A 41,361-nucleotide genomic window follows, 5' to 3' on the forward strand; every position below is an offset into this window, starting at 1 on the left:
GTCCGCGTCCGCCCCCGTGCCCCCGGGGCGCGCCGGTCACTCGTAGGACACGGCCTGGAGGACGTTCAGCCGGGCCGCGCGGATCGCGGGCAGGATCGCCGCCACCACGCCGATCACCGCCGCGATCAGCAGGTACCCGCCGAGCGTCGCCCACGGGATGCCGAGGTCCGAGAAGCCCTCGTCCTTCAGCGCCTTCACCGCCACCACGCCCATCGCCGTGCCGACGACCAGGCCCAGCAGCGCGCCGAACACCGAGATCACCACCGACTCGACGGTGATCATCCGCATCACCTGCGCCCGCCGCATGCCGATCGCCCGCAGCAGCCCCAGTTCGCGGGTGCGCTCGATCACCGACAGCGCCAGCGTGTTGATCACGCCGAGCACCGCGATGAGGATCGCCAGCGCCAGCAGGATCTGGATCATCATCAGCACCGTGTCCAGCTGCGCCGCCTGCTGCTTCACGTAGGCGCTGCGGTCCTGCACCGACACCTCGGGGTTGTCCGCGAACAGCGGCTCGACGCGCTTCTGCACGTCCGGCACCGACGCGCCCGCCGCGACGGAGGCGAAGGCGTCGCTGAGCTGCGGCAGCGCGAACTCCGCCGACACCGCGTCCGGCAGCAGGAACTGGCCTGCCATCAGGTCGTTCTTGGCGATCACCAAGCCGATCGTGTAGTTCTTCAGCTCGCCCTTGGTGGTCTGCACGGCGACCGTGCCGCCCTGTTCGAGGTTCAGCTTGGCGGCCAACTCCTCGTCCAGGCCGATCTGCCCGGCCTCCAGCACGAACCCGCCGCTCTTGGCGGTGAGGCCGAACAGCTTCTGCATCGCCCGGCCGTCGGTGACCGCGAGCGCGTACTGCGGCTTGCCGTCGACCAGCACCCGGTCGGCGGCGAACCCGAACGCGGTGTCGACGCCCTGGGTCGCCTTGAGCTTGTCGAGCGCCTCGCGGGAGAACCGCACGCCCCCGCCGTCGCCGCCGATGATCAGGTCCGCCTTGACCTGGGTTTCGGCGACCTTGGTGATGCTGGTGGTGGCCGAGGTCAGGATCACGCTCACGCCGGTGATCAGCGCGATGCCGACCATGAGCGCGGCGGCGGTGATGGCGGTGCGGCGCGGGTTGCGCGCCGAGTTGCGCCGACCGAGCGTGCCCGGCATCGACCACGCGAACAGCTTGCCGATCACCGACACGACCGGCTTGCTCAGCAACGGGGTCAGCAGCGCCACGCCGACGAACGACAGCACCAGGCCGCCCATGATCAGCGCCAGCGTGCCGGAGGAGAACCCGTAGGCCAGGCCCGCGCCGCCGACGACGGTCAGCACCGCGCCGCCGATGGTGGGCCGGGTCAGCGGCCGGTCCGGGGTCGCCGCCTCGCGCATGGCCGCCACCGGCGGGATCCGCGACGCGCGCAGCGCCGGCATCACCGCGGCCAGCACGGTGACGACGAGACCCACGGCGAACGAGGAGATCACCGCGCTGGGCGGCACCGAGATGCCCTCCAGCTTCAGGCTGCTGCCGCCGATCGAGCTGAAGATCTGCGCCAGCAGCGCGCCGACGCCGATGCCCGCGCCGAGTCCGGTGACGGAGGCGATCAGGCCGATGACGACGGCCTCGGTCACCACCGAGCCGATCATCTGCTTCCGGCTCGCGCCCATCGCCCGCAGCAGCGCCAACTCCCGGGTCCGCTGCGCCACGATGATGGAGAAGGTGTTGAGGATGATGAAGATGCCGACGAACAGCGCGATGCCCGCGAAGCCCAGCAGCACGTAGTTGAAGAACTTGAGGTTCTCGCCGATCTGGTCGGAGGCGTCCTTGGACAGCTGCTGCCCGGTCTTGACCTCGAACCCGTCACCCAGCTCGGACTGCACGCGTTGCCGCAGCACGTCCTGCGCGACGCCGTCCTGCGCGTGCACGGTGACGCTGTTGTAGGCGCCCGCCTTGCCCAGCAACAGGGTTTGCGCGGTCGACTCGGTGAACGCGGTGGTCAGCTCACCGCCGAGGGAGTCCCGGTCGCCGGGGTAGCCGAAGACACCGGCGACGGTGAACTCCTTCTTCGGCTCCAGCGTGATCACCTGGATCCGGTCGCCGAGCGCGAAACCGCCGGTTTTGGCCAGGTACGCGCTGATCGCCACCTCGTCGTCGCGCTGCGGCGCGTGCCCCTGGCGGAACTGCTCCTGACCGCCGTCGCGCCACGCCGTGCCCAGCCGGGGCGCACCGGACGTGGTCAGCACCTTGCCGTTCTTGCCGACCACGCGGGCCGAGCCGACGACGTCGCCGGTCGCCCGCGCCACGCCGTCGACCGACTCGACCTTCGCCAGGTCGGCACCGGTCAGCAGGCCGGCGCCGCCCGGGCCGGGCTCCTGGTCGTCCACTTTGGACTTGAGCGCGACCTGCACGTCGATGTCGGAGTAGACGTTGGTGAACAGGCTCTTGAACGAGCGGTCGAGCGTGTCGGTGAGCACGAAGGAGCCGGACACGAACATCACGCCCAGCACCACGGCCAGCGCCGACAGCACGAGTCTGAGCTTGCGCGACAGCAGGCTCTTGAGGGTCGCCTTCAACATCAGACCACGACCAGTTCGTCACCGTCGAGGTTCTTCATGGTCTCGAGCACCGCGGCGGCCGTCGGCCGGTGCAGCTCGCGGACGATCCGGCCGTCGGCCAGGAAGATCACCCGGTCCGCGTGGGCGGCGGCGTTCGGGTCGTGCGTCACCATCACGATCGTCTGGCCGAACTCGCGCGCCGAGCGCTGGAGGAAGCCCAGCACCTCCGCGCCCGAGCGGGAGTCCAGGTTGCCGGTCGGCTCGTCGGCGAACACGACCTCGGGCCGCGACACCAGGGCGCGGGCGCACGCGACGCGCTGCTGCTGGCCGCCGGAGAGCTGGGTCGGCCGGTGCGACAGGCGGTCGCGCAACCCGACCGTCTCCACCACGGTGTCGAACCAGGCCCGGTCGACCTTCCTGCCGCCGATCGACAGCGGCAGCGTGATGTTCTCCTCGGCGGTCAACGTGGGCAGCAGGTTGAACTGCTGGAAGATGAACCCGACCTTGTCCCGGCGCAGGTCGGTGAGCCCCTTGTCCCGCAAGCCGTTCACCTTCGTGCCGCCGACCCACACGTCGCCGGAGTCGATGGTGTCGAGCCCCGCGAGGCAGTGCATCAGCGTCGACTTGCCCGAGCCCGACGGCCCCATGATCGCGGTGAACCGCCCCCGCTCGAAGTCCACGCTCACCCCGGCGAGCGCGGTGACCGCGGCCTCCCCCGTCCCGTAGGACTTCCACACGTCCACCGCGCGTGCCGCGGACTCCGTCTTGCCCGTCACCAGATCCTCCAGTGGGCCCCATTGACGACCCTTGCCGTCTGGCGTAGATCGTGGCGGTCCGGTGGTCCTCGGCGCGTCCGGCATCGTCCCTGATTCACGGGTCAGGGAAAACCCCGGGCACCCCCGGGCGGCGGCGCGACCTTGGGCGCGCCACTGCGCCGAATGCCGCATTCGCCCGCTGTGTCAAGGAATCCGGACAACGCGGGACGCAGTGTTCAACTCGCGGCAAGCCGGGCGTCGAATGCGCGTCGCCGCGCGGCCGCTTCCGACATCAAGCCTTGGTCAACAACTGTTGTGAGAGCGATTCGCGTCTGATCGACTGAAGGTCAGGCCTTCCGCACCGTGCCGAGCGAGGTTGGCATGACCAGAAATCCCTCACCCATCGGGTGATCCCGGAGGGCGCCCGGGACGGACCGCCGTCCCGGGTCGTCCGAAGTGGACATCGGGCTAACCGATCATCCCACGACTTCTCCTCATGTTCCGACACCCTTGGCACGCAAGGGAACACGGACCGTGGTGACCTCTTGATCTTTGTTCCACATCGCGGGAAAGTGGCGACAGCGAGGAAGACCTTTCGTAGGGTCCAGGGTCGTCGGAGCGCCCGGCGCCCGGCAGAAGTTGCCACTTCGACCGCTTGAGGAGCTGGTGGTGTCGACCCTCCGGGTGCGCCCTTACACCAGGACGGGCGGGCGCACGCGCTCCGCCAACGCTTTGGCGATCGAAGCGATCGTCACGACGAACGAGCGGGCCGAGCGCGACGCGCTCACCTCGACAGCCGAGCACCGGATCATCAGCGACCTGTGCCGGTTACCGCACTCGGTCGCCGAGGTCTCGGCCCGCCTGCGGCTGCCCCTGGGCGTCGTGCGGGTGCTCCTGTCCGACATGTCCGACCTCGCGCTGATCCACGTCCAGCGCACCGAGGAGGACGACGACGGCCGCCCTTCGGTGCGCCTGATGGAACGCGTGCTCTCCGGACTGCGCAACATCTGACCGACCCCGCGCCGCACGAGGCGTGGCGACCGCCGACCGGCCGCACCCCGGGCAGCACCGCACCCGGCGCCACCGCAGCGAGCGGAACCCCCGCGCGACACCCGGCGCCGGTCAGGCCACCGGGAGTCGCACCAGCGTCGCGCCCTTCTCGTCGCGCACCGAGAACTCGCCGATCTCGCTCCACTTCAACCCGGTGCTCGCCCGGATCGTCACCGGCGTGCCGGCCGCGCCGGACTGCGTCGCCGTCCAGCCGCCGAGGCCCGTGGTCTCGCCGGAGCGCGACTTCACCACCACCTCGCACCGCACCGGCCCCTTGACGCCCTTCACCTCGAACTCGAGCGAGGTGCCCCACTCCTCCGGCACCGCGCTGACCTTCGCCGCGACGTCGGTGTCCGGGTCGACCCGGCTGATCGACCCGGACACGTCCGGCGAGGCCTTGCCGACCTGCGAGGGCGGCCGGATGGTGGTGGTGCCCGACTGCGCCGTCGTACCCGACCCCGACGGGGACAGCGCGGAGGACACGAACGCGGTGCCGGCCACCAGCAGGACCGCCGCCGCGGCGGCGACCAGCAGGACGAGCCTGCGCTTCTTCGACCTGGCGACCGACACCTCGTCGAGCATCGCGCGCACCGAGCGGCCGTCGGGCCGCTCGCCCGCGTTCGCCCGCAGCATGCCGTTCGCGTCGGCCTCGTCCAGCAGGTCCGGCAGCACGGCGAAATCGCGCAAGTCGAGGGCGCACCGACGACATTGGGCGAGGTGGTTCTCGAAGGCGTCGACCTCGTCCTCGTCAAGGATTCCGAGGACGTACGCCGCCACGTCCACGTGGTTCGTCGGCGATGTCACGCTGTTCAGCCCCGATCCTGCAACGCACGTCGAAGGGCGCGCAGCGCGTAGTACACCCTCGACTTCACCGTGCCGGGCGGCACCCCGAGCACCGCCGCGGCTTCCCCGACCGTTCGATCCCTCAGGTACGTCTCGAGAATAGCCTCCCGGTGCTCCTCCGTCAGTCCGTTCATCGCTTCGGCCACCACGATGGCCGCCAAGGTGCGGTCCGCTTCGTCCCGCACGGGAGCCTCGTCGGACGGGGTCAACTCCGACTCCTGCGGTCGCACGCTCCGCTTGCGACGGTCGTCGATGACCAGCCGCCGGGCGACGGTGAACAGCCACGAGCGCAACAGGACCGGGTCCCGTTCCAGCTTCTCGGCGTTCTTCCACGCCCGCACGAGCGTCTCCTGCACGATGTCCTCTGCCCACTGCCGATCGCTGCCGGTCAGCCGCATGGCGTGACCGAGCAGCGAACTGCCGAACTCCTGGTAAAGCCTGCGGATCAGCTCGTCTTCCAGGCTCACTTCGGGCCAGGGCTGATCTCTCGGGGGTTGAGTGCTGCGTCTGTGCCGCGCCACGCCGTGCATCCAAGCGCGGGAACACGTGTCAAGTCGAGACCTACGACGAAGAAAAAAGTCCCGGATTCGTACGTGAACCGTCACCGCATCGTGTCCGTACTTCTCGGTATCCGCCGCGTAGGACAGGCCTCGAAGACCTCGGTCGCTAGGCCTTTCGGCGGATCCCGCCAGCAGGAGAAAGGACCAACGATGCTGAGTCGACGTACCCGATCGGCGCTGTCGCTCGTTCCGGCCGTCGCGGCGTTCGCACTGGTCGGCGCCTGTGGCGCGGCCGGCGCGGGCACCGCCGGAGGTCAGGGCGGCGCGGGCGGCGCGGACTCCGGCACGACGGCTGCGCAACCACTGCCGGAGTGGGGGAACCAACCCCACCAGATGCTGTCGGCCACCGAGTCCAAGCAGGTGGGCTGGTTCGTCGCGGACGCCGCGGGCTTCGCCCTGTACCGCTACGACAAGGACACCGCGAAACCGCCGAAGTCCACCTGCGACGGTGACTGCGCGAAGTCCTGGCCACCGGTGATCGTCGGCGAGCACACCATGACGTCCGGAGTGGACCCGACCCTCGTCGGCTCGGTGACCAGGGCCGACGGCTCGAAGCAGGTGACCCTCGCCGGGTGGCCGCTGTACCGGTACACCGGCGACAAGAAGGCGGGCGAGATCACCGGCCAGGCCAAGGCCGGCACGTGGTTCGCGATCACCCCGGAGGGCAAGAAGGCGCAGGCCGACCCGTCCGGCGGCAACTGACGCCGGACCCAGCGGAACCGGGAAACCCATGTCAGCCAAGCGATTCGCGGTCACCGGACTGCTCGCCGTCCTCTTCGGACTGTCGGCGCTGACCGCCGCCGCCGGTGTCGCGCGCGCCGACGACCCGCCCGCGGGACCGGTCGAGCAGACCCCGCTCGGCCCGATCACCGCGGCGGACAAGGACCTGCTCGTCAAGGTGCGCCAGGCAGGCCTGTGGGAGATGCCCATGGGCGAGGAGGCGCAAACCCGCGCGGCGAGCCAGCGCGTCAAGGACGTCGGGCGGCAGTTGGCGAGCGACCACATGTTCCTCGACCAGCGCGTCACCCGGCTGGCCGGCCAGATGAACGTGCCGCTGCCCGCCGAGGCCAACCCCGACCAGCAGTCGTGGATGGCGGAGCTGCGCGGCAAGACCGGGCCGGACTTCGACGTCGCGTTCGCCGACCGGCTGCGCGCCGCGCACGGCAAGGTGTTCAAGGCGGTGGCGGCGGTCCGGTCCGGCACCCGCAACGAGGCGATCCGGCAGTTCGCGCAGGTCGGCATCGACATCGTGATGAAGCACATGACCCTGTTGGAGAGCACCGGACTGGTGACCGACGTCGGCCTGTCCGAACCGGTCGCCGCGGGCGCCGCGCCGGTGACCGCGGACCCGGTGAAGACCGCCGCGGTGTCGTCCGCCGGTGGACCGAACCCCCTGGTCGTCCTCCTGGTGTGCCTGGTGGGCGCGGCCGTGACGATCCTGCTCCTGCGCCTGCTGCGGCCGGCGAACCCGGTCAAGTGAAAGGAGGTGGTGGCCATCGCGGACACCCACGACTCCACCCGACTGAAGTAGCAGCCCGCCCCGGCCGGTCGTGACCACTCCTGCACGCCCCGGCCGGGGCGGACCCCACCACCTGCGAGTTCTCTCCCGCCATCTCGGAGGTCGATTCCGTTGCTCACCCAGGTTCCGCTGCTGATCGCCCAAGCGGCGGGCGACCACGACTCAGGTGTGCGCCACGTCGCGCAGATCTCGGCACGCGCCGCCTACGCGTTCATGTGCGCCACGCTCGCGTGGGGCGTGCTGATCGCCACCGGCTGGGCGAACAAGATCACCGGCAGACAAGGCCTGCGCAACAGCCACATGGTCCTCGCGACCCTGGCGCTGGCGTTCGGCTGCCTGCACGCGTTCGCGTTCACCATCCTCAAGCTCACCCCGTTCAGCTTCCTCACCATCACGGTGCCGTTCGTCAACGGCGGCCTGTTCCGGCACGCGCTCGGCATCGTGGGACTGGAACTCATGCTGGTCATCGCGTTCACCGCGGGCCTGCGCAAGAAGGTCTACTACCGCAAGTGGTTGCGGCTGCACCAGCTCGCGTACGTCGCCGTCGCGGTGACCGTCGCGCACTCCTGGTTCGGCGCGATCGCGAACGGCAACCTGGCCACCCTGTGGCTGGCCGGGCTCACCATCCTGATCCCCACCGCCACCGTCGCGGCCGCCCGGTTCCTGCCGCCGCACGTGCTGGTGCGCCTGGGCCTGCTCGAGCCGGAGCCCGGCTTCGAGCCCGAGCCCGACGGCGCCGGCGGCAGCGCGCTGGACATCAGCGTGGACAACGAGCGCTGCCACCGCTACGGCATCTGCCAGGCCGAGGCGCCCGGGTTGTTCCAACTGGTCGACGACGAGCGCCTGCGCTACGAGCGCAGGCCACCACCCGAGCTGTTCGCGAAGGCGCGAGCCGCCGCCCGCGCGTGCCCGATGCGCGCGATCGAACTGCGGGAGCGTGTCCGGTGAACGAGGAGCGAGTGGTCATCGCGGGCGGCGGACTGGCCGGCCTGCGCGCGGGAGAACGCCTGCGGGAACTGGGTTTCCAGGGCGAGATCGTGATCGTCAGCGCCGAGCGGCACCTGCCCTACCACCGGCCGGCGCTGTCGAAGGAGGCCATCAACGGCGAGCTGCACGCGAACGACCTGCGGCTGACCATCAGCCGCGAGCTGAACGCGGTGTGGCGCCTCAACACCGCCGCCACCCACCTGGAGCCCGACCGCCGCGTGGTGGGGTTGCCCGGCGGCGAGGAGCTGACCTACGACGGGTTGATCATCGCGACCGGCGTCGAACCCCGGCACCTGGCGGGCGCGCCGCGCGAGGACCCGCGCGTGCACGTGCTGCGGACGGTGGACGACGCGGTCGCGATCAAGCAGGCCATCAACGCCACCCAGGGTCTCGTGGTGGTGGTCGGCGGCGGTCTCATCGGCTGCGAGATGGCCGCGTCGGTCAAGATGATGGGCCGCGACGTCGCCATCGTGAGCCGCTCGGCCACGCTGCTGGGCAGCGCGGTGGGCAAGAACATCGCCGACACCGTCACCGAGGCGCACCGCGCCCGCGGCGTGCGGATGGCGATGGGCGTGAAAATCCGGCACTGGGTGCGGCAGGCGGGCGGCGTGGCCATCCACCTGTCCGACGGGCAGGTGTTCTTCGCCGCGGTCGTGGTGATCGCGGTCGGCGCCTCGCCCTCCACCGCCTGGTTGCGCGGATCGGGGTTGCAGCTGGAGGACGGCGTCCTGTGCGACACCGGGTGCCACGTGGTCGGCGGCGTCGACATCGTGGCGGCCGGCGACGTGGCGAAGTGGCCCAACCTCCGGTTCGGCGGACGACCGCGGCGGGTCGAGCACTGGCTCAACGCGGTGGAGATGGGGCGGGCGGCCGCGGAGAACCTGTTGGCGGGCAGGCAGAACTCGCGGCCGTTCACCCCTGTCCCCCGGTTCTGGACCGAGCAGTACGGCATGCGGATCCAGGGCTCGGGCGTGCCGGGGCTGGGCAAGGACACCACCACCCTCGCCGGTTCGCAGAAGGACCACCGCACGATCACCGGTTTCGTGGACGACGGCAGGCTCGTCGGCATGGTCGGCCTGGACGCGCCGACCGCCATGATCAAGCTGTCCACCGAGCTGTGGCGGCAGAACCGGGTCTCCCCCGCCGACCGCCGCGTCCCGGACCGCCCGGTGCCACCACCCGTGGCACCGCCGACGACACCGCCGGTGAGCCGGGTCGCGGAGTACGAGGCGGAGGCGAACCGCCAGACCGAGCCGCCACCCCCGCTGTACGACGAACTGGCCCGCGAACGCGAGCGCTACGAACAGGCCTACGAGCCGACCCGACTGGCACCCGACCCCCCGCCGCCCCGGTTCGAGGTCGTCCGCGACACCCCGGAGCCCACCAGGCACACCGACGACCACTACACCCGGTCCGAACCGAGGCAGGGCTCCCGCGGCAGACCGAACCCGCGCGCCCTGGCCCGCAGCGGCCCGCGAGCCCGACCCCGGTGACCCGCGCGAGGATTCCGCTCGCCGCCAAGGCACCCCACGCCCGACCTCGCGCGGGCACACCGGCCCGACCCCGGATGACCCGCGCGAGGGTTCCGCTCGCCGGCAAGCCCCCGGTGACCGGTTGTTACCTGAACGCGGCGTTCCCGTAACCCGGGCGACCAAGCATTCGGGGCATGGCGAACCGCGGTCAGGTCACCGTCGTCGGGATACCCGCCCGGGACGAGGAACGCACGGTCGGCGCGGTGGCGCGAGCCGCCGACGCCGGGCTGCGGCTCGCCTCGCCCCGCGGCGTGAACGTGGTGGTGCTGGCCGAGAACGGCAGCACCGACGGCACCGTCCGGCGGTTCACCGACACCCCGCTGCACGCGCGCCGGGCCGTGGTCAGCACGCCGGGCCCCGGAACGGGCAAGGGCACCAACGTGTTCGCGCTCATGGCCAAGGCGGTCGACCTCGACGCGGACCGGCTGCTGCTGCTCGACGCGGACGTGCGGTCGGCCGAACCGGCGTGGGTCGGGCTGCTCGCGGACGCGGTGGCGGGCGACGAGCCGGCGCTCGCGGTGCCCGCCTACCGGCGCAACCGGTACGAGGCGAACACCACCAACCACCTGGCCGGTCCCCTGCTGGCCGCGGTGTACGGGGTGCACGTGCAGCAGCCCATCGGCGGCGAGTTCGCGGTCAACCGGGCGTTCCTGGACCGCGCCGCGCGCTGGCCGCGACCGGACAGCGCCTCGCTGTACGGGATCGACGTGTGGCTGACCGCGAACGCCCTGCGCGAGCGCTTGCGGGTGGTCGAGGTGCCGCTGGGCCGCAAGCTGCACAACTCGCCGTTCCCCAAGATCCTCCGGCTGCCGCAGCAGGTGCTGGACTCGCTGTTCCACGTCGTGCTGGCCACCGACCGGGTCCGGCCCGCACTCGGCGCTCCCCCGCCGCGCGCGGCCGTGGACAGCGCGTCGACCCCGCAGGACCCGGCCGTGGTGGCGCGGGTGTCCGCGTCCGTCGCCCGGTACCTGGAGGAGTTCGCCGCCGACGTGTGGTCGCTGTTCCCGTCCGCCGCGACGCTGCCCGCCGCGCCGTGGGGCCTGCGGGTGACCACCGACGACTGGCCGCACGTGCTGGCGGACGCGCTGGTCGCGGTGACCCGGGGCCGGTTCACCGCGGCGCGGGACCACCTGGTGGCGCTGTACGTGAACCGGGTGCTGACGTTCTGGGACGAGATCGAGGGGTTGCCCGACGCGGAGATCGACGCGCTGCTGGACCGGCAGGCGGTCGACACGGCGGACGCGGTGCGGGCGAAGCGACCGGCGCCGGGCGGGTGGAGCGCCTCGCCGCGGTTCGACGCGGGTCACTGGACCGCCTTCGCCGACGGTTCACCTTCTGTTAGCCCGGTGTGAAAACTTCGGACTTCGGGCGCGGATTGACGCTTTTCGCCCGGTTCCGCCAGGCTCCGAGGTCCCTGCTCCCCTTGGAGGTCACACCGTGCTCCGTCGAACGCTGTCGTACCTCGCGTCCGCGGCCCTGGTCGCGGGCGCCCTGCTACTCGGCGCGGGACCCGCGCACGCCGACGGCTGCTACACGTGGAGCCGCACGCTGTCACAGGGCAGTTCCGGCGACGACGTCCGCCAACTCCAGGTCCGGTTGTCCGGCTACCCCGGCTACGGCGCGGTGCTCGGCCTGGACGGCTCGTTCGGCCCGGCGACGAAGGCCGCGCTGGTCCGCTTCCAGCAGGCCTACGGACTGGCCGCGGACGGTGTCGCGGGCACCGGCACGTTCGCCAAGCTCTACGCGCTCCAGGACGACGACTGCACCCCGGTGAACTTCGCCTACACCGAGCTCAACAACTGCAACACCACGTGGGCAGGCGGCAAGGTCTCGGCGGCCGCCGCCAAGGCCAACGCCCTGGTGTCGATGTGGAAGCTCCAGGCGCTGCGGCACGCGCTCGGCGACCAGCCGATCCGCGTCACCAGCGGCTTCCGCAGCGTGGCGTGCAACAACGCGGCGGGCGGCGCGTCCGACTCCCGGCACCTCTACGGCGACGCGGTGGACCTCGGCGCGAGCCCGCACTCGCTGTGCACGCTGGCCAAGGAGGCCCGCAACCACGGCTTCAACGGCATCCTCGGCCCGGGCTACCCCGACCACAACGACCACACCCACGTCGACCACCGCCCGAGCCGCTTCTGGTCCGCCCCGACCTGCGGCGTCTGACCCACCTCGCGGGCGGTCCCTCACCCGAGGTGGCCGCCCGCGAGCACCGCGCGGCACGAACGCAGGTGCAGCCTGGTGCGCTCGGTGTCGTCGTGCGCGGTGCCCAGCACCCGTTCGCGCACCGGCAACAACGCCGCCAACACCTCGACCGCCGCAGCCGTCGACCCGGCCGCCTTCAGCCAGGTCGCCCGGTGGTGCAACGCGAACAGGGTGCCCCGGTCCTCCGCGCCGAGCACCCGCACGCAGTCCGGCACGAGTTCGGCGTAGAGCCGGACCGCCTCGCCGACGTCCCCGGCCGCCCCGGTCCAGAACGCGTGACCGTTGCGGACGGCCAACGGTCCGCGCGTCCTCGGCCCCGAAGGCCGCGAGGTGCTCCGGCAGCAACGCCTCGAACAGGTCCCGGGCGAGCACCGCGTCACCACCGAACCCCACCCACATCGCGATCCGCCGCCGGAAACCCAGCGACCCGGGGTCGTTCGCGCAGCCACTCCGGCGGGGCGAGCTCGTGCGGCCGGAGTTCCCGCCACGCCTCCAGGGCGTCCATCGACGGCTCGTCGGACAACGCGAGCCCGACCAGCCGCGCCGCGGTCCTCGAGGTGTCCGCCCGGCCGTCGCCCAGCCGGTCCCGGGTGACCGCCTGGACGTGGCGGGCGGCCGGCGACAACGCCTCGAAGGACACCTCCCACGTCGTCGCCACGGTGTGCGGGTAGTCCACCGGGCTGGCCTCGGCGCGCAGCACGGCGCTGTGCCCGCCGTACAGGTCCAGGTACCCGCGCAGGTCGACCCCGAGCCGACGCACGGCCCCGACGGCCTGGGTCAACGCCAACAGGCCCGCGCGAGGCTCGTCTTCCCGACCCCGCCGAGCCCGTCGACACCTGGACCCGACGGGTGCGGAACCCGGCCGCCAGGTCGCGGAGCAGCGCGTCCCGACCCACGAACGGCGACCACGGCTCGTCCACGCGCCCGAGTCCGCCGGCGCACGAGGTTTGAACCGGCGGTGTATTGCCTACCATCAGTACGTGGTAGTCATCGGCGCCGTGCTCGCCGCCCTCGGGCTCAGCGTCCTGCTCTGGCGGGACGCGGACCTCCTCGGCACGTCCCCCGTGCTCCTCGGCACGGTCCTGCTCGTGGTCGGCCTCGGCGCGATCGCGTTCTCGGTCGTGCGCCGCCGCCGGGTGATCGCGCGCAAGCGGGCCGCCGGCGAACCCGTGCCCGAGGGTTCCGTCCTCGACCGCGCCAAAGCACTGCCCCGACTCCTGCGCGACCACAAGGCGAACGGACTGCCCACCAGCAGGCTGGCGCTGTGGGGTTTCGCGGTGGTCTACCTGATCTCGCCGATCGACATCCTGCCCGAACTGCTGCCCGTCATCGGCGTCACCGACGACGCGGGGGTGGCGGTGTGGCTGCTCACCAGCGTCTCCACCGCCACCGGCCTGCTGATCAGCCGCGAGCGGTCAGAACAGAAGCAGCGCCAGGCCTAGCGCGGCCACCACGTTCACCCCGGTGGACGCGGCGAAGACACCGACCGGCCGCCACCCGGCCTGCTTCAGCGCGCCGGCCCGGAACTCCAGGCCGATCGACACGAACGCCAGGATCAGGAACCACGTGCGCAGGTCGTTCACCACGCCGATGGCCGCCTTGCCGGTCGGCGCGGACACCTGCGCCAACCAGAACGTCGCGATGACCGAGGTCGCGAGGAACCCGAGCACGAACTTCGGGAACCGCTCCCACAGCTGACGCCCGGCGGACACCGTCGGCGACTTCTTCTCGACCTTCAGCGCGAAGTACGCCGTCAACGCCACCGCGACCACACCGAGCAACGCGTTCTGGGTGACCTTCACGATCGTGGCGTACTGCAAGGACTGCTCGCCCGCCAACGTGCCGGCCGCCGTCACCGCCGCCGTCGTGTCGATGTTGCCGCCGATCCACGCGCCCGCGACCTTCGGGTCGAGCCCCCACCACGACGCCAGCAGCGGCAGCACGAAGATCGACGGCAGCGCGAACACGATCACCAGGGAAGCGCTGTAGGCCAACTGCTCCCGCCGCGCCTGCACCGCGCCGGCCGCCGCGATCGCCGCCGACACCCCGCAGATCGCCACCGCCGCCGACAGCAGCGCGCGCAGCTTGTCGTCCAGCCCGAGCTTCCCGCCCAACCACCAGGAGAACCCGAACACCAGGCTGATCAGGATCACCGACTGGATGATCGCAGGCCCCGCCGCGTCCGCGATGACCTTCAGGTTGATCGACGCGCCGAGCAGCACCAGCCCGGTCTTGATGAAGAACTCGGTGCGGAACCCGCCCGCCAACCGGTCACGCCACCCCAGCGCGCCGAGCACCGCGTTGCCCAGCAACCCCAACAGGATCGCGTAGATCGGGAACTCGATCGCGGCGCCGATCCCCTCGAACCCGGTGCCCTTGGACCACTTCGGCACCGACGTCGACAGGTACCGCGCGGCCCACGACAGCAGCACCACCGCCACGACGCCCAGCACCGCGTACCCCAGCGGCCCGCGCACCGCACCGTCCTCTGTGGACTCCCCCGCGTCCGCCGCGGCGTCCACCGGTCCGCGCGCCATCACGGCACCAACCCGGGCTTGATCACACCGAGCAGCGCCAACGCGAACAGCGCCAGACCGACCACCACGGCCAGCCAGTCCTCGTTGAACCAGACCTTGCGTTGCGGTTCGCTCATCGCTCACGCTCCACCCTGCGGGACGCCCAAGGAGTCACGAACGGTAGCGAGCCCAACGAGAACCGTCACCGGCTCCCAGGATGTGGAAGCTCGCGCACCCCCACCAGCAACGTGGTGATCGCGCCCATGATCCGCGCGGTCGCCTCGTCCAGCACCGGCTTCGTGGGCTCCAGGTCGTACAGGTCCGACAGGTCGACCTCGGCGCCCGCCACCACCTGGACCTTCCGCCACGGCCGCGGCACGAACTTCCCGGGCGGCAACAGGTCCCGGGTGCCCCACTGGGCCACCGGCACGACCGGCGCGCGGGTCGCGAGCGCCACCCGGGCCACCCCGTTCTTGCCCTTCATCGGCCACCCGTCGGGGTCCGAGGTGAACGTGCCCTCGGGGTAGACGATCACGCACTGCCCGTCCGCCAACGAGTCCCGCACCCCGTCCAGCGCCAACCCGGCGCGCACCGAGCCCCGGTCGACCGGGATGTGCCTGCCCGACGACATCACCCACCCGAGGACCGGCGTCTTCCACAGGCTCGCCTTGGCCAGGTACCGCGGCACCCGGTCGGACGCGAGCGCGAACGCGGTCAGCGTCACCGGGTCGGAGTTGGACACGTGGTTGGAGGCCAGAAGCACCGGCCCCCGCTTCGGGATGTGGTTGCGCCCGGACATCGTCATCCGCACGAACACCACCACGAACGGCCACAGCAGGTCGATGGCCACCGAGTACCAGAACCCGCGACCGCGCCGGGGCAGCTTCGCGGTCAGGGCCACCATCTGGGTAAACGTCACACCGGAATCTTCGGTCATCGACCCTCCCCGGTTCCCCACCGACCCGCCCGTGGCCCCGCTTCCACACCGAAGAGACCACCACCGACCGGGTCTGATCCAGTTCGACTACTGTTTTCCACCGTGGCAGGGCTCACCGAACCGCGAACCGCGGTGGACCGAATCAGCGTGCTGCTCGTCGAGGACGACGAGGGCGACGCGGTGCTGGTCGAGGCGCTGCTGGACGAAGTCGGCGCCGACGTGGCGCTGCACCGGGCGCGCACGCTGCACGAGGCCACCTCGACGGCGCCGAAGGTCGACTGCGTCCTGCTCGACCTCGGCCTGCCCGACACGACGGGCCTCGACGGCCTCATCCGCCTGCTGTCCGGCCCGCGACCGGCCGCCGTCATCGTGCTGACCGGCATGAGCGACGAGCGCCTCGGCGTCAAGGCGGTCGCCGCGGGCGCGGAGGACTACCTGGTCAAGGGCCAGGTGGGCGGCGAGGCGCTGGCCAGGAGCATCCGGTACGCCGTCGGCCGCAAGCGCGCCGAGGAGACCCAGCGCCAACTCCGCGACGAGCAGCTGCTCGCCTCGGAGAAGACCCGCCTGGAACGCGGCCTGCTCCCCTCCCCCATCCTGCACGGCACCGACCTCGGCCTGGAGGTCCGCTACCAGCCCGGCGGCAGCCGGATGCTGCTGGGCGGCGACTTCTACGACGCCGTGCGCACGTCGGACGGCACGTTGCAGGTGCTGATCGGCGACGTCTGCGGCCACGGCCCGGACGAGGCGGCGCTCGGCGTGTTCCTGCGCATCGCGTGGCGCGCCCTGGTGCTGGCCGACCAGGAGCCGTCCCGGGTGCTGCGCACGCTGCACGAGATCCTGGAGCACGAGCGCCACCAGCCGGGCCTGTTCACCACCGCGTGCATGGTCACCATCTCGCCGGACCGCCGCTGGGCGCGGGTGTACCTGGCGGGCCACCCGGAGCCGATGCTCCTGGTCGGCGGCCGCGTGGTCGAACTGCCGAGGGACCGCGCCGGCCTGCCGCTCGGCGTGCTGCCGGACAGCACGTGGAGCGGCCTCGACGTGCCGCTGCCACCGGGCTGGAGCCTGCTGCTCTACACCGACGGCCTGGTGGAGGGCCGGGTCGTGGGCGACCCGGAGCGACTCGGCTCGGAACGCCTGATCGAACTCATCGGCGAGGTCACCAGCGGCGCGCCGAACTGGAACGAACACCCGGCGGCACTGCTGGACACGCTCATCGACCGGGTGAAGCAGCTCAACGGCGGGGAGTTGGACGACGACATGGCCGTGCTACTGATCTCGGACCAGGGCTGAATGGACCACCGCAACCGCTGGCCCGCCAGCCGCCTGCTCGTGGCCGCCGTGGCGATCCTGATCATCGTCTGCGCGAGCGCCATCACCGCCATCGCCCTCGCGCTGGCGAGCCTGTCCGACGCGCGCACCCTCCTGCTGGACCAGGTCGGCCCGGCCCGCCGCATCACGCTGGAACTCGACACGTCCCTGATCAACCAGGAAACCGGCGTCCGCGGCTTCGCCCTGACGGCCAACCGCGAGTTCCTCGCCCCGTTCACCGACGGCAAGACCGCCGAGGCCAAGGCCGAGGCGGGCATCCGCGCCGGCATCCAGGACGTCCGCCCGGCCCTGCTCGCCAAGCTGGACGACATCGGCCGCAAGGCCACCGCGTGGCGCACCGCGTACGCCGAACCCCTGATCCTCCAGGTCCAGGTCGCCGGCACCCCGCAACTCGTGGAGAACGACGCCGACCGCGGCCGAGCCCTCTTCGAGGAGGTCCGCGCCGCCGTGGCCGACCTCCAGAACGACCTGAACCGGGAGTCCGACACCGCCCGCGACAAGCTCAACAGCGTCGCGAACGACGTCCTCTACCTCTCCATCGGCCTGGGCGTCCTGCTGGTCCTGATCATCACCGGCGTGGCGATCGTCCTCCACCGCATCCTCATCGCCCCGCTGACCGGCCTGGCCGCCCAGGTCCGCCTGGTCTCCGAGGGCGACTTCGAACACGCCGTCGACGCCACGGGCTCCCGCGAAACGGTGATGCTCGGCCAGGACGTCGACACGATGCGCACCCGCATCCTGCGAGACGTGGTCGACCTCCGCCGCTCGAACTCGGAACTGGAGCAGTTCGCCTACGTCGCCTCCCACGACCTCCAGGAACCCCTGCGCAAGGTCGCGAGCTTCTGCCAACTCCTGGAACGCCGCTACTCGGGCCAGTTGGACGAGCGCGGCGAGCAGTACCTGCAATTCGCGGTGGACGGCGCGAAGCGCATGCAGGTCCTGATCAACGACCTCCTCGCCTTCTCCCGGGTCGGCCGCATCACCCGCGAACAAACGGTCGTGGACTGCGACGACCTGGTGAACCAGGTCCGCGACAGCTACTCGGAGGTCATCGAGAGCACCGGCGCCACCATCGAGTCCGACGACCTCCCCCGAGTCCGCGGCGAGGCCTCCCTCCTCGGCGGCGTCTTCGGCAACCTGATCAGCAACGCCCTGAAGTTCCACGGCGAGGACCCCCCGGTCGTCCGCATCGGCGTGGAGCGCACGGGCGACCTGTGGACGTTCACGATCTCGGACAACGGAATCGGCATCGACGCCGAGTACGCCGAACGCGTCTTCGTGATCTTCCAACGCCTGCACCACAAGGACGACTACCCGGGCACCGGCATCGGCCTCGCCATGTGCCGCAAGATCATCGAATACCACGGCGGCACGATCTGGCTGGACACCAGCGTGAAGACCGGAACCACCTTCAAGTTCACCCTGCCAGTTGTAGAGGACACCGATGAGTGACTCGCTGACCGTGATCGACGTCCTCCTGGTGGAAGACGACCCCGGCGACGCCCTGATGACGCAGGAAGCCTTCGAACACCACAAGATCCGCAACCAACTCCACGTCGTCCGCGACGGCGTGGAAGCCCTGGAATTCCTGCGAAGGGAAGGCCAGTACGAGGGCGCCCCCAGGCCAGGCCTGATCCTCCTGGACCTGAACCTGCCAAAAATGGACGGCAGGGAAGTCCTCGCGGAGGTAAAAGCAGACGCCAACCTCCGCTCCATCCCGGTGGTGGTCCTGACGACGTCGGAAGCAGAGGAAGACATCCTCCGCAGCTACAACCTCCACGCCAACGCCTACGTGACCAAGCCGGTGGACTTCGACCGCTTCATCGAGGTGGTCCGCCAAATCGACGACTTCTTCGTCACCGTGGTAAAACTCCCCCGATAATCAGCCGCACCAGCCCCACCCGCCACAACACCGACCCAGCGCGTTCTCCCCGTATGGCCTGGGCGCAGCCCAACCGCATTTGGCACGGGGGCGCCGAAAACTCAGGACCGGCGCCCGAACTCGAAAGCCGGCGCCCCCGTGCCAAATGTGGTTGCCTCCGGCAGGCCATACGGGGAGAACGCGCGCCGCCCTTCCTCCCCGGAGGCCTGCCCGTCCGGCGAGGACGCCTTAAACCTCCACAACACCCAACTCAGGGTGCTTCTCCAGATACGCCTTGACAAACGGACACTGGGCCACCACACCCAACCCACGATCCCGAGCATCAATCAAGGCGAACCGAACCAGTTCACTCCCCAACCCCCGCCCCTCCACCACGACCTCGGTATGCGTGAACACAATCCGAGACCCCTCAACCAGGTAGTCCACGAACCCGCCGACCTCCCCGGCCTCCCCCTCCACGAACACCTCGTACCGCGAAGCCCCGGGGTTGTCCACCACGCTCACAGCATCTCCCCACTCTCACGCCACCCGAGCCCCACACCCACCCGATCAGCCCCCGCGCACACCCGCGAGCAAGCCTCACACCGTCCACCGTAGCCACGCGGGGCAAGATGTCGGAATGGACGTCTACCTGCTGATCCTGGGCGACCACCTGCCGAACCCGTGCTCGGGCGGCGAGGTCTCCGAGTCCGACCGCCTGCGCATGATCGTGGAACAGGCCGTGGTGGCCGAGGAAGCGGGCTTCACCGGCGTCGCGATCGGCGAACACCACTTCACCCGCTACATCGTCTCCGCCCCCGAACTCCTCCTGGCGATGATCGCCGCCCGCACGAGCCGCCTGCGCCTGTCCACCGGCGTCACCCTGCTCGCGCACCACGACCCGGTCCGCGTGGCCGAGGAACTGTCCACCCTGGACGTCCTCTCCGGCGGCCGGGCCGAACTGATCGTGGCCCGAGGCGTCTCCCAGCGCACCGACGAGGCGTTCGGCGTGCACGACCACCTCCGCGCCCGCTTCGAGGAGAACCTCCGCCTCCTGCTGACCCTGCTGGCCGAACCGCACGTGACCTGGCGCGGCCGGTTCCGCAGCCCGCTCGAGGACGTCACCACGGTCCCCCGCCCGATCCAACAACCCAGACCCCTGGTGTGGATCGGCAGCGGCTCGGCCGCGTCCGCCGACCTGGCCGTGGACCTCGACCTCCCCCTGATGCTGCCCAGCACCCTGCGCGACCCGGACACCCACCTCCCGGTGGTCGAGCGCTACCGCGAGGCGATGGGCGGCCGGGGCCGCGTCGCCCTCCCGAGCCACATGTTCGTCGCCGACACCGCCGCGAGCGCCCGGGCCCGCTGGCGCCCCCACCTGGAGGCCTACGCGAACTTCGCCGACATGTGGCGAGGCGACGGCGAACCGGACGTCGACGCGATCATGGAGGGCGCCGCGGTCTGCGGCGACCCGGCCGAAGTGGCAGGCCGGCTGAACGACCTGGCCCACCGGATGAACCTGGACGCGCACCTCGTCATGGTCGACATCGGCGGCATGCCGCACAGCTCGGTGGTCGAAACCATCCGGCTGTTCGGCGAAGAAGTCCTGCCCCACCTCACCGGCACGCGAGTCGCCTCGACAGGCTGAGCCCACTCACCCGCCGAGCACAGCCGCCAACGCCATCACATGCACCGCCAACACCGTGGAACACCCGGACAAATCAGGCACCCGCACATCCCGAGGCACCAACTCCAACGCGATCTGGAACGCGTGCACCGCCTCCACGAACGCCCGATCCCGATCCACCACCCCGTCCAGCACCACCTCGGCCACCCCGGCGTCACACCCGAACCGCGACGGCACCAACACCCGCACCGTCGCGCCCGGGAAGTGCGCCGGCAACGCGCTGACCATCCGGTACAACGTCGCCCGGTCCCACCGCTCCGGCTGCGCGACCCCCACCAGCACCCGCTCCGACGACCCGAACCGCGGTGACGGCCACGCCGGCGGACTGCCCTCGCACGCCGCGCGCACGACCGTCCACCCGGACAGGTGCGCGACCCCGGCGAACGCGTTGACCAACCGGGTCTTCCCGGTGCCCACCCCACCCCGCACCACCAGCGCGGACAACGCGTCGGGCTCGTCCAACCACGACACGAGCCGGTCCTGCGCCTGCGGCCGGTGGTGGTAGGGCACGACCTCGTGCCGCGCGTCGAGCAGGTACTCGGGCGTGCGGCACGGCTTGGGCGCCCACGCCAGGCGCGGCCGGGGCGTGAGCCGGTCCAGCCGGTAGTCGGGACCCGCGACCACCGCGTCGCCGCCGTCGCGGGAGCCGAACTGGATGTTGGGACCGTCGACCCACGTGCTGCCGACGATCACCGAAGATGCCTCACGCCCTGTGCCATACCCGCACTATCAGGTCCGGGGGTACCGGCGTTAGCCGGGTCGGCGCACCACGCACAACCGCCGGGTGGCCCTGGTGAGCGCGACGTAGCGGTCCGCGGGGGTCATCAGATGGGGGTCGACGACCACCACGGCGTCGAACTCGAGCCCCTTGCTCCGCCGCGGCGTGAGCGGCCCGTCCACCCCGATGACGGCGAACGTGCCCTCACTCAGACGCGTTTCCTCGATCGCCCGGGCCAGATCCGTGCGGAACAGCGGCTCCTCACCGCGCCGGACCGACGTCGGCGGCACGGCGTCCGGGTCGATCTCCGCCAGCGCCTCCGCCGCGACCGCCATGATCTCGGCCGGTGTGCGGTAGTTCACGGTGAGCACGCGGTGCGCCCACCGGTCCCGGACGTACGGCCCGAACACCTCGCCCCAGTCCCGCACACCGGCTTCGGCATCCCGCTGCGCGAGGTCGCCGACGACGGTCATGGACCGGTTGGGACTGCGCCGCATCAGCACCCGCCAGTCCATCGCGGACAGCTCCTGCGCCTCGTCCACGACCACGTGCCCGTAGGTCCACTCGCGGTCGGCGGCGGCCCGCTCGGCCAGGTCGCGGTGGTCGCGCGCCTCGTGCCGGTCGGCCAACCACTCGGCGTCCACCAGGTCCACCGCGCGCAGCTCGTCGCGCTGGAACACCTCGTCCGCGTCCAGCACCTCCAGCACCCCCCGCGCGTACTCGACGGCCCGCGCCCGCTCCGCCCGCGCGACCCGCTCGGCCGCGCCGTCCGTGCCCAGCAGCTCGGCGGCCTCGTCCAGCAACGGCACGTCCGACACCGTCCACGCCCACCCGTCCGCGCGGAACAGCTCCGGGTGGCCGGCCACCAGACAACGGCCTTCGTAGAACGAGGCCAGCAGCCCCCGGGGCGTCAACGCGGGCCACAACCGGTCGGCCGCCGCCCGCACCCCGGGGTGCCCGCGCAACTCCCGCCGCACGTCGTCGGCCAACTCCGGCCAGTCCTCGCCGATCAACGCCACCGCCGGCCCCACCAGCCCGTCGACCAGCCCCGCGTGGAACACCTCGCGCGCCTCGTTGTGCCGCAACCCGGACCCGCGCGCCCGCTCCCTGGCCCGTTCCGCGATCGACGCGGTCAGCTCCACGGTCACGTCCTCCAACTCGACCGGGATCGGCTCGGCGGGCAGCTCCTGCCGGTCCGCGACGGCCGCCGCCACCAACTCCACGGCACCCGGACCACCCTTCAGGACCTGCACCTCGGGCGAGTCCTCCCGGGAGGTCCGCACGCCGGGGAACAACTCCCCCGGCGTCGCGAACACCACGTCCGTCTCGCCCAACGACGGCAGCACGTCACCGATGTAGCGCAGGAAGGCCGGGTTGGGCCCGACCACCAGGACCCCCTGCCGGGACAACCGCTCGCGCCGCGCGTAGAGCAGGTAGGCGACCCGGTGCAGCGCCACGGCCGTCTTGCCGGTGCCCGGACCGCCCTCGACCACCAGCACCCCGGGGTGGTCGAGCCGGATCACCTCGTCCTGCTCGGCCTGGATGGTGGCCACGATGTCGCGCATGGTCTCGTCGCGCGGCGCGTCCAACGCCGCCAGCAGGGCTTTCCGGTCCACCTGCAACTCGTCGTCGTGGAATCCGGTCAGCGCCCGCCCGGTGATCCGGTAGTGCCGCCGCCGGACGACACCCTCGGGGTGCGCGCCGGTAGCGGTGTAGAACGGCCGGGCGAGCGGCGCGCGCCAATCCACCAGCTGCGGCGCGCACTCGTCCGCGGGATCGACCAACCCGATCCGGCCGATCCGCGTCCGGCCGCCGTCCTCGTGGTCCAAGCGGCCGAAGCACAACCCGGCCTCGGCCGCCGTCAACCTCCCGACCTGCGCGGACAGCTCGCGCACGGCCACCTCGCGGTGCCAGCGCTGCTCCTCGCCGTCCCGCAGGGCCGCCGCGAGAGCCGCGTCCGCCGCGGCCCGCTCCGCGTCCAGCCGGGTGTGCAGGAATGCGATCGCGCGCTGTTCCTCGGCGAATTCACCGGTGGTCACGCTTGCCCCCTGTGATATACTCGGTCATATCCACTTCCCGCATTCCGCGGAACTCACGACCTTCTTTTTTAACACACTCGCGGTGATTCCGTGCGGCCCATTCCGCGGGTAGTCTCGATCGGGTGGAGTACCCGTTCGCGCGTGAGCCCGGTTTCACCCCTCCGGAGGAGTTCGCGCGGTTGCGCGAGCAGTGCCCGGTGAGCGGCGTGCGGCTGCGGCACGGTCAGGACGCCCACCTGCTGACCCGGTACGCCGACGTCCGCGCGGTGCTGCGCGACCACGGCCGGTTCAGCTCGGACCCGTCGAGCCCCGGGTTCCCGCAGCTGCGCCCGGTGGTCGACCGCAAGGCCGCGCCCGGCTCGTTCCTGGTGCTCGACCCGCCCGAGCACACCCGGTTCCGGCGAATGGTGACCCGCGAGTTCACCGTGCGCCGGATGACCGCGCTGGAGCCGGCCGTCGACCGGATTGTCACCGAGCGCCTGGACGCGATGCTCGCCGAGGTCGAGCCCGACCTGGTGACGTCGTTCGCGCTGGCCCTGCCGTCGGACGTGATCTGCCTGCTGCTCGGCGTGCCGGCGCGGGACCAGGAGTTCTTCGCCACCCGCAGCCGCGCCCACCTCGACCGGTCGCTGTCCGCGGACAAGGTCGCGGAGGCGCTGGCCGAGCTGAACGCCTACCTGGCCGACCTGGTCCGCTCCCGCCGCGCCGACCCGCGCGACGACCTGGTCGGCAGGCTGCTGCGGGACTTCCCGGACCTGACCGACGAGGAGGCCGTCGGCGTCACGGTGCTGCTGCTCGTCGGCGGCCACGAGACGACCGCGAACACGATCGCGCTGTCCGTGCTGGCCCTCCAGGGCGACCCGTGGCGCGAGCTGGTCGCGAACCCGGCACTGGTCGACGGCGCGGTGGAGGAACTGCTGCGCTACCTCAGCCCGGTGCACAACGGCGTGGTCCGCGCGGTCACCGGCGAGGCCACCCTGTCCGACCACGACCTGCGCCCCGGCGACGGCGTGATCGCGTCGCTCTACGCGGCCAACCACGACCCCGAGGCGTTCCCCGACCCCGGCACCCTCGACGTGCACCGCGACGCCCGCGACCACCTGGCGTTCGGCGGCGGCGTGCACCACTGCGTCGGCCGCCTGCTGGCCCGCCTGGAACTCCGCGCCGCGCTGACCGCCCTGGTCACCCGGGTGCCGACGCTGCGCACGACCGCCACACCGGCCGAGGCCGCGTTCCGCTTCGACGCCCCGATCTACGGCCTGCGCGAACTCCGCGTCACCTGGTGACGGTCCGGGCACCGCCGACCGCCGTCCGCGACCCGCGCGGACGGAGCGTCACCTCGCGACCAACGCCTTGCGCCGCAACGGGACCACCAGCGGGGTGTCGGTCTCCGGGTCGTTGATCACCCGGCACGGCAGGCCGAACACGTCCTCGACCAGTTCCGCCGTCACCACGTCCGCCGGGTCGCCCTGCGCCACCACGCCCACGCCCGGCTTCATCGCGATCAGGTGGGTGGCGTACCGGCACGCCTGGTTGAGGTCGTGCAGCACCGCGACCAGCGTGTGCTTCCCGTCCTCGTGCAGGTCCGCGCACAGGTCCAGCACCTCGACCTGGTGCGCGATGTCGAGGAACGTCGTCGGCTCGTCGAGCAGCAGGATCGAGGTCTGCTGGGCGAGCACCATGGCGAGCCACACCCGCTGCCGCTGGCCGCCCGACAGCTCGTCCACCAGCCGGTCCGCGAGGTCCTGCACGTTGGTCAGCCGCATCGCCTCGCCGGTGACCGCCTCGTCCTCGGTCGACCACTGCCGCAGCATCCGCTGGTGCGGGTACCGGCCGCGGGCGACCAGCTCGGCGACCGTGATGCCGCCCGGCGCGATCGAGGACTGCGGCAGCAGGCCGAGCCTGCGGGCGACCTCCTTCGACTTGTACGACGAGATCGCCGCGCCGTCCAGGTACACCGCGCCCGCCGACGGCTTCAGCATGCGCGCCAACGCCTTCAGCACGGTCGACTTGCCGCACGCGTTGGGACCCACGATCACGGTGAACGACCCGTCCGGGATCTCCACGTCCAGCCCGGTCGCCACCACGCGCTCGTCGTAGCCGAGGGTCATCCCCTCGCCGCGCAACCTCGCCGTCATCGCCCGCTCCCCTTCCACCGCTCGCGGGCAACCGGCCACACGAGGTCCACAGCCTCCGCCCCGAACGGGGAACTCCTTGGCGCGCAACGCCGTCGTCGCGTCCGCCGTTAAGGCAAGGCTAACCGAAGCGGCTCCCCCTGCCACCACCCGCTCGCCCGGAAGCCGGAACCCCGGTCCCGGGCGAGCGCCGGCGCGCGACCGGTCAGGACCGCAGGCTCAGCGGCCGCAGGTCGGTCCAGTTCTGCTCGACGTAGGCGAGCGCCGCCTCGCGCGCGTCCGGCCCGAACACCGACGTCCAGCCGGCGGGCACCTCGGCGAACGAGGGCCACAGCGAGTGCTGACCCTCGTCGTTGACCAGGACCAGGAAGCGGCCCTCGGGGTCGTCGAAGGGGTTGGTCATGACTGATCCTCCTGTCTGTGGGCCGCGGCCCGCGTGGGTGTTGCCAGTGGACGCCGGGGCCGCGCCCCGTCCCTCCACAGTGGACTAGTGGGCCGACGACGCGGTGGTCGCGAAGTCCCGGGCCGCGGGCACCCGCGGCTCGCGCCGGTCGAGCACCGACTCCAGGATCTCGCCGACCCGGACCGAGGTGTTGGACAGCAACGACGACGAGATGCCGTGCGTGTGCTCGGTGCCGCCCTGGAGGTACAACCCGGCCAGCACGTGGTCGTCGGTGTCGAGCCGGTAGTCCCGACCGACCCGCAGCCGGTCGTGCTCGTCGCGCAGGCACCGGCCGGCCAGCTCGCCCAGCAGCGCGGTGGGGTCGGCCTCGCGGTAGCCCGTGGCGTACACGACCACGTCCGCGTCCAGCGTCTCCCGCTCGCCGGTGGCGAGCGACTCCACCGTCACCCGCACGCCGGCGGGGTGCTCGTCCACGCCCGCGACGTGCGAGAGGTTGATCATCCGCAGCCGCTCGCGACCGAGCACCTTCTCCCGGTACACCCGCCGGTACAGCTCGGCGATCAGGTCGTTGTCCACCACCGCGTAGTTGGTGTTGGAGTGGTACTCCATCAGCCGCCGCTTGACCTCGTCGGGCGCGCCGAAGTAGTCGTCCACCGCCGCCGGGTCGAAGATCCGGTTCGCGAACGGGCTGTCGTCGGCCGGGCTGTAGCCGTAGCGCGCGAAGACCGAGCACACCTCGGCGGCCGGGAAGCGCTCGTGCAGGAACGCCGTCACCTCGGCGCCGCTCTGCCCCGCGCCGACCACGACGAACCTCTTCGCCTCGGCGACCTCCTCCACCCGGTGCAGGAAGTCCCGGTTGTGCCACACCCGCCCGGACGCCTCGACACCCTCGGGGAGGTGGGGCCGCAGCCCGGTCGCCAGTACGAGGTTGCGTGCGCGGCGCACCTCGACCTCGCCGGACGGCGCGTGCGAGGTCACGTCGAAATGGGTCACCACGCCCTCCTCGACCACCGGCCGCACCGACACCACGTCCTGGCCGTAGGACACCAGGTCGTCCACCCGGCCGGCGGCCCACTCGAAGTAGTCGTGGAACTCGACGCGCAGCGGGAAGAGGTTCTTGTGGTTGATGAAGTCGACCAGCCGGCCCTTGTGGTGCAGGTAGCTCAGGAAGGTGAAGGTGCTGTTGGGGTTGCGCATCGTCACCAGGTCCTTGAGGAAGGACACCTGCATGGTCGCGTCGTCGATCAGCATGCCCCGATGCCAGCCGAAGTGGTGCTGGCGCTCCAGGAAGTGCGCGGTCACCACGTCTTCGGCGGTCGCGTTGTACTCGGTGACCGCGATCGCGAGCGCCAGGTTGGACGGCCCGAAGCCGACGCCGAGTACGTCGAAGACAGGTGGCTGCTGTGGCATGGCTGTCCTATCGGGTGCGACGTCTGGAGTGATCGAACTTTGGTTACCCTAACCTAACCAGCGTGCACACCGGGCGTGATCCGGACCTCTCGTTCGATTAGGCTAGCCTCACCTGACGTGCCGGGAAAGGTCGCACCGGGGCAATTCCCCCGCCGACCCGCGACCACCGCCTACGCCGAACGGCCGAGCACCCGCCCCGCCGGACCGTCCACTGTGGACCGGTTTCAGCCCGCGGCGAACCCGGGCCCGAGCCGGGATCGGCTCGCCTACGTTGGGGCGCATGGAGATCACCGAGGTGGTGCCGGGACTGGTGATGCTCACGTTCCCGGTCGGCCAGGCCTACGCGCTGCGCGGCGCCGACGGGTTGACCGTGATCGACACCGGTGTCGCCGGGCACGGCGCGGAGATCGCGGAGCTCGGCGACGTGCGGCGGATCGTGCTCACGCACTTCCACGAGGACCACACCGGCTCGGCGGCCGAACTGCGTGCGCTGACGGGCGCGCCGGTGTACGCGCACCGCGCCGAGGCGCCGTTCATCCGGGGCGAGGAACCCGGTCCGGCGCCGGTCGTGCCGCCCGAGGAGCGCGAGCTGTTCGACTCCGTCACCCCGCTCGTGCCGCCCGCGCCGCCGTCGCCGGTGGACGAGGAGCTGACCGAGGGCGACGTGCTCGCGGGCGCGACGGTGCTGCACGTGCCCGGCCACACGCCGGGCAGCATCGCGCTGCACGTGCCCGACCGGGGCGTGCTGTTCGTCGGCGACACGGTGGCCACGTGGGACGGCGCCGCCATCCCGGGCGTGTTCAACGTCGACCGGCCGCTGCTGGAGAAGTCCGCGCGGCGACTGCTCGACCTCGACCCGCGCGTGCTGTGCGTGGGCCACGGTCGGCCGCTGGTCACGCCGGACGCCCGCTGAACGACGTCCGGTCACGAGGGGTCAGGCGAGCATGGCGCGCCCCTCGGGGGTCAGCTCGGCGGGCACCCACTGGCCCACCTCGTTGGTCAGGGCCGCCTGGAGCAACCCGGCGTGGGCCAGGTCGCGCACCGAGGACTGGTCGCAGCAGAGCAACCCGTCCACCCGCAGGTCGGGCTCCCGGCTCCGGGTGACCTCGGCGCGCCCCGCCGCGATCGCCCTGAGCAGTGCCCGCGCCCGATGGGAGAGTTCGTCGTCGTCCATGTTGTTCACCGTTGTTCGCAAGGGTGGTTCACGGTGCATATCGCCACGACCCGCCGAAGTCTTACTCCGCGGTCTCCCGTGCGTGAGCGCACGCGGGCGGCACCGGTCGCGGGTCCGCCCGACCCGCGCCGAGCCGCACGACCGGCTCGCCGCGCCGGGCATTCCGGGCGAACCGGGCGGGAACGTCACCACCCGGGGGCGCCACCCGGTCCGCACACCGCGCTCGCGCCGGTCCGACCCGGCGTCCGAGGTGGACTCGGGTCAGTCGCCCGACAGCACCCGCTGCGCCACCGCGAACGCCCGGTTCGCGGCCGGCACCCCCGCGTAGACACCCACCTGGAGCAGCACTTCCTTGATCTCGTCCGCGGTCACCCCGTTGCGCAGCGCGGCGCGGACGTGCATGGCCAACTCCGCCTCGTGACCGAGGGTCGCGAGCATGGCCAGCGTGATGCAGGACCGGGTCCGCCGGTCCAGGCCCGGCCTGGTCCAGATCTCGCCCCACGCGTAGCGGGTGATCAGGTCCTGGAAGTCGGAGGTGAACCCGTCGGTGCGCTCGACCGCGCGGTCGACGTGGTCGTCGCCCAGCACCTCGCGGCGCACCCTCATGCCGTCGTTCATCTGCCCACCAGGTGGTCGTGGAGGATCCCGGTCACGTCGTCGGCGGCTTCCACGTTCGCCAGGTGGGCCGCCTCCACCACGTGCAGCGCCGCGCCCGGCACCACGTCGGCGATGGCGCGCAACGACTCCGGCGGTGTCGCCAGGTCGTGCCTGCCCGCGACGAGGACCGTCGGCGCCTCGATCGCGGGCAGCACCGGGCGCAGGTCCAGCGCCGCCAGCGCCTCGCAGCACCCGGCGTAGCTCTCGTCGTCCACAGTGGACAACCCGGCCTCGTGGGCCGCCGTGGGGTGACCGGGGGTGAACCACCGGGACACCACCTGCGCGGCGATCGAGGCGGTGCCGTGCGCGCGCACCGTCGCGGCCCGCTCCAGCCACGGGCGCGCGGTCGGGAACACCGCGGTGGTGCACACCAGGCCGAGCCGGTCGACGCGTTCCGGCGCGTGCCCGGCCAGCCACATGCCGACCATGCCGCCCAGCGACACCCCGCAGTAGGACACCCGCGCGAACCCCAGGTGGTCGAGCAGCTCCAGCACGTCCTCCGCGAGGTCGTCCAGCCGGAACGGGCCGGTCGCGGGCGCGCTGCCGCCGTGGCCGCGGTGGTCGTAGCGCAGCACCCGGAAATCCCGCTCGAACACCGGCAACTGGGCGTCCCACAGCGCCGTGGTGGTGCCCAGCGAGTTGCCGAGCACCAGCACCGGCGCGTCCGGCGGACCGCTCAGCACGTGGTGGATCACCGCTCGCCCCTCCCGGAGCCCTCAGAGGTCGAAGAAGACGGTTTCACGCTCACCCTGGAGGTGCACGTCGAAGTGGTAGCCGTCCCCGGTGTGCGCGGCGACCAGGGTCGCACGCTCCGGGGCGGTCAGGGCGAGGAGCACCGGGTCGGCCGCGTTGGCCGCCTCGTCCGGGAAGTAGATCCGGGTCACCAGCCGGACCAGCATGCCGCGGCAGAACACCGACACGTTCAGGTGCGGCGCCTCCTGCCCGCCCTCGGACACCGGCAGCGCACCGGGTTTCACGGTCAGCACGCCCCACCGCCCCTCGGGGTCGGTCGCGCTGCGGCCGAAACCGCGGAAGCCCTCGCGCCGCACCGCGCCGCGCGGGTCGTCGGGGTGGTCGAACCGGCCGTCCGGGTCGGCCTGCCAGGTTTCCACGACCGCGTCGGGCACCGGCACGCCCGCGCCGTCGAGCACCCGGCCGGTCACCCACACCGCGCCGGGCGTGCCCTCGGGCACCACGAACGCGCCGTCGGCCCAGTCCAGGCCGTGCGCGAAGAACGGGCCGACGGTCTGCGACGGCGTGGTCTGGAGCGTCGGCTCAGTCATCGTCGTCGTCCTCGTTCTCCAGCGGCGTCGGGTTCTTGCCCCGCAGCACGATGTCCCAGCGGAAGCCCAGCGCCCACTCGGGCACCGTCGAGGCCAGGTCGAACGTCGCGATCATGGCCTGGCGGGCCCGCTCGTCGCGCACCGAGTTGAAAATGGGGTCCTGGAAGAACAGCGGGTCGCCCGGGAAGTACATCTGGGTGATCAGCCGCTGGGTGAACGCGGTGCCGAACAGCGAGAAGTGGATGTGCGCGGGCCGCCACGCGTTGTCGTGGTTGCGCCACGGGTACGCGCCGGGCTGGATCGTGGTGAACGTGTAGTTGCCGCCGGCGTCGGTCAGCGTCCGGCCGACGCCGGCGAAGTTCGGGTCCAGCGGCGCCGGGTGCCGGTCGCCGTCGTGCCGGTAGCGACCACCCGCGTTGGCCTGCCAGACCTCGACCAGCGCGTGCGGCACCGGTCGGCCGTCGCCGTCGAGCACCCGGCCGCTGACGACGATGCGCTGACCCTGCGGTTCGCCCGGGTGGCCCGCGGTGAGGTCGTTGTCGGTGGGGCCGACGCGCTCCTCTCCCAGCAGCGGACCGGTGATCTCGCCCAGCCGCTGCGGCAGCAGGGTCAGCGGGCGGCGCGGCGTGCGCAGGGCGTTGGACCGGTAGTCGGGCCAGGCGAGCGGCGGGTGCGACGCGGTGTCCCGGCGGTAGTCCGGGGTGGTCGTGTCCAGTGGCACGGCGTCCCTCCTCGTCCCGGAGCGGGTCCCCGGGCCCGGGGAACGCTAGGAACCGGTGTCCCCGCCGGTCAACGGCCGATTCCACTGAGCGGAAGGGCAGTCCGAACCCCTGGGTTCTGAACCGGACCACCGCGCCGGCCGGTATTCCGGGTGTCCTCTCCCGCGTCCGGACGCCACGCCGACCGCGTTCCGCCGGGTCACCGCCCCGAAGGGATCGAGCATGTCCGCACCGCTCACCGCGCGCCGGGCCACCAGGGTCGGCGCCGCGCTGGCCGCCGTCGGCGCCACCGCGGTGGCCGCCGGCCTGTTCGGCGCGCCGGCCGGCGCGTCGAGCCACCGCGAGGCGCCGCTGATCGCCGGCGACCCCGCCGTGGACAACACCGACCTGTACGCGTTCGTCAGCCCCGACCACCCGGACACCGTGACGCTGATCGCGAACGTCTCGCCGTTCCAGGAACCCAACGGGGGTCCCGACTTCTTCCCCTTCGCCACCGACGCCCGGTACGACCTGAACGTCGACAACGACGGCGACGCGAAGGCCGACCTGACCTACCGGTTCACCTTCAAGACCGAGGACCGGCGCGGCAAGGCCACGTTCCTCTACAGCAGCGGACCGGTGACGTCGCTGGACGACGAGAACCTGCTGTTCCGCCAGACCTACTCGCTCGACGTGCTCGACGGTCGCGGCAACGCGCGGAACCTGGTGCGCGGCGCCAAGGTCGCGCCGTCGAACACCGGGCCGAAGTCGATGCCCGACTACACCCGGTTGCGGGACCAGGCGATCACCGCGATCCCCGGCGGCGCGAAGGCCTACGTCGGCCAGGCCGACGACCCGTTCTTCGCCGACCTGCGGGTGTTCGACCTGCTCTACGGCGGCGACCTGTCCGAGGTCGGTCAGGACACGCTGAAGGGCTACAACGTCAACACGATCGCCCTCCAGGTGCCGCGGAAGTGGGTGGCGCTCAAGGGGGACGAGAAGCGCAACCCGGTGATCGGGGTGTGGGCGGACACCGAGCGCCGCTCGCTCGAGCGCAGCCCCGGCAAGCACGAGGCGCGCGGCGAGTGGGTGCAGGTGTCGCGGCTGGGCAACCCGCTGGTGAACGAGGTGGTCGTGCCCGCCGGGTTGAAGGACCGGTTCAACGCGCTGACGCCCGACCAGGACGGCAAGGTGGAGGAACTCGTCGCCCGGGTGACCGACCCCGAGGTGCCGCGACTGGTCGAGTCGATCTACAAGATCCCGGCGCCCAAGGGAAAGCGGGACGACCTGGCCGAGATCTTCCTGACCGGCATCACCACCAAGGCGGGCGGTCCGGTCAAGGCCGACCTGAACTCCCAGCTGGACAACCAGGACGTCGACCGGCGGAAGTTCACGCCGTCCGAGCAGCTCCGGCTGAACACCGCCGTCGCGCCGGCCGGCGAGCCGAACCGGCTGGGCGTGCTGGTGCAGGACAACCAGGGCTTCCCCAACGGGCGACGGCTCGGCGACGACGTGCTGGACATCGGGTTGCAGGCCCTCGAGGGCGCGGCCGTCAACGGTGTCGTGCAGGCGCTCGCGGCCGGCGACAAGGTCGACGCCAACGAGAACGCGTTCGGCACGACGTTCCCCTACGTGGCGCTGCCGAACAACACCGCGGTCAACGCCGGCGCCACGGCGGTGGCCATCGAGCCGACGGCGGGTGCGTCCGGTCTTCCGACCACCACGCTGTTGGGCGGGTCGCTCGCGGTCCTGCTCATCGGCGCCGGCGCGTGGGTGCTGCGGCACCGCGCCGGCGCGCAGGCCTCTCCCACCGAGTGACCCCGGTCGAACCCCCGGTTGCCCGTCGCCCGGGGGTTCGACCCCCTCCCGCGGAGGAACCATGTCGAAACTCCTCGCGGTCGCCGCCCTCGCGGCCGGCGCCGCGCTGCTCGTCTCGCTCCCGTCCGCCCCGGACACCCCCCGGACACCGGCACCGGTCGGGGTCGCGGCGGAAACCTCGTTGCACCGCAGCATCTCCGCCGCCCAGGCCCGGTTGCGCCGCACACCCGCCGACTTCACCACGTGGGCCGCGCTGGGCTCGGCGTACGTGGAGCAGGCCAGGGTGACCGGCGACCCGGCGTACTACGCGAAGGCGCAGGGCGCGCTGGAGACGTCGCTGCGGCACGGTCCGGACAACGGCTGGGCGCTGATCGGACTCGGCGCGCTGGCCAACGCCCGGCACGACTTCGCGACCGCCCGCGACCTGGCGCAGCGCGCCGTCACCGCGCTGCCGGACACCGCGTCGGCGCGCGGCGTGCTGGCGGACGCGACGACCCAGCTGGGCGCCGCGGCCGAGGCGACCGAGGCCGTGCAGCGGATGCTGGACCTCGAACCCGGCGTGCCGTCGTTCACCCGCGCCGCCTACGACCTGGAGCAGCACGGCCGGGTCGACGCCGCCCGGGAAGCCCTGGAGCGCGCGCTGGAGGCGTCGGTCGCGCCGTCGGACGTGGTGTTCTGCCGCTACCACCTGGGCGAGCTGGCGTTCGACAACGGCGACCCGGAGGAGGCCGCCCGGCAGTACGACGCGGGCCTGTCGGCCGACCCGCGCGACGTGACCCTCCTCCAGGGCAAGGCGAAGGTCGCCGCCGCGGCCGGCCGGTGGGACGACGCGCTCGCCGGCTACCACGACCTGGTCGACCGCGTCCCGCTGCCGCAGTACCGGCACGAGTACGCGAACCTGCTCCGCGCCTCGGGTCGCGGCGCCGAGGCGGCCGAGCAGTTCTCCTTGCTGGACAAGCAGTTCGCCCTGATCGCGGCGGCCGGTGGCCAGGACGACCTGACCGCGTCGGCGGTCGCGGCGGACCGGGGCGACGCGGCCGCCGCGCTGACCCTGGCCTCCGCCGAGTGGTCCCGCCGCCACCACCCGCTGGTCGCCGACGCGCTGGCGTGGGCACTGCACCTCCACGGCCGGGACGCCGAGGCGCTGGACCTGGCCGAGGTGGCCGCGTCCTCGGGCTGGCGCAACGCGGTGTTCGCGTTCCACCGGGGCACCGTCCTCGCCGCGCTGGGCCGTCGCGCGGAGGCCGCGACGGCGCTGGACACCGCGCTCGCGATCAACCCGCACTTCTCGTTCACCGACGCGGGCGCGGCCCGGGCGACCCTGGCGGGGTTGCGGTGATCCGACTGCTGGTCGTGGTCCTCGGGGTGGCGCTCGGCGTGCTGCTGACCCCGTCGAAGGCGTCGGCGCACCCGCTGGGCGACTTCACGGTGAACCACTACCACGGGGTGACCGTGCGACCGGACCGCGTCGACGTGCGCGCGATCGTCGACCTCGCCGAGATACCGACCCTCCAGGAACACCCGTCCACAGTGGACGGATACGCCGACCGCGAGTGCGCGGAGGTGGCGCGGACGACGGGCGTCGAGGTGGACGGCCGGTCGACGCCTGCCCGCGTGCGCTCGGCCGTGCTGGAGTCCCCGGTCGGCCAGGCCGGGTTGCCCACCACGCGGCTCACCTGCGCGCTGGAGGTGCCGGCGTCCGGCGGTCGGATCGTGGTGCGCGACTCCTACCGGCCGGACCGGATCGGGTGGCGGGAGATGACCGCGGCGGGCGCCGGGGTGACGATCACCTCGTCGGCGCCGACCGCCAGCGTCAGCGGCGAGTTGCGGGCGTACCCGGACGACCTGCTCGCCGACCCGCCGGACGTGCGCGAGGTGGCGCTGACCGCGACACCGGGCGGTTCCACGCCGGCCGGCACCCCGGGCGGTGCCGAGGACTCCCTGCTGACGAAGGCGACCAAGGCGTTCACCGGGCTGGTCGGCGACCGCGACCTGACCCCGTGGGTGGGGATTTTGGCCGTGCTGCTGGCTTTGCTGCTCGGCGCGTCGCACGCCGCGCTGCCCGGGCACGGCAAGACGGTGATCGCGGCGTACCTCGCCGGACGCGCGGGCACGCCGAGGGACGCGCTGGTGGTCGGCGCGACCGTCACCCTCACCCACACCGCGGGCGTGCTGGTGCTGGGTCTGGTGATCAGCGCGTCGAGCACGTTGGCGGGCGAGTCGGCGCTGCGCTGGCTCGGCGTGGCGAGCGGCGCGCTGGTGGCCGCGGTGGGCGCGTTCCTGGTCGTCACCACGGTCCGCCGCACCCGCGACACCGCCGCACCCGGCTCCGGCCACGAACGCGGGCACGGTCATGGCCACGGGCACGGCACCGCGCTCGGCCACGGGCATGGGCACGGGCACCGGCTGCACCGGGCCGGGTTGGTGGGCATGGGTGTGGCGGGCGGGTTGGTGCCCAGCCCGTCCGCGCTCGTGGTCCTGCTCGGCGCGATCGCGTTGGGCCGCACGTGGTTCGGCGTGCTGCTGGTCCTCGGCTACGGGCTCGGCATGGCCGTCACGCTGACCGCCGTCGGCCTCCTGCTGGTCCGGCTGCGCGACCGGCTGCACGCCGTCGAGCGCTTCCGCGACCGGTTCACCGCCCTGCCCGCGCTCACCGCGTCCCTGGTGCTCGTGGTCGGACTCGGCCTGACCGTCCGCTCGGCGGTGTCGATCTAGAAGGTCGACCTAGGGGTCGGCCTGCACGACGAGCATGGTCAGGTCGTCGTGCTCCGCCGCGCCCAGCCAGGAGAACACCACCCGCCGCACGTGCTCGGCGACCGCCTCGGCGGGCAGCCCGACGCACTCGGCCAGCGCCGCCTTCAACCGGGCGTCGCCGAACAGCTCCTGCCGGTCCGCCGCCGCCCGCGCCTCGGTCACCCCGTCGCTGTAGAGCAGCAGCGTCTCGCCCGGCGCGAGCATCACGGTCGTCTGCTGGAACCGCACCTCCGGCAGCACGCCGACGATCCCGCCGTGCACCGCCACCTCGTCGACCCGCCCGCCGGACCGCAGCACCAGCGGCGCCGGGTGCCCGCCCGCGGCCAGCGCCAGCCGCAACCCGCCCGCCTGCACCGGAACCAGCGTGCCGACCACGAGCGTGGTGAACAGCCTGCTGCCCGCCGCGCGCAACGCCGCGTCCAGCAGGGTCAGCAGCTGCGCCGGCCGCTGCTCGACCAGCAGCAGCGTGTGCAGGCTCTGCCGCACCCGACCGCTGTGCGCGGCCGCCTCCAACCCGTTGCCCGCCACGTCGCCCAGCACGAACGCCGCGCTGCCGTCCTCGCGCGGGTGCACGTCGTAGAAGTCACCGCCGATCAACGCCTTGCGGTGGGCCGGTTCGAACACCCGCGCCAACCGCACGCCCGCTACGTCCGGCAGCGGCGCGGGCAGCAGGTTCGCCCGCAGCGCCTCCACGGTCCGCTCCTGCTCGCTGAACCGGGTCGCCGCGTCCAGCGCCGCCGCGGCCCGCTCGGCGAACCGCTCCAACAGCTCCAGGTGCCGCGGCCCGCCGAAGCACACCAGCGCGCCACCGCCGACCAGCGGCACCGCGAGACCCGCGGTCGACGTGCCGCCGGGCAGCGTCCACGGCCCGTCGCCGTCCGCCGCCAGCTCGCGCGCCGGGCCGCCGTCCAGCACGTCCAGCAGCGCCTTGCCCGCCACCTGCCGGGTGGTCCGGGACACCGACACCTCGCCGCCGGGCGTGCGCCGCCACCACTCCAGCCGCCCGCGCGCGCCGGGCACGATCACGACCGGGTGATCCGCGGGCGCGAGTTCGACCACGGTCCGCAGCGCCTCGGCCCGGTCCGCCAGCACGGCCAGCCGCTGCGACGCCCGCTCCAGGAAGTCCTCGGTGCCCTTGAACCACGCGGTCCACCCGCCGCCCAGGTCCTGCCGCCGACCGCCGGGAACCGACGGCGTGCCCGGCCGCGCGTCCGGGAACAGCACCGCCGCCAGCGGGTTCACCAGCCGCACGACCCCGTCCGGGTCCAGCACGACGACGGCCTCGTGGAAGCCGTCCACGAGCCTGCGCCAGGAGGACAGGTCGAGGACCGCGTCGGCGCCCTGCCGGTAGCCCTGGGCCATCTCGGCTCCCTGCGTGTCGGGTCGACCCCAACCTATCGGACAAGGTGACCACAACAGTGGCAGGCTTGGGTCGGTTCCGCTGACATCGGAGGTTCGCGTGACGACCGCGCAGGACGACACGGACGTGACACTGGACCGCTTGCTGACCGCGATGCGCGAGATGCGGGACGGCAACTTCCGACGCCGCCTCGCCGTGCCGCGGGACGGCCGGGCGGCCGAACTCGCCGAGCTGTACAACGAGATAGCCGAGCGCAACCAGTGGCTCGTCGGCGAACTGGTCCGGGTGCGCCAGGCGGTCGGCCAGGAGGGCAGGCTCGGCGAGCGGCTCGCGCCCGGCGGCGGCGCGTTCGGCTGGGAGATGGCCACCGACGCGGTCAACGGCCTGGTCGAGGACCTGACCCGACCCACCGCCGAGCTGAGCCGGGTGCTCGCCGCGGTGGCCGAGGGCGACCTGTCCCAGGAGATCACGGTGACCGCGCGCGGCGAGGTCGCGAACCTGGTCGACAGCTTCAACTCGATGACCGCGACCCTGCGCACGTTCGCGGGCGAGGTCACCCGGGTGGCGCGCGAGATCGGCACCGACGGCCGGTTGGGCGGTCAGGCGGCGGTGCCGGGCGTGGCGGGCACCTGGAAGGACCTGACCGACTCGGTCAACTTCATGTCCGACAACCTCACCGCGCAGGTCCGCGACATCGCCCAGGTCGCGACGGCGGTGGCGCAGGGCGACCTCTCGCAGAAGATCACCGTGACGGTGGCGGGCGAGATGCTGGAGCTCAAGGCGACCGTGAACACGATGGTCGACCAGCTGTCGTCGTTCGCGGACGAGGTCACCCGCGTCGCCCGCGAGGTCGGCACGGACGGCCGGCTCGGCGGCCAGGCCCAGGTGCCCGGCGTCGCCGGAACCTGGCGCGACCTCACCGACAACGTCAACTTCATGGCGAACAACCTGACCTCCCAGGTCCGCAACATCGCCCAGGTGGCGACGGCGGTCGCGCAGGGCGACCTGACCCGGCAGATCACCGTGGACGCGTCCGGCGAGATCCTGGAGTTGAAGAACACCATCAACACCATGGTCGACCAGCTCTCGTCCTTCGCCGCGGAGGTCACCCGCGTCGCCCGCGAGGTCGGCACCGACGGGCGGCTGGGCGGCCAGGCGCAGGTGTCCGGGGTGGCCGGGACGTGGCGCGACCTCACCGACTCGGTCAACTTCATGGCCGGCAACCTCACCTCCCAGGTCCGCAACATCGCCCAGGTGACGACGGCGGTCGCGCAGGGCGACCTGTCGCAGAAGATCGACGTCGACGCGCGGGGCGAGATCCTCCAGCTCAAAACCACCATCAACACCATGGTCGACCAGCTCTCGTCCTTCGCCGCCGAGGTCACCCGCGTCGCCCGCGAGGTCGGCAGCGACGGGCGGCTGGGCGGCCAGGCCCAGGTGCCCGGCGTCGCCGGAACCTGGCGCGACCTCACCGACTCCGTCAACTTCATGGCCGGCAACCTCACCTCCCAGGTCCGCAACATCGCCCAGGTCGCGACGGCGGTGGCGCGCGGCGACCTGTCGCAGAAGATCACCGTCAACGCGCGCGGCGAGATCCTGGAGCTCAAGGACACCATCAACACGATGGTCGACCAGCTCTCCGCGTTCGCGGACGAGGTCACCCGGGTGGCCCGCGAGGTCGGCACCGACGGGCGACTGGGCGGCCAGGCCCAGGTGCCCGGCGTCGCCGGAACCTGGCGCGACCTCACCGACTCCGTCAACTTCATGGCGAACAACCTGACCGCGCAGGTCCGATCGATCGCCCAGGTCACCACGGCGGTCGCGGGCGGCGACCTGTCGCAGAAGATCACCGTGGACGCGCGCGGCGAGATCCTCGAGCTGAAGTCGACCATCAACACGATGGTCGACCAGCTGTCCTCGTTCGCCGACGAGGTCACCCGCGTCGCCCGCGAGGTCGGCACGGACGGCCGGCTCGGCGGTCAGGCGCGGGTGCCGGGGGTGACCGGCGCGTGGAAGGACCTCACGGACAACGTGAACGTCATGGCGGACAACCTGTCCACCCAGGTGCGGTCCATCGCGGCGGTGGCGACGGCGGTCGCGGGCGGCGACCTGTCCAAGAAGATCACCGTCGAGGCCAAGGGCGAGGTCGCGGCGCTCGCCGACACGATCAACGGCATGGTCGACACGCTGCTGGCGTTCGCCGACGAGGTCACGCGGGTGTCCCGCGAGGTCGGCACCGAGGGCATCCTCGGCGGGCAGGCGCGGGTGCCGAACGTGGCGGGCACCTGGAAGGACCTGACCGAGAACGTCAACTTCATGGCGAACAACCTGACCTCGCAGGTGCGCAACATCGCCCAGGTGACCACGGCGGTCGCGCAGGGCGACCTGACGAGCAAGATCGACGTCGACGCGCGCGGCGAGATCCTCGAGCTCAAGACCACCATCAACACCATGGTCGACCAGCTCTCGGCGTTCGCCGCGGAGGTCACGCGCGTGGCGCGCGAGGTCGGCAGCGAGGGCCGGCTCGGCGGGCAGGCCGAGGTCGAGGGCGTGTCGGGTACCTGGAAGCGGTTGACCGAGAACGTCAACGAGCTGGCCGGGAACCTGACCCGGCAGGTGCGGGCGATCGCCGTGGTGGCGACGGCGGTGACCGCGGGCGACCTGACCCGGCAGATCACCGTGGACGCGTCCGGCGAGGTCGCCGACCTGAAGGACAACATCAACCGGATGATCGGCAACCTGAAGGCGTCGACGCGCGCCAACCAGGAGCAGGACTGGTTGAAGACCAACCTGGCCCGGTTGTCCGGCCAGATGCAGGGCCACCGCGACCTGCACGCCATGGCGTCGCTGGTGATGAGCGAGCTGACGCCGCTGGTGTCGGCGCAGCACGGCGCGTTCTTCCTGGTGGACGGCGTGTCCGACGCGCTGGAGCTGACCGCGACGTACGGGTACCAGCCGCGCGGCGGCCGCCCGGCGCGGTTCGCCCGCGGCGAGGCGCTCATCGGCCAGGTGGCGGCGGAGAAGAAGACGGTGCTGGTGACCGACGTCCCGCCGGGATACCTGGAGGTCGGCTCGGGTCTGGGCGCGGCGCCGCCCGCGAATTTGGTGATCCTGCCGGTGGTGTTCCAGGGCGAAACGCTCGGCGTGATCGAGCTGGGTTCGTTCGGCGAGTTCACCGAGGTCCACCTGGACCTGTTGGACCAGCTGAAGGAGAACATCGGCGTCAACGTGAACACCATGCTGGCCAACGCCCGCACCGACAGCCTGCTGGTCGAGTCGCAGCGCCTGACCGAGGAGCTGCGCGCGGGCTCGGTCGAACTGGAGGCCCGCGCGCGGCAGCTGTCGTCGGCGTCGAAGTACAAGTCCGAGTTCATGGCGAACATGTCGCACGAACTGCGCACGCCGCTGAACTCGTTGCTGATCCTGGCGAAACTGCTGGCGGACAACCTGGACGGCAACCTGAACCCGAAGCAGGTGGAGTTCGCCCGCACCATCCACTCGTCGGGAACGGACCTGCTCCAGCTGATCGACGACATCCTGGACCTGACGAAGGTCGAGTCGGGCCACATGCAGGTCCAGTCGGACTCGGTCCAGCTGTCCGACCTGGTGGGCTACGTGGAGACGATCACCCTGCCACTCGCGGCGGAGAAGGGCCTGGACTTCGACGTCACGGTGGGTCCGGACGTGCCGTCCACCCTGCACACCGACGAACACCGCCTCCAGCAGATCCTGCGGAACCTGTTGTCCAACGCGGTGAAGTTCACCCACGACGGCGAGATCCGGCTGCTGATCAGGACGGCCGAGCACTCGGTGGCGTTCGACGTGCAGGACACGGGAATCGGGATCCCGGCGGAGAAGCTGTCGGTCATCTTCGAGGCCTTCCAACAGGCGGACGGCACCACGTCCCGCAAGTACGGCGGCACGGGCCTGGGCCTGTCGATCAGCCGGGAGCTGTCGACCCTGCTCGACGGCAGGCTGGACGTCCGCAGCGAACCGGGCGTGGGCTCGACCTTCACCCTGTACCTCCCGCTGGGCGACCAGACCCTGGTACCCCCGCCCGCGGAACCCCTGGCCCTACCGGAACTCCTCTCCCCGGTGGAGGACGAGGTGTCCACCCTGGTGGCCCCCACCGAACTCCCGCCGGCCCCGATGCGCTTCCACGGCGAGAAGGTCCTGATCGTCGACGACGACCTCCGCAACGTCTTCGCCCTGACGTCGGTCCTGGAACTGCACGGCCTCCAGGTCATCTACGCGGACAACGGCATCACGGGCGTCCGCGCCCTGGAGCAGTACGACGACGTGACCTTGGTCCTGATGGACATCATGATGCCGGAACTGGACGGAAACGCCACGATCTCGGCAATCCGAGCCATGTCGAGGTACGCGGACCTCCCGGTGATCGCGGTGACCGCGAAGGCGATGAAGGGGGACCGGGAAAAGTCACTGGCATCAGGCGCAACGGACTACGTGACCAAACCGGTGGACACCGACCACCTACTCCGCCTGATCGCCTTCTACTTGGGCCTGGACCAGGACTGCCACGGGCTGCCGCTGCCCGAGGAGGGCCTCGGCAGGCCCGCCCGGTGACCGGAC

Annotated in this window: 38 protein-coding genes; 18 read left to right on the forward strand and 20 right to left on the reverse strand. The window is 71.9% G+C overall.

Annotated features, from left to right (window positions below; translation table 11 throughout):
- Positions 1 to 36 precede the first annotated feature (36 nt).
- Complete coding sequence (locus AB0G50_RS32655; RefSeq protein WP_360116712.1) at positions 37 to 2,559, reverse strand: FtsX-like permease family protein; 2,523 nt, start codon at positions 2,557 to 2,559, stop codon at positions 37 to 39.
- The gene (locus tag AB0G50_RS32660) at positions 2,559 to 3,314 is read right to left on the reverse strand and encodes an ABC transporter ATP-binding protein (RefSeq protein WP_360116715.1); all 756 of its coding nucleotides are present in this window, start codon (positions 3,312 to 3,314) and stop codon (positions 2,559 to 2,561) included. Before AB0G50_RS32660 ends, AB0G50_RS32655 begins: the two co-directional genes overlap by 1 nt.
- A gap of 648 nt (positions 3,315 to 3,962) precedes the next feature.
- Between AB0G50_RS32660 and AB0G50_RS32665 the strand changes: the two genes are divergently transcribed.
- Positions 3,963 to 4,304 (forward strand): DUF742 domain-containing protein, encoded by a 342-nt coding sequence (locus AB0G50_RS32665; protein WP_360116718.1) that lies wholly within the window; start codon positions 3,963 to 3,965, stop codon positions 4,302 to 4,304.
- A gap of 111 nt (positions 4,305 to 4,415) precedes the next feature.
- Here the strand turns inward: AB0G50_RS32665 and AB0G50_RS32670 are convergent, their stop codons facing one another.
- Together AB0G50_RS32670 and AB0G50_RS32675 are read right to left on the reverse strand one after the other, a co-directional pair.
- Positions 4,416 to 5,147 carry a zf-HC2 domain-containing protein gene (locus tag AB0G50_RS32670; protein ID WP_360116721.1) on the reverse strand — a complete coding sequence of 244 codons (732 nt, stop codon included), beginning with the start codon at positions 5,145 to 5,147 and terminating at the stop codon, positions 4,416 to 4,418.
- Positions 5,148 to 5,152: 5 nt separating this feature from the next.
- Positions 5,153 to 5,716 carry a sigma-70 family RNA polymerase sigma factor gene (locus AB0G50_RS32675; RefSeq protein WP_360116724.1) on the reverse strand — a complete coding sequence of 188 codons (564 nt, stop codon included), beginning with the start codon at positions 5,714 to 5,716 and terminating at the stop codon, positions 5,153 to 5,155.
- A gap of 180 nt (positions 5,717 to 5,896) precedes the next feature.
- Here AB0G50_RS32675 and AB0G50_RS32680 point away from each other — a divergent pair, with 180 nt between their 5' ends.
- From AB0G50_RS32680 to AB0G50_RS32705, 6 genes are all read left to right on the forward strand, one after another.
- Positions 5,897 to 6,448, forward strand: a complete 552-nt coding sequence (locus AB0G50_RS32680) for a hypothetical protein (RefSeq protein WP_360116727.1) — start codon at positions 5,897 to 5,899, stop codon at positions 6,446 to 6,448.
- A gap of 28 nt (positions 6,449 to 6,476) precedes the next feature.
- Positions 6,477 to 7,226, forward strand: a complete 750-nt coding sequence (locus AB0G50_RS32685; protein ID WP_360116731.1) for a DUF4142 domain-containing protein — start codon at positions 6,477 to 6,479, stop codon at positions 7,224 to 7,226.
- 150 nt (positions 7,227 to 7,376) lie between these two features.
- Positions 7,377 to 8,213, forward strand: coding sequence for a ferredoxin (locus AB0G50_RS32690; protein WP_360116734.1), 837 nt, complete (start codon positions 7,377 to 7,379; stop codon positions 8,211 to 8,213).
- Positions 8,210 to 9,745: an FAD-dependent oxidoreductase gene (locus AB0G50_RS32695; RefSeq protein ID WP_360116737.1), complete on the forward strand. Its 1,536-nt coding sequence runs from the start codon at positions 8,210 to 8,212 to the stop codon at positions 9,743 to 9,745. Before AB0G50_RS32690 ends, AB0G50_RS32695 begins: the two co-directional genes overlap by 4 nt.
- A 173-nt stretch (positions 9,746 to 9,918) precedes the next feature.
- Positions 9,919 to 11,136: a family 2 glycosyl transferase gene (locus AB0G50_RS32700; protein WP_360116740.1), complete on the forward strand. Its 1,218-nt coding sequence runs from the start codon at positions 9,919 to 9,921 to the stop codon at positions 11,134 to 11,136.
- A gap of 85 nt (positions 11,137 to 11,221) precedes the next feature.
- Positions 11,222 to 11,947 (forward strand): D-Ala-D-Ala carboxypeptidase family metallohydrolase, encoded by a 726-nt coding sequence (locus AB0G50_RS32705; RefSeq protein ID WP_360116743.1) that lies wholly within the window; start codon positions 11,222 to 11,224, stop codon positions 11,945 to 11,947.
- A 20-nt stretch (positions 11,948 to 11,967) separates the two neighbouring features.
- Here AB0G50_RS32705 and AB0G50_RS32710 read toward each other — a convergent pair whose 3' ends face one another.
- Positions 11,968 to 12,282, reverse strand: a complete 315-nt coding sequence (locus AB0G50_RS32710; RefSeq protein ID WP_360116746.1) for a tetratricopeptide repeat protein — start codon at positions 12,280 to 12,282, stop codon at positions 11,968 to 11,970.
- An 80-nt stretch (positions 12,283 to 12,362) separates the two neighbouring features.
- On the reverse strand, positions 12,363 to 12,746 hold the full coding sequence (locus AB0G50_RS32715) for a hypothetical protein (protein WP_360116749.1): 384 nt from the start codon (positions 12,744 to 12,746) through the stop codon (positions 12,363 to 12,365).
- A gap of 220 nt (positions 12,747 to 12,966) precedes the next feature.
- Here AB0G50_RS32715 and AB0G50_RS32720 point away from each other — a divergent pair, with 220 nt between their 5' ends.
- Complete coding sequence (locus tag AB0G50_RS32720; RefSeq protein ID WP_360116752.1) at positions 12,967 to 13,428, forward strand: YkvA family protein; 462 nt, start codon at positions 12,967 to 12,969, stop codon at positions 13,426 to 13,428.
- Here the strand turns inward: AB0G50_RS32720 and AB0G50_RS32725 are convergent.
- Positions 13,402 to 14,523, reverse strand: a complete 1,122-nt coding sequence (locus AB0G50_RS32725; protein ID WP_360116755.1) for a putative sulfate exporter family transporter — start codon at positions 14,521 to 14,523, stop codon at positions 13,402 to 13,404. The genes AB0G50_RS32720 and AB0G50_RS32725 overlap by 27 nt on opposite strands.
- Positions 14,524 to 14,704: 181 nt before the next feature.
- Positions 14,705 to 15,439, reverse strand: coding sequence for a lysophospholipid acyltransferase family protein (locus tag AB0G50_RS32730; protein WP_360116758.1), 735 nt, complete (start codon positions 15,437 to 15,439; stop codon positions 14,705 to 14,707).
- A 132-nt stretch (positions 15,440 to 15,571) separates the two neighbouring features.
- On the opposite strand from AB0G50_RS32730, the gene AB0G50_RS32735 reads away from it, so the two are divergent.
- From AB0G50_RS32735 to AB0G50_RS32745, 3 genes are read left to right on the forward strand one after another with little or no spacing between them, the layout of a single operon-like run.
- Positions 15,572 to 16,732 (forward strand): SpoIIE family protein phosphatase, encoded by a 1,161-nt coding sequence (locus tag AB0G50_RS32735; protein ID WP_360116761.1) that lies wholly within the window; start codon positions 15,572 to 15,574, stop codon positions 16,730 to 16,732.
- Positions 16,733 to 18,223: an ATP-binding protein gene (locus AB0G50_RS32740; protein ID WP_360116764.1), complete on the forward strand. Its 1,491-nt coding sequence runs from the start codon at positions 16,733 to 16,735 to the stop codon at positions 18,221 to 18,223. It abuts the gene before it with no gap.
- Complete coding sequence (locus AB0G50_RS32745) at positions 18,216 to 18,653, forward strand: response regulator (protein WP_360116767.1); 438 nt, start codon at positions 18,216 to 18,218, stop codon at positions 18,651 to 18,653. Before AB0G50_RS32740 ends, AB0G50_RS32745 begins: the two co-directional genes overlap by 8 nt.
- Positions 18,654 to 18,881: 228 nt before the next feature.
- Here AB0G50_RS32745 and AB0G50_RS32750 read toward each other — a convergent pair whose 3' ends face one another.
- A complete protein-coding gene (locus AB0G50_RS32750) occupies positions 18,882 to 19,157 on the reverse strand; it encodes a GNAT family N-acetyltransferase (RefSeq protein ID WP_360116770.1) in 276 nt (91 codons plus the stop codon).
- A gap of 115 nt (positions 19,158 to 19,272) precedes the next feature.
- Here AB0G50_RS32750 and AB0G50_RS32755 point away from each other — a divergent pair, with 115 nt between their 5' ends.
- Positions 19,273 to 20,280, forward strand: coding sequence for an LLM class flavin-dependent oxidoreductase (locus AB0G50_RS32755; RefSeq protein WP_360116773.1), 1,008 nt, complete (start codon positions 19,273 to 19,275; stop codon positions 20,278 to 20,280).
- A 6-nt stretch (positions 20,281 to 20,286) separates the two neighbouring features.
- Here AB0G50_RS32755 and AB0G50_RS32760 read toward each other — a convergent pair whose 3' ends face one another.
- Both AB0G50_RS32760 and AB0G50_RS32765 read right to left on the reverse strand, forming a co-directional pair.
- On the reverse strand, positions 20,287 to 21,012 hold the full coding sequence (locus AB0G50_RS32760) for a hypothetical protein (RefSeq protein ID WP_360116776.1): 726 nt from the start codon (positions 21,010 to 21,012) through the stop codon (positions 20,287 to 20,289).
- A 57-nt stretch (positions 21,013 to 21,069) separates the two neighbouring features.
- A complete protein-coding gene (locus tag AB0G50_RS32765) occupies positions 21,070 to 22,602 on the reverse strand; it encodes a UvrD-helicase domain-containing protein (RefSeq protein WP_360116821.1) in 1,533 nt (510 codons plus the stop codon).
- Between the two features lie 596 nt (positions 22,603 to 23,198).
- Between AB0G50_RS32765 and AB0G50_RS32770 the strand changes: the two genes are divergently transcribed.
- The gene (locus AB0G50_RS32770) at positions 23,199 to 24,362 is read left to right on the forward strand and encodes a cytochrome P450 (protein ID WP_360116779.1); all 1,164 of its coding nucleotides are present in this window, start codon (positions 23,199 to 23,201) and stop codon (positions 24,360 to 24,362) included.
- 48 nt (positions 24,363 to 24,410) lie between these two features.
- Here the strand turns inward: AB0G50_RS32770 and AB0G50_RS32775 are convergent, their stop codons facing one another.
- The 3 genes from AB0G50_RS32775 to AB0G50_RS32785 form a co-directional block, all read right to left on the reverse strand.
- Complete coding sequence (locus AB0G50_RS32775) at positions 24,411 to 25,214, reverse strand: ABC transporter ATP-binding protein (RefSeq protein ID WP_360116782.1); 804 nt, start codon at positions 25,212 to 25,214, stop codon at positions 24,411 to 24,413.
- Positions 25,215 to 25,416: 202 nt separating this feature from the next.
- A complete protein-coding gene (locus AB0G50_RS32780; protein WP_360116785.1) occupies positions 25,417 to 25,614 on the reverse strand; it encodes an MbtH family protein in 198 nt (65 codons plus the stop codon).
- Between the two features lie 84 nt (positions 25,615 to 25,698).
- The gene (locus AB0G50_RS32785; protein ID WP_360116788.1) at positions 25,699 to 27,024 is read right to left on the reverse strand and encodes a lysine N(6)-hydroxylase/L-ornithine N(5)-oxygenase family protein; all 1,326 of its coding nucleotides are present in this window, start codon (positions 27,022 to 27,024) and stop codon (positions 25,699 to 25,701) included.
- Positions 27,025 to 27,304: 280 nt separating this feature from the next.
- On the opposite strand from AB0G50_RS32785, the gene AB0G50_RS32790 reads away from it, so the two are divergent.
- On the forward strand, positions 27,305 to 27,937 hold the full coding sequence (locus AB0G50_RS32790; protein ID WP_360116791.1) for an MBL fold metallo-hydrolase: 633 nt from the start codon (positions 27,305 to 27,307) through the stop codon (positions 27,935 to 27,937).
- A gap of 21 nt (positions 27,938 to 27,958) precedes the next feature.
- Here AB0G50_RS32790 and AB0G50_RS32795 read toward each other — a convergent pair whose 3' ends face one another.
- The 5 genes from AB0G50_RS32795 to pcaH all read right to left on the reverse strand — a co-directional run bounded on the left by AB0G50_RS32795 (position 27,959) and on the right by pcaH (position 30,859).
- Positions 27,959 to 28,198: a hypothetical protein gene (locus tag AB0G50_RS32795; RefSeq protein ID WP_360116794.1), complete on the reverse strand. Its 240-nt coding sequence runs from the start codon at positions 28,196 to 28,198 to the stop codon at positions 27,959 to 27,961.
- Between the two features lie 261 nt (positions 28,199 to 28,459).
- Complete coding sequence (gene pcaC / locus AB0G50_RS32800) at positions 28,460 to 28,816, reverse strand: 4-carboxymuconolactone decarboxylase (RefSeq protein ID WP_360116797.1); 357 nt, start codon at positions 28,814 to 28,816, stop codon at positions 28,460 to 28,462.
- Positions 28,813 to 29,550: a 3-oxoadipate enol-lactonase gene (pcaD, locus tag AB0G50_RS32805; RefSeq protein WP_360116800.1), complete on the reverse strand. Its 738-nt coding sequence runs from the start codon at positions 29,548 to 29,550 to the stop codon at positions 28,813 to 28,815. Before pcaD ends, pcaC begins: the two co-directional genes overlap by 4 nt.
- 21 nt (positions 29,551 to 29,571) lie before the next feature.
- Positions 29,572 to 30,138, reverse strand: coding sequence for a protocatechuate 3,4-dioxygenase subunit alpha (gene pcaG / locus AB0G50_RS32810; RefSeq protein ID WP_360116803.1), 567 nt, complete (start codon positions 30,136 to 30,138; stop codon positions 29,572 to 29,574).
- Positions 30,131 to 30,859: a protocatechuate 3,4-dioxygenase subunit beta gene (pcaH, locus tag AB0G50_RS32815; protein WP_360116806.1), complete on the reverse strand. Its 729-nt coding sequence runs from the start codon at positions 30,857 to 30,859 to the stop codon at positions 30,131 to 30,133. Before pcaH ends, pcaG begins: the two co-directional genes overlap by 8 nt.
- Before the next feature lie 220 nt (positions 30,860 to 31,079).
- On the opposite strand from pcaH, the gene AB0G50_RS32820 reads away from it, so the two are divergent.
- The 3 genes from AB0G50_RS32820 to AB0G50_RS32830 all read left to right on the forward strand — a co-directional run bounded on the left by AB0G50_RS32820 (position 31,080) and on the right by AB0G50_RS32830 (position 35,369).
- A complete protein-coding gene (locus AB0G50_RS32820; protein ID WP_360116809.1) occupies positions 31,080 to 32,654 on the forward strand; it encodes a DUF4331 domain-containing protein in 1,575 nt (524 codons plus the stop codon).
- A gap of 61 nt (positions 32,655 to 32,715) precedes the next feature.
- Complete coding sequence (locus tag AB0G50_RS32825; RefSeq protein ID WP_360116812.1) at positions 32,716 to 33,993, forward strand: tetratricopeptide repeat protein; 1,278 nt, start codon at positions 32,716 to 32,718, stop codon at positions 33,991 to 33,993.
- The gene (locus AB0G50_RS32830) at positions 33,990 to 35,369 is read left to right on the forward strand and encodes a High-affinity nickel-transporter (protein WP_360116815.1); all 1,380 of its coding nucleotides are present in this window, start codon (positions 33,990 to 33,992) and stop codon (positions 35,367 to 35,369) included. The genes AB0G50_RS32825 and AB0G50_RS32830 overlap by 4 nt, the downstream gene beginning before the upstream one ends.
- A 9-nt stretch (positions 35,370 to 35,378) precedes the next feature.
- Here the strand turns inward: AB0G50_RS32830 and AB0G50_RS32835 are convergent, their stop codons facing one another.
- On the reverse strand, positions 35,379 to 36,770 hold the full coding sequence (locus AB0G50_RS32835) for a SpoIIE family protein phosphatase (protein ID WP_360116818.1): 1,392 nt from the start codon (positions 36,768 to 36,770) through the stop codon (positions 35,379 to 35,381).
- Positions 36,771 to 36,921: 151 nt separating this feature from the next.
- On the opposite strand from AB0G50_RS32835, the gene AB0G50_RS32840 reads away from it, so the two are divergent.
- The gene (locus AB0G50_RS32840) at positions 36,922 to 41,355 is read left to right on the forward strand and encodes a HAMP domain-containing protein (RefSeq protein WP_360116824.1); all 4,434 of its coding nucleotides are present in this window, start codon (positions 36,922 to 36,924) and stop codon (positions 41,353 to 41,355) included.
- Positions 41,356 to 41,361: the final 6 nt, after the last annotated feature.

Source organism: Actinosynnema sp. NPDC020468, from assembly GCF_040642015.1.
GTDB lineage: Bacteria > Actinomycetota > Actinomycetes > Mycobacteriales > Pseudonocardiaceae > Actinosynnema.

Coding starts and splice junctions, on each gene's coding strand:
- AB0G50_RS32655 (WP_360116712.1), bottom strand. CDS start 2,559: ATGTTGAAGGCGACCCTCAAGAGCCTGCTGTCGCGCAAGCTCAGACTC.
- AB0G50_RS32675 (WP_360116724.1), bottom strand. CDS start 5,716: ATGCACGGCGTGGCGCGGCACAGACGCAGCACTCAACCCCCGAGAGAT.
- AB0G50_RS32680 (WP_360116727.1), top strand. CDS start 5,897: ATGCTGAGTCGACGTACCCGATCGGCGCTGTCGCTCGTTCCGGCCGTC.
- AB0G50_RS32685 (WP_360116731.1), top strand. CDS start 6,477: ATGTCAGCCAAGCGATTCGCGGTCACCGGACTGCTCGCCGTCCTCTTC.
- AB0G50_RS32700 (WP_360116740.1), top strand. CDS start 9,919: ATGGCGAACCGCGGTCAGGTCACCGTCGTCGGGATACCCGCCCGGGAC.
- AB0G50_RS32725 (WP_360116755.1), bottom strand. CDS start 14,523: ATGGCGCGCGGACCGGTGGACGCCGCGGCGGACGCGGGGGAGTCCACA.
- AB0G50_RS32730 (WP_360116758.1), bottom strand. CDS start 15,439: ATGACCGAAGATTCCGGTGTGACGTTTACCCAGATGGTGGCCCTGACC.
- AB0G50_RS32740 (WP_360116764.1), top strand. CDS start 16,733: ATGGACCACCGCAACCGCTGGCCCGCCAGCCGCCTGCTCGTGGCCGCC.
- AB0G50_RS32745 (WP_360116767.1), top strand. CDS start 18,216: ATGAGTGACTCGCTGACCGTGATCGACGTCCTCCTGGTGGAAGACGAC.
- AB0G50_RS32755 (WP_360116773.1), top strand. CDS start 19,273: ATGGACGTCTACCTGCTGATCCTGGGCGACCACCTGCCGAACCCGTGC.
- AB0G50_RS32765 (WP_360116821.1), bottom strand. CDS start 22,602: ATGCGCGACATCGTGGCCACCATCCAGGCCGAGCAGGACGAGGTGATC.
- AB0G50_RS32775 (WP_360116782.1), bottom strand. CDS start 25,214: ATGACGGCGAGGTTGCGCGGCGAGGGGATGACCCTCGGCTACGACGAG.
- AB0G50_RS32780 (WP_360116785.1), bottom strand. CDS start 25,614: ATGACCAACCCCTTCGACGACCCCGAGGGCCGCTTCCTGGTCCTGGTC.
- AB0G50_RS32785 (WP_360116788.1), bottom strand. CDS start 27,024: ATGCCACAGCAGCCACCTGTCTTCGACGTACTCGGCGTCGGCTTCGGG.
- AB0G50_RS32790 (WP_360116791.1), top strand. CDS start 27,305: ATGGAGATCACCGAGGTGGTGCCGGGACTGGTGATGCTCACGTTCCCG.
- AB0G50_RS32795 (WP_360116794.1), bottom strand. CDS start 28,198: ATGGACGACGACGAACTCTCCCATCGGGCGCGGGCACTGCTCAGGGCG.
- pcaC (WP_360116797.1), bottom strand. CDS start 28,816: ATGAACGACGGCATGAGGGTGCGCCGCGAGGTGCTGGGCGACGACCAC.
- pcaG (WP_360116803.1), bottom strand. CDS start 30,138: ATGACTGAGCCGACGCTCCAGACCACGCCGTCGCAGACCGTCGGCCCG.
- AB0G50_RS32820 (WP_360116809.1), top strand. CDS start 31,080: ATGTCCGCACCGCTCACCGCGCGCCGGGCCACCAGGGTCGGCGCCGCG.
- AB0G50_RS32825 (WP_360116812.1), top strand. CDS start 32,716: ATGTCGAAACTCCTCGCGGTCGCCGCCCTCGCGGCCGGCGCCGCGCTG.
- AB0G50_RS32835 (WP_360116818.1), bottom strand. CDS start 36,770: ATGGCCCAGGGCTACCGGCAGGGCGCCGACGCGGTCCTCGACCTGTCC.
- AB0G50_RS32840 (WP_360116824.1), top strand. CDS start 36,922: ATGCGCGAGATGCGGGACGGCAACTTCCGACGCCGCCTCGCCGTGCCG.